Origin of the sequence: Achromobacter sp. Root170 (assembly GCF_001428165.1) — a bacterium.
Taxonomy (GTDB): Bacteria; Pseudomonadota; Gammaproteobacteria; order Burkholderiales; family Burkholderiaceae_B; genus Achromobacter; species Achromobacter mucicolens.
On record NZ_LMHN01000007.1, the window covers coordinates 1 to 56,508 of the forward strand.

53 protein-coding genes (1 of these 53 only partly in view) are annotated in these 56,508 nt (G+C 65.1%); 26 read left to right on the forward strand and 27 right to left on the reverse strand.

Translation table 11 applies throughout. The features are described 5' to 3' along the window. The coding region (locus tag ASD87_RS09270; protein WP_200952171.1) for an MFS transporter at positions 1 to 305 on the reverse strand (305 nt) is incomplete at its 3' end. A 66-nt stretch (positions 306 to 371) separates the two neighbouring features. Then, the gene (locus tag ASD87_RS09275; RefSeq protein ID WP_056320255.1) at positions 372 to 1,076 is read right to left on the reverse strand and encodes a hydrolase; all 705 of its coding nucleotides are present in this window, start codon (positions 1,074 to 1,076) and stop codon (positions 372 to 374) included. A gap of 218 nt (positions 1,077 to 1,294) precedes the next feature. Here ASD87_RS09275 and ASD87_RS09280 point away from each other — a divergent pair, with 218 nt between their 5' ends. Both ASD87_RS09280 and ASD87_RS09285 read left to right on the forward strand, forming a co-directional pair. Further along, positions 1,295 to 2,419: an RDD family protein gene (locus ASD87_RS09280; protein WP_235512670.1), complete on the forward strand. Its 1,125-nt coding sequence runs from the start codon at positions 1,295 to 1,297 to the stop codon at positions 2,417 to 2,419. A gap of 29 nt (positions 2,420 to 2,448) precedes the next feature. After that, entirely contained in the window at positions 2,449 to 3,984 is a 1,536-nt protein-coding gene (locus ASD87_RS09285) for a tetratricopeptide repeat protein (RefSeq protein ID WP_056320261.1), read from the forward strand. An 85-nt stretch (positions 3,985 to 4,069) separates the two neighbouring features. Here ASD87_RS09285 and ASD87_RS09290 read toward each other — a convergent pair whose 3' ends face one another. After that, a complete protein-coding gene (locus ASD87_RS09290; RefSeq protein ID WP_056320264.1) occupies positions 4,070 to 4,963 on the reverse strand; it encodes an NAD(P)/FAD-dependent oxidoreductase in 894 nt (297 codons plus the stop codon). Between the two features lie 185 nt (positions 4,964 to 5,148). On the opposite strand from ASD87_RS09290, the gene ASD87_RS09295 reads away from it, so the two are divergent. After that, on the forward strand, positions 5,149 to 5,805 hold the full coding sequence (locus ASD87_RS09295; protein ID WP_235512673.1) for a TetR/AcrR family transcriptional regulator: 657 nt from the start codon (positions 5,149 to 5,151) through the stop codon (positions 5,803 to 5,805). 56 nt (positions 5,806 to 5,861) lie between these two features. Here ASD87_RS09295 and ASD87_RS09300 read toward each other — a convergent pair whose 3' ends face one another. Continuing rightward, positions 5,862 to 6,761, reverse strand: a complete 900-nt coding sequence (locus ASD87_RS09300) for a LysR family transcriptional regulator (RefSeq protein ID WP_056320270.1) — start codon at positions 6,759 to 6,761, stop codon at positions 5,862 to 5,864. A 128-nt stretch (positions 6,762 to 6,889) separates the two neighbouring features. Here ASD87_RS09300 and ASD87_RS09305 point away from each other — a divergent pair, with 128 nt between their 5' ends. Both ASD87_RS09305 and ASD87_RS09310 read left to right on the forward strand, forming a co-directional pair. Then, entirely contained in the window at positions 6,890 to 7,642 is a 753-nt protein-coding gene (locus ASD87_RS09305) for an SDR family oxidoreductase (protein ID WP_056320273.1), read from the forward strand. A gap of 91 nt (positions 7,643 to 7,733) precedes the next feature. Then, positions 7,734 to 8,378, forward strand: a complete 645-nt coding sequence (locus ASD87_RS09310; protein ID WP_056320432.1) for a glutathione S-transferase family protein — start codon at positions 7,734 to 7,736, stop codon at positions 8,376 to 8,378. Positions 8,379 to 8,419: 41 nt separating this feature from the next. Here the strand turns inward: ASD87_RS09310 and ASD87_RS09315 are convergent, their stop codons facing one another. Next, positions 8,420 to 9,142, reverse strand: a complete 723-nt coding sequence (locus ASD87_RS09315; protein WP_056320276.1) for a PIG-L family deacetylase — start codon at positions 9,140 to 9,142, stop codon at positions 8,420 to 8,422. Between the two features lie 141 nt (positions 9,143 to 9,283). Between ASD87_RS09315 and ASD87_RS09320 the strand changes: the two genes are divergently transcribed. Next, positions 9,284 to 11,602 (forward strand): bifunctional diguanylate cyclase/phosphodiesterase, encoded by a 2,319-nt coding sequence (locus tag ASD87_RS09320; RefSeq protein ID WP_156403407.1) that lies wholly within the window; start codon positions 9,284 to 9,286, stop codon positions 11,600 to 11,602. A gap of 205 nt (positions 11,603 to 11,807) precedes the next feature. Here ASD87_RS09320 and glmS read toward each other — a convergent pair whose 3' ends face one another. Next, on the reverse strand, positions 11,808 to 13,640 hold the full coding sequence (gene glmS, locus ASD87_RS09325; protein ID WP_056320281.1) for a glutamine--fructose-6-phosphate transaminase (isomerizing): 1,833 nt from the start codon (positions 13,638 to 13,640) through the stop codon (positions 11,808 to 11,810). Positions 13,641 to 13,790: 150 nt separating this feature from the next. Here glmS and ASD87_RS09330 point away from each other — a divergent pair, with 150 nt between their 5' ends. The 3 genes from ASD87_RS09330 to ASD87_RS09340 are packed head-to-tail and all read left to right on the forward strand — an operon-like array spanning position 13,791 to position 15,388. Continuing rightward, positions 13,791 to 14,279 (forward strand): Lrp/AsnC family transcriptional regulator, encoded by a 489-nt coding sequence (locus ASD87_RS09330; RefSeq protein ID WP_056320284.1) that lies wholly within the window; start codon positions 13,791 to 13,793, stop codon positions 14,277 to 14,279. A gap of 20 nt (positions 14,280 to 14,299) precedes the next feature. After that, complete coding sequence (locus tag ASD87_RS09335) at positions 14,300 to 14,698, forward strand: hypothetical protein (protein ID WP_230964958.1); 399 nt, start codon at positions 14,300 to 14,302, stop codon at positions 14,696 to 14,698. Beyond that, positions 14,699 to 15,388: a nucleotidyl transferase AbiEii/AbiGii toxin family protein gene (locus ASD87_RS09340; RefSeq protein WP_056320286.1), complete on the forward strand. Its 690-nt coding sequence runs from the start codon at positions 14,699 to 14,701 to the stop codon at positions 15,386 to 15,388. 46 nt (positions 15,389 to 15,434) lie between these two features. Here ASD87_RS09340 and ASD87_RS09345 read toward each other — a convergent pair whose 3' ends face one another. The 6 genes from ASD87_RS09345 to ASD87_RS09370 all read right to left on the reverse strand — a co-directional run bounded on the left by ASD87_RS09345 (position 15,435) and on the right by ASD87_RS09370 (position 22,289). Continuing rightward, a complete protein-coding gene (locus ASD87_RS09345; RefSeq protein ID WP_056320289.1) occupies positions 15,435 to 16,493 on the reverse strand; it encodes a glycosyltransferase family 4 protein in 1,059 nt (352 codons plus the stop codon). Next, complete coding sequence (locus ASD87_RS09350) at positions 16,490 to 17,812, reverse strand: UDP-glucose/GDP-mannose dehydrogenase family protein (protein WP_056320292.1); 1,323 nt, start codon at positions 17,810 to 17,812, stop codon at positions 16,490 to 16,492. Before ASD87_RS09350 ends, ASD87_RS09345 begins: the two co-directional genes overlap by 4 nt. A 129-nt stretch (positions 17,813 to 17,941) precedes the next feature. After that, entirely contained in the window at positions 17,942 to 19,330 is a 1,389-nt protein-coding gene (locus tag ASD87_RS09355; RefSeq protein WP_369818518.1) for an MFS transporter, read from the reverse strand. Beyond that, the gene (gene glmU, locus ASD87_RS09360; protein WP_056320296.1) at positions 19,327 to 20,700 is read right to left on the reverse strand and encodes a bifunctional UDP-N-acetylglucosamine diphosphorylase/glucosamine-1-phosphate N-acetyltransferase GlmU; all 1,374 of its coding nucleotides are present in this window, start codon (positions 20,698 to 20,700) and stop codon (positions 19,327 to 19,329) included. Before glmU ends, ASD87_RS09355 begins: the two co-directional genes overlap by 4 nt. A 69-nt stretch (positions 20,701 to 20,769) precedes the next feature. Further along, positions 20,770 to 21,585, reverse strand: coding sequence for a PhaM family polyhydroxyalkanoate granule multifunctional regulatory protein (locus ASD87_RS09365; protein WP_056320299.1), 816 nt, complete (start codon positions 21,583 to 21,585; stop codon positions 20,770 to 20,772). A gap of 44 nt (positions 21,586 to 21,629) precedes the next feature. Then, positions 21,630 to 22,289, reverse strand: coding sequence for a glycine zipper 2TM domain-containing protein (locus ASD87_RS09370; protein WP_056320302.1), 660 nt, complete (start codon positions 22,287 to 22,289; stop codon positions 21,630 to 21,632). A gap of 132 nt (positions 22,290 to 22,421) precedes the next feature. Here ASD87_RS09370 and ASD87_RS09375 point away from each other — a divergent pair, with 132 nt between their 5' ends. Then, the gene (locus tag ASD87_RS09375) at positions 22,422 to 22,640 is read left to right on the forward strand and encodes a DUF3717 domain-containing protein (RefSeq protein WP_056320305.1); all 219 of its coding nucleotides are present in this window, start codon (positions 22,422 to 22,424) and stop codon (positions 22,638 to 22,640) included. Positions 22,641 to 22,655: 15 nt separating this feature from the next. Here the strand turns inward: ASD87_RS09375 and ASD87_RS09380 are convergent, their stop codons facing one another. The 5 genes from ASD87_RS09380 to ASD87_RS09400 all read right to left on the reverse strand — a co-directional run bounded on the left by ASD87_RS09380 (position 22,656) and on the right by ASD87_RS09400 (position 26,708). After that, a complete protein-coding gene (locus ASD87_RS09380; RefSeq protein WP_056320308.1) occupies positions 22,656 to 23,261 on the reverse strand; it encodes an SCO family protein in 606 nt (201 codons plus the stop codon). A gap of 17 nt (positions 23,262 to 23,278) precedes the next feature. Further along, complete coding sequence (gene cyoE / locus ASD87_RS09385) at positions 23,279 to 24,172, reverse strand: heme o synthase (protein ID WP_056320311.1); 894 nt, start codon at positions 24,170 to 24,172, stop codon at positions 23,279 to 23,281. Positions 24,173 to 24,185: 13 nt separating this feature from the next. After that, positions 24,186 to 25,223: a heme A synthase gene (locus tag ASD87_RS09390; RefSeq protein WP_056320315.1), complete on the reverse strand. Its 1,038-nt coding sequence runs from the start codon at positions 25,221 to 25,223 to the stop codon at positions 24,186 to 24,188. Positions 25,224 to 25,242: 19 nt separating this feature from the next. Next, positions 25,243 to 25,824, reverse strand: coding sequence for a hypothetical protein (locus tag ASD87_RS09395; protein WP_056320439.1), 582 nt, complete (start codon positions 25,822 to 25,824; stop codon positions 25,243 to 25,245). Between the two features lie 71 nt (positions 25,825 to 25,895). Next, positions 25,896 to 26,708, reverse strand: coding sequence for an SURF1 family protein (locus ASD87_RS09400; RefSeq protein WP_056320317.1), 813 nt, complete (start codon positions 26,706 to 26,708; stop codon positions 25,896 to 25,898). A gap of 36 nt (positions 26,709 to 26,744) precedes the next feature. Between ASD87_RS09400 and ASD87_RS09405 the strand changes: the two genes are divergently transcribed. Next, entirely contained in the window at positions 26,745 to 26,945 is a 201-nt protein-coding gene (locus tag ASD87_RS09405) for a twin transmembrane helix small protein (RefSeq protein ID WP_056320319.1), read from the forward strand. 163 nt (positions 26,946 to 27,108) lie between these two features. Here ASD87_RS09405 and ASD87_RS09410 read toward each other — a convergent pair whose 3' ends face one another. The 5 genes from ASD87_RS09410 to coxB all read right to left on the reverse strand — a co-directional run bounded on the left by ASD87_RS09410 (position 27,109) and on the right by coxB (position 31,281). Then, complete coding sequence (locus ASD87_RS09410; protein WP_056320322.1) at positions 27,109 to 27,984, reverse strand: cytochrome c oxidase subunit 3; 876 nt, start codon at positions 27,982 to 27,984, stop codon at positions 27,109 to 27,111. A gap of 36 nt (positions 27,985 to 28,020) precedes the next feature. Continuing rightward, positions 28,021 to 28,245 carry a DUF2970 domain-containing protein gene (locus tag ASD87_RS09415; protein ID WP_056320324.1) on the reverse strand — a complete coding sequence of 75 codons (225 nt, stop codon included), beginning with the start codon at positions 28,243 to 28,245 and terminating at the stop codon, positions 28,021 to 28,023. A gap of 11 nt (positions 28,246 to 28,256) precedes the next feature. Beyond that, a complete protein-coding gene (locus ASD87_RS27295; protein ID WP_216639588.1) occupies positions 28,257 to 28,382 on the reverse strand; it encodes a cytochrome oxidase small assembly protein in 126 nt (41 codons plus the stop codon). 30 nt (positions 28,383 to 28,412) lie between these two features. After that, positions 28,413 to 30,020: a cytochrome c oxidase subunit I gene (gene ctaD, locus ASD87_RS09420; RefSeq protein ID WP_056320327.1), complete on the reverse strand. Its 1,608-nt coding sequence runs from the start codon at positions 30,018 to 30,020 to the stop codon at positions 28,413 to 28,415. 103 nt (positions 30,021 to 30,123) lie between these two features. Then, a complete protein-coding gene (gene coxB, locus ASD87_RS09425; RefSeq protein WP_056320329.1) occupies positions 30,124 to 31,281 on the reverse strand; it encodes a cytochrome c oxidase subunit II in 1,158 nt (385 codons plus the stop codon). Positions 31,282 to 31,570: 289 nt separating this feature from the next. Here coxB and ASD87_RS09430 point away from each other — a divergent pair, with 289 nt between their 5' ends. Beyond that, complete coding sequence (locus ASD87_RS09430; RefSeq protein WP_056320330.1) at positions 31,571 to 32,383, forward strand: NUDIX hydrolase family protein; 813 nt, start codon at positions 31,571 to 31,573, stop codon at positions 32,381 to 32,383. A 98-nt stretch (positions 32,384 to 32,481) separates the two neighbouring features. Here the strand turns inward: ASD87_RS09430 and ASD87_RS09435 are convergent, their stop codons facing one another. Beyond that, the gene (locus ASD87_RS09435) at positions 32,482 to 35,178 is read right to left on the reverse strand and encodes a cation:proton antiporter (protein WP_056320333.1); all 2,697 of its coding nucleotides are present in this window, start codon (positions 35,176 to 35,178) and stop codon (positions 32,482 to 32,484) included. Positions 35,179 to 35,375: 197 nt separating this feature from the next. On the opposite strand from ASD87_RS09435, the gene cpdA reads away from it, so the two are divergent. Then, complete coding sequence (cpdA, locus tag ASD87_RS09440; protein ID WP_056320337.1) at positions 35,376 to 36,215, forward strand: 3',5'-cyclic-AMP phosphodiesterase; 840 nt, start codon at positions 35,376 to 35,378, stop codon at positions 36,213 to 36,215. Between the two features lie 316 nt (positions 36,216 to 36,531). Here cpdA and rpoH read toward each other — a convergent pair whose 3' ends face one another. From rpoH to fghA, 3 genes are all read right to left on the reverse strand, one after another. Further along, positions 36,532 to 37,416, reverse strand: a complete 885-nt coding sequence (gene rpoH / locus ASD87_RS09445) for an RNA polymerase sigma factor RpoH (protein WP_056320338.1) — start codon at positions 37,414 to 37,416, stop codon at positions 36,532 to 36,534. A gap of 149 nt (positions 37,417 to 37,565) precedes the next feature. Further along, complete coding sequence (locus ASD87_RS09450; RefSeq protein ID WP_056320341.1) at positions 37,566 to 38,255, reverse strand: hypothetical protein; 690 nt, start codon at positions 38,253 to 38,255, stop codon at positions 37,566 to 37,568. Between the two features lie 96 nt (positions 38,256 to 38,351). Further along, on the reverse strand, positions 38,352 to 39,218 hold the full coding sequence (gene fghA, locus ASD87_RS09455) for an S-formylglutathione hydrolase (protein WP_056320343.1): 867 nt from the start codon (positions 39,216 to 39,218) through the stop codon (positions 38,352 to 38,354). Between the two features lie 235 nt (positions 39,219 to 39,453). Between fghA and ASD87_RS09460 the strand changes: the two genes are divergently transcribed. From ASD87_RS09460 to ASD87_RS09475, 4 genes are all read left to right on the forward strand, one after another. Continuing rightward, a complete protein-coding gene (locus ASD87_RS09460) occupies positions 39,454 to 40,218 on the forward strand; it encodes a hypothetical protein (protein ID WP_056320346.1) in 765 nt (254 codons plus the stop codon). Positions 40,219 to 40,648: 430 nt separating this feature from the next. Then, a complete protein-coding gene (locus ASD87_RS09465) occupies positions 40,649 to 45,388 on the forward strand; it encodes a glutamate synthase-related protein (protein WP_056320349.1) in 4,740 nt (1,579 codons plus the stop codon). A gap of 8 nt (positions 45,389 to 45,396) precedes the next feature. Next, entirely contained in the window at positions 45,397 to 46,863 is a 1,467-nt protein-coding gene (locus ASD87_RS09470) for a glutamate synthase subunit beta (RefSeq protein WP_056320351.1), read from the forward strand. Between the two features lie 199 nt (positions 46,864 to 47,062). Further along, a complete protein-coding gene (locus ASD87_RS09475; RefSeq protein ID WP_056320354.1) occupies positions 47,063 to 47,701 on the forward strand; it encodes an OmpW family protein in 639 nt (212 codons plus the stop codon). Positions 47,702 to 47,741: 40 nt separating this feature from the next. Here ASD87_RS09475 and ASD87_RS09480 read toward each other — a convergent pair whose 3' ends face one another. Beyond that, positions 47,742 to 48,614, reverse strand: a complete 873-nt coding sequence (locus ASD87_RS09480) for a LysR family transcriptional regulator (RefSeq protein ID WP_056320355.1) — start codon at positions 48,612 to 48,614, stop codon at positions 47,742 to 47,744. A gap of 64 nt (positions 48,615 to 48,678) precedes the next feature. On the opposite strand from ASD87_RS09480, the gene ASD87_RS09485 reads away from it, so the two are divergent. From ASD87_RS09485 to ASD87_RS09525, 9 genes are all read left to right on the forward strand, one after another. Continuing rightward, positions 48,679 to 49,908, forward strand: coding sequence for a YbfB/YjiJ family MFS transporter (locus ASD87_RS09485; RefSeq protein WP_056320359.1), 1,230 nt, complete (start codon positions 48,679 to 48,681; stop codon positions 49,906 to 49,908). Positions 49,909 to 49,934: 26 nt separating this feature from the next. Then, on the forward strand, positions 49,935 to 50,912 hold the full coding sequence (locus tag ASD87_RS09490; RefSeq protein ID WP_056320361.1) for a tripartite tricarboxylate transporter substrate binding protein: 978 nt from the start codon (positions 49,935 to 49,937) through the stop codon (positions 50,910 to 50,912). Between the two features lie 18 nt (positions 50,913 to 50,930). Continuing rightward, complete coding sequence (locus tag ASD87_RS09495; protein ID WP_056320364.1) at positions 50,931 to 51,992, forward strand: nitronate monooxygenase family protein; 1,062 nt, start codon at positions 50,931 to 50,933, stop codon at positions 51,990 to 51,992. Between the two features lie 366 nt (positions 51,993 to 52,358). After that, positions 52,359 to 53,195, forward strand: coding sequence for an ABC transporter ATP-binding protein (locus tag ASD87_RS09500; protein WP_056320366.1), 837 nt, complete (start codon positions 52,359 to 52,361; stop codon positions 53,193 to 53,195). Further along, positions 53,192 to 53,980: a lipid asymmetry maintenance ABC transporter permease subunit MlaE gene (gene mlaE / locus ASD87_RS09505; RefSeq protein ID WP_056320369.1), complete on the forward strand. Its 789-nt coding sequence runs from the start codon at positions 53,192 to 53,194 to the stop codon at positions 53,978 to 53,980. The genes ASD87_RS09500 and mlaE overlap by 4 nt, the downstream gene beginning before the upstream one ends. A gap of 12 nt (positions 53,981 to 53,992) precedes the next feature. Then, complete coding sequence (gene mlaD / locus ASD87_RS09510; protein WP_056320371.1) at positions 53,993 to 54,493, forward strand: outer membrane lipid asymmetry maintenance protein MlaD; 501 nt, start codon at positions 53,993 to 53,995, stop codon at positions 54,491 to 54,493. 81 nt (positions 54,494 to 54,574) lie between these two features. Next, a complete protein-coding gene (locus ASD87_RS09515) occupies positions 54,575 to 55,381 on the forward strand; it encodes a VacJ family lipoprotein (protein ID WP_056320374.1) in 807 nt (268 codons plus the stop codon). 37 nt (positions 55,382 to 55,418) lie between these two features. Further along, a complete protein-coding gene (locus tag ASD87_RS09520) occupies positions 55,419 to 56,057 on the forward strand; it encodes a phospholipid-binding protein MlaC (RefSeq protein WP_056320376.1) in 639 nt (212 codons plus the stop codon). Positions 56,058 to 56,232: 175 nt separating this feature from the next. Next, on the forward strand, positions 56,233 to 56,508 hold the beginning of the coding sequence (locus tag ASD87_RS09525) for an ABC transporter ATP-binding protein (RefSeq protein WP_056320378.1). Its footprint extends 537 nt past the window's final position; 276 of the gene's 813 nt are visible here — the first part of the coding sequence; the start codon lies at positions 56,233 to 56,235; its stop codon lies beyond the right edge, outside the window.

Below are 56,508 nucleotides of genomic sequence, written 5' to 3' on the forward strand. Positions count from 1 at the left end.
AGCGCCAGCGCAATGACGCCCATCGCAATCTGCACCATCAGCAGCAGCTTGCGGCGGTCCATGGTGTCGGCCAGCGCACCGGCCAGGAGCGACAGCAGAAAAACCGGCAGCGCGCCCGCCGTCTGCACCAGCGCCACGAACATCGGCGACGGCGACAACGACGTCATGAGCCAACCGGCGCCCACGTCATGCATCCAGGTGCCAATGTTGGACAGCACGGTGGCAATCCAGATCACTGAAAAGGCGGAGTACGCGAAAGGCGAGGACGGCGGGGCGTCGGCGGGGCGGGTGTCGGCGGTCGTCATGGGAGGCTCCGGGCGGCCAGGCGGTATGGAAAAAAAAGCCCGCGGCATTGGCCGCGGGTCTGGGATTCAGCGAGCGGTAACCGGCGCCGCGACGGGCGCGATCGCCTCATGTGCGGTCTGCGTGCGCTGACCGGCCTTGTGCACCATCGTGTAGGCGTAATCCACACCCATGCCGTAAGCGCCCGAGTGTTCCTTGACGATTTCCATCACGGCATCATACGAGTCGCGGCGGGCCCAGTCACGCTGCCACTCCAGCAGCACCTGCTGCCAGGTGACCGGCACGACGCCGGCCTGGATCATGCGCTGCATGGCCATGTCATGCGCTTCCTTGGACGTGCCGCCGGACGCGTCGGACACCATGTAGATCTCGTACTCGCCTTCCAGCATCGCGCTCAGGGCGAAGGTGGTATTGCACACTTCCGTCCAGAGACCCGCCACGATCACCTTCTTGCGGCCATTGGCGGCCAGCTGATCGCGCACCTTCTGGTCATCCCACGAATTCATCGAGGTGCGTTCCAGCACTTTCTTTTCCGGGAAGACATCGAGCAATTCCGGATAGGTATAGCCGGAGAACGATTCGGTCTCGACGGTGGTGATGATGGTCGGAATGTCGAACGCCTTGGCCCCCTTGGCCAGCCCCACGACGTTGTTCTTCAGCGTTTGGCGGTCGATCGACTGCACGCCGAAGGCCATTTGCGGCTGGTGATCGATGAAGATGATCTGGCTGTTTTCCGGGGTCAGCACTTCGAGCTTGGCGGTGGTGTGGGTCATGTCAGTGTCCTTGGAGAGGTAGGTTTGGGGTGTTGCTTGCAGCGCGTCGCTGCCATGACCAGAACTATATTCGGCAGGACAATCTCGCGGTAGACCGCAAATTTTGGCTTCAGCGTTCTTTTTTTGGAACGATGGTTGATCACCGGAAAGTCATCCCGAAGGGGCGCGCCCGCCAGATCACGGTGTAAGGTCAATCGCGCCACCAGAATCGGGGCCGCATGGGTATCATCCGCAGTCCTGCCGCTCAGACCGGCTTCAGCACACCAGCCTCCGATCCCATGCAATGCCCTCGCTGCAACTGGCAGAATTCGGCCGCCAACAAGCTGTGCTTCAGCTGCAAAGCCCCCCTGCCGATCACTTCCCAAGAGGCGGCCGCCCAGCGGTCCAGCCCACGCGGCGACGCCCCCGTCTTTCCCAGCATCTGGGCCCGGCTGGCCGCCACCGCGTTCGACGTCGTCGTCATGGCGGCGGGGACGGTCGGTTTGTCCAAGGCCGCTTCTTACACCTATCAAGGCCTGACGGGCGCAGACGCACCCGTGCTGCTGGCGATGGCTGGCGGGCTACTGGGCTTGTTGCTGCCCGCCTTCATGGACGCGTGGGGCAATGGTTCGCCCGGCAAGCGTCTCTTGAAGCAGCGGGTGGTGACGCGCAAGGGCAGCGCACCTGGACTGCTGCGCTCGATCTGGCGGCACACCCTGAAGTACTCGATGAATGTGGTATTACCCGGCATCTACCACCATATACAGCAGTCTATTTTTGGCGAGCGCGCCATGCACAACGCCCTCGCCGGCACTCACGTGGTGTCTACCCTGTCCAATCCGCGCGCCGTGCTGCCCGCGCTGGCTCGGGTTAGCGCTGTCACAGGCGCGGGCCGCATGCTGTTCATCGTGTTCGGCATGGGGGGGCTGGTCCTGGCCGGCATGGTGATCGCGGTAGTCGCCCTGGAGACGGATGACGGAGACAATCCGCTGCGCGCCGACGTCATACACCTGGATCTCGTGTCGGATCCCGTGCGCCTGCTCGCGGAAAGCCACTACCAGCGCACCAAAACGTTTGCGCCCGACATGGCCGCCCTCGGCGTGACGCGTGAATCGCTGCGAACCAGCGGCTTCAGCAACCTTGAGATGAATCCCGTCAACGGGGTGCTGCGTTTTACCATCGCGGGCGATCCGGGCACGGCGGACTCACCGTCGCTGGGCGGCAAGCACCTGGTCTATCTGCCCGAGCTGAGATCCGAAAAGAAAGGCGGCGGCGTGCGCCGTTGGCAATGCGGCAGCGGCGACATCCCGCGCGAAGACCGCCCCTACCGTTGCCGTCACGACGCCGGCGTCCTGGCGCGCTAATCCAACCTTCCGAGTAGAGCACCCTGCGCATGTCCAGCCTGATCGAATCCATCCACCGCGCCGATGACGGCGGCGACCTTGCCCAAATGCTTGCCTTGTGCGAGCAAGGACTGCGCGAACAGCCAGATCTCGCCATCATGTGGGCATTGCGCGCCCGCTACCACGACCAGCGCGGCGCGAACGCGCAGCGTGACTCAGACCTGGACCGCGCGTTGGCGCTGGATCCGCAATGCAGCGACGCCATTCGCTTGCGAGTCACCGCGCTCTACGACGCGGGCCAACAGCAGCAAGCTTGGCGAATGCTGCGCGAGGCCAAGACACGTGCGCCGTCGCACTTCGGATTGCTGATGGCCGAGGGCTACCTGTTGATCAACGACGGTCAACTTGACGACGCCATTGCAAGCTGGACCCGCGCCTCGCAACTGCGCCCATTTGCCGCGGCGCCGCATTGCTATATCGGATCCAACCTGCACAACGCAGGCCGCTACCAGGACGCGCTGCCCTACCATCAGCGCGCCGTCGCGCTGGCGCCCAACAACGGTGGCTTTCTTTACGACGCCGGCAACAACTACCGCCGTCTGGGTGACCTGAACAACGCCATCGCGATGTTCGACCGCGCCCGCGCCATCCTGGGCGAGAAGAATGCTATCCAGCACAATCGCGCCTCGTGCCTCCAGGCGCTCGGACGCCATGAAGACGCGGTGGAGGAATGGACCAGCCTGTTGCGCCGGGAACCCGACTGGGACTGGCCCCTGGAAGGCAAGGCGCGCTCCCTGCACCGCCTGGGCCGAGCGGACGAGGCGGCGCCGCTATGGCGGCGCCTGGACGCACTCTCGGACAGCGGCTGGGAAGGCCGCAAGGAGCAAGCCCGCGAGTATGTGCGCAGCGGCGACCCGGAGTTGGCTGAAGCGGCGTTGCTGGGCCTGGATCCGCTGTCCAGCGGCGACGCCCAGTTGCTGTTCATCGCCGGCAATGCGCAGCGCGACCAGCGCCGCTGGGAAGCGGCGCTGACCTATTACCTTCGCGGCTACGAACTCGTGCCAGACAACGACTTCCTGCCCGGCAACGCCGCCGACATGCTGAACAGGCTGGAACGCCACGAAGAGGCCTTGCCCTTGTCCGAGGTCGCGATCTCGCTGGATCCCGATTGGCTGAAGTGGCGCCGCGCACGCATCGAGGCCCTGACCCACCTGGGGCGCGCATCCGAGGCCGTGGCCGACGCGGACCAGGCGATGGCGCACTGGCCCGACAGCGGCCCCCTTCACGCCGAACGCGTCAATGCCCTGATCGCCGCCAACCGATACGAGGAAGCGCTTGCCGCCTGCGACCGGCTTATTGCGCTGGATCCTGACTACCGCAGCTGGGCGCTGTTCTCACGCGGGGAAACCTACGGCCACATGAAGCGCCATGCTGAATCGGCGCTGGCGTTCCGCCAAGCGGCCGCCTCGTACCAACAGAACGGCAAGCCTCAGTTCCAGGAGCTGTCGATGCAGAATGCGCTGGCTGCCGAACAGGCCGCGGCCACGCCGCGTGGCATCCTCGGCCGCCTGTTTGGCCGCAAATAGGTGTCGAAGTTCATTGCTTCCCAAGTTGAATCTACGCCAACCTTTCGACGGCGACGGCGCAACGGAAAGAATGGAATCCGTGCTCTCAAACAACCATCGACTGCTGCGCGAAGATTCCCGCCATCGCGCCTTGCCATGATGCCGTGGTGACTGAATGCATGGCGGGGTTGGCAAGGTCGCCCGCGGCGTAGATGCCAGGCGTGCTGGTCTGACGGCGCTCGTCGACCTTGAGGGCGATGCCTTGCGGCGTATCGACCGTGGCGAGGCCCAGCGTTTCATGCAAGCGTGCAGAGGGCTTGTTGCGCGGATGGGCAAACAGGATGTCGACTGCGACAGCCGGGCCGGTATCGAGCTTGACGGTGACGTTATGGCTTTCGTGATGGTTCAGTTCGGTGATCAGGCCATCAACAACGTGGACGCGGCGGCGTGCGAGATCATCGCGAACATCGGGCGGGATGTCGTGACCATGCGCGAAGACCGTCAGCGTGTCGGTCCAGTCGTGGTACAGCCTGACATAGTTGTGCGACGGCGGGCCGGACCAGATGAGGCCCCAATGCCGCCCTGCGACTTCGAAACCGTCGCAATAGGGGCAGGGAACGATGGACGTGCCCCAACCCTCGGCAAAGCCCGGAACACCAAGCACCTGGTCCGCCACGCCATAGCTCAGGATCAAGCGGCGCGCACCAAGGCTTTCGCCATCGCCAGTCAGGACAGAGAAATTGTCCAAGGTGCCGGAAGTGCTTTCAGCCCTTGCGTTGATGAGCCTGACTGAGGGATAGCGCGCGAGCTGCTGCCGCGCCTCGGTCAGGATGTCCAGCGGTGACTTGTGATCGTGACCGAGCAGTCCATGTGAATGGTCGGCAAAGCGATTGCGCGGCACGCCGGTATCGAGAACGATGACCTTTCGGCGGGCGCGGCCGAGTTGAAGTGCCGCGGCAAGGCCGGCAAAGCTGCCGCCGATGATGATGACGTCATTCATGGTGGGGGAGTCCGTGTTCTCTATGCAAGGGATTGAGGCTGCGCTTGGCGGTGCGCCGTGAGTGCATGTGGAGGTGCCGAAAAGCGCCGCTACCGTTCAGAAGCCCATTCACCGGCGTGCACATTTCAGATACCATGAGGTATCCTAAAATGCCATTTACGATACTGTCAAGTACTGGAATACACGTGACGGAAAAAAAAGTTCTGGGCCGGCGCGGTCGGCCCGTCAACGAGGCGCTCGGCCAGACGATCGTGGACGCGGCCAGCCAATTGTTCGTGGAACTGGGTTTTCAAGCGACAACCATGGACAAGGTCGCTCAACGCGCAAAGATATCCAAGCTCAGCATCTATCGCCATTTCGAGAACAAGGAAGCGCTATTCAGCGCAGCCATCGCGGCGCACTGCCACCAGTTTGCCCCTCAGGCGCTTATTGATGGCGTCGAGGGCTCTGCCGAAGATCAGCTCATGGCGGTGGGATCATTCCTGCTTCGCACGCTGTTGAGCCCGGAGGTTCGCAGTGTCGAAGCCATGATCATGGCTGACAAGACGAATCAGAAGTCGTTAAGCAAGCTTCATTACGAAGCCGGCGCAGCCTATGTCATCGCCCAGATCGAAGCCCTGTTACGTCAGTTGCACGCGAAGGCGGCGCTGAACGTGCCCGATCCTGGCCGCTCCGCCCGTTTGTTTGCCGCGCTTATCAAGGGTTGCGACCTCCTGGCAATCGCTCGCTTCGATGAGGCAAAAGCCGCGGACGACAACGAAATCGACTCCTATTGCCGGTCGGCTGCCGCCATGTTCATCGCTGCGCACGGCGGCGGGCGCAAAGCGACTCCACAGAAATAACGTCGAGAGACAGGCGCCAAAAGCTCATGTCTGCGCTGATGACCCGAGCATCTCATCTAGGGTGAAGCCGGGGTGTTCAATGCGGGAATTTTTGAAAACACTTCCGCAATGAAATCCATGAACACGATCGCACGAGTCGGCAGCAACCTGCTCGCCACATAGACGATCTGTACAGGAACAGAGGGTGGAACGTGCGCGGTAAGAATGCGTCGCAGGCGACCGTTCTTCAGCCCCTCCTCGAACAGCCAAGCCGGACCGTGCGCAATTCCAAGCCCTCCAACGGCCGCCGCGCTGGCCGCGGACGGCGAATTCACTTTTATCCTGCCAGATACGGGAATGTCCACGTCGCGCAGTCGCCACATCGCGCCGGACGATAGCAGCGTGTAAATCACGCAGTCGTGATTGCGTAGGTCGTCTGGCGTTTCCGGAACGCCGCGTCTGGCCAAATAGTCCTCGCTGGCCACGAAGACGCGTTCGTACGAGCCTATGGGTCTGGCGCGCAACGTACTGTCTTGCAGGTGTCCGATCCGGATAGCCAGTTCGCTCCCTTCATCGACAAGGTCTACATAACGATCGTTGAGTTGCAGATCCAACGTGAGCCCCGGATACCGCTGAAGGAATGCCGGCACGTGGGGCATGACGAAAGCATGGCCCAACGCGGTCGGGCACGCGACGCGTAAAAGTCCTGAAGGTTCCGTGCCACGCCGGAACGAGGATTCGCATTCGTCCACCGCATCCAGAATTCGCCGAATATCGGCGTAGTAGCGTTCTCCTTCCGGCGTAAGAGACAGCTTGCGTGTGGAGCGGTGAAGCAGCCGTGCCTGCAGGTGATCTTCCAACGCCGCCACATATCGGCTCACATTGGGTTGGCCCAGACCGAGATCGCGTCCGGCAGCAGAGAAGCTTCCCGTCTCCACTGCGCGTGCAAAGCAGGTCATCAATAGAAAGCGATCCATACGTCCATCCTGCGATTCATGCTTTTATTGCATGAAACGTATTCCAAACAGCCATCTTATCGAAAATTCTGCATGAACCTACATTTCTTCTTGTGGACCGATTCCGGTCAATGTTCAAGGAGAAAGGTATGTCGCGCTTGCAAGGTAAACGTACGCTCATCACGGGCGGCACCAGTGGTATCGGCCTGGAAACGGCCAAGCAGTTCCTGGCCGAAGGCGCTCGCGTCATCGTCACAGGCGTCAACCCCGATTCGATCGCCAGGGCGCAGGCCGAACTCGGTTCGGACGTGCCGGTGCTGCGCGCGGACTCGGCCAGCGTCGCCGCCCAGAAGGAACTGGCACAGGCCGTCAAGGACCGCTATGGCCAACTCGACGTGGCTTTTCTGAACGCCGGAGTTTCAGTCTGGTTGCCGATCGAGGAATGGACGGAAGAGATGTTTGATCGTTCGTTCGACATCAACGTCAAGGGGCCGTACTTTCTGATGCAGGCCCTGCTACCGGTGTTCGCCAACCCTGCCTCCGTCGTGCTCACCACGTCGGTAAGCGCGCATGCCGGGGCGGACCGCTCGTCCGTGTACGCCGCCACAAAAGCCGCGTTCCTGAACATGTCGAAAACCCTTTCCACCGAACTGCTGGCACGCGGCATCCGGGTCAACGCGGTGAGCCCAGGACCGGTCCAGACGCCCCTCTACGACAAGCTCGGCATTCCCGCCGCCTACCGCGAGCAGGTCAACAAAGAGATTGCCGCGACCATTCCGCTCGGGCGGTTTGGCACGGCCGAGGAGGTCGCCAAGGCCGTCCTTTATCTCGCTTCCGACGAGTCGCAGTGGACCGTCGGGTCGGAAATTGTTCTGGACGGTGGACGCTTGCTTAACCGCTGAACCCGCCGCGGACGGTTCCCCTTTTGAGATAAGACATTGCGGAGCGGGACGCGAGTCCTGCGACCGCCCCGCAATGCAGACAAAGAACGTGATGAACTCGCTCATCTTAATCAGTCACCCTCTTTGCCCATTTGTTCAGCGTGCCGCCATTGTGCTGCTGGAAAAACAGGTGCCATTCGAACGTATCAACGTGAATCTCCGTGACAAGCCGGCGTGGTTCCTCGCTCTTTCCCCTAATGGCAAGGTGCCGCTCCTCCAAGTGGGTCGCCCGGACGGAACGACGGCCGTACTGTTCGAGAGCATGGCGATCTGCGAGTACCTACTCGAGACGCAGCCAGGTCCGAGCCTCTATCCGGATGATCCGATATTGCGCGCCATGAATCGCGCATGGATCGAGCTGAGCACCACCACTCTCGGAGATGCTTGGGCGTTCTTTAATGCAAAGGACGCTCCGACCGCCAACGCTTGGGCCGTCTCCTTCGAAAAAAGGCTGGCTCAGTTTGAACTGGCGCTAGAAGGCGGCCCTTACTTTAACGGGGAGCGGTTTGGCATGGTGGACGTGGCAATGGCCCCGGTGTTCCGCTACTTTGACGTTTTGCAGCCAGCCAGCTGGGCACCACTATTGACCCGATACCATCGCGTCGACGCTTGGCGCCGCGCCATCCTGAGCCGGCCCAGTGTCGCCGCCGCGGTCACGCCGGATTATTCGGAGCTCCTGCGCACTCACTTTGGATAGGAAATTCAAAGCGCCTGACGCTGACAGCCGCACGCGCCATCTCAGACCGCATCGCTGGCGCTGCCCGTAAGCCGCCAGTACGTTTCATGCACGGCCAGTTTCAGTGCCGTGCTGTCAAGCCCCATCAGTTGCGACGCGTAGACGCCGATGGCGCGCGCCTTGCCCGCCGCATCGACCGCCAGGTGCGCCGGCGTGGCCGTCACGCCGCGCTCCTGCAACTGCGACAGCCGTGCCTGCACGACACCTTGCTGCTGGCGATATGGCACATCCTCGTAACCGAACCAGGCCACGCCCGGCAACGCATCGCGGATCATCAGGGCGGCGTCGCTGACCCGCACGTGATCGCTGTGGAACAGGCCCAGCGGCATGACCACGGTCGCGGGCGCAAGCCTCATCAGCAGGTAGAACAGACGCTCGGTGATCAGCGGCGCATCCTCGTCCGCCGTCGATGTGTATTGGCTGTCCAGAAAATCCAGCCCCTTTCCGGTCGCGCCCACGCTGCGCAGCGCTTCCCGGTCTTCCGCCAGCCGGCATTCCATCGCGGCGGCGGCATTGGCGAAACCGCAGCGGCGGTCCCAGTCCGTAAGCAGGTTCGGCGTGGGCGCCCGTGCCGTGTACACCGTCACGACCGTACTGCCGGGGCGCGCGGCGAGCAAGCCGGCGCAACTCAGGATGGCGTCATCCAAATGAGGCGATATCACGGCCAGGGGAGATTGGGGCAACGACGGATCGTCGGCCCAGCTGTGCGCTTGCGCGGAAACCATCGGAATCTTTGATCCGCAGAGGATCGCAGTTGTAGGAGCATTACTTGCAGCAAATACCATGCCGCAAAGCCCCAGGTATGCGCTGAGCGGATTGCCGGCACGCAAGGTGGACGGCGCGAATGTGCGGGCACGTAATTTGCGTTGCCGCCCTCAACAAAACGGAACTGTACCGGCATGACACAATCAAGAGGATCGCTTCCCCGTTCCGCCGGCGGCCTGCTTGTCCTCCTGTTGATCGCCTTTGGCGTATTTCTGGCGGCGATGCTGTTTTCCCTGCACTTGTCCGTCGAAAAAAGCGACGACATGTCAGCGATGCGCCAGAGCAAGGAATTGCAGCTGGCGATCAGCAACGTCCTGGACGACGTGGCGCAGGCCCAGGAAACGGTGGCCGTCTGGGACATGCTCTTTGACGAGCTGGACAAGCCCGCGCCCGACCAGGCCTGGCTTGATGACAACGTGGGCGCATGGCTGCACCGGCTGTTCAAGCACGATCTGGTGTTTGTGCTGGGACCGGACAACGAGATGCGCTATGGAAACGTCTACGGCGAACGCGTTCCGCCGGAACGCTACGCGGCATTCGAGCCCGACATCCGCCCGTTCATCGCATTGACGCGGGGCGAGGCTACACGGCCCAACAACGACCACGAACGCCTGCCCAGCCAGCCGCCCGCGCCCGACGCATCCACACGCACCACTGCGGCTGCGGTGCACGCCACCGACCTTGCCATGATCGGCCAACGGCCAGCCGTCGTGAGCGTCATGCGCGTCGCACGGTTTCCGCCCAACCTGGACACGCCGGCAATCGCGTCCCGGAATCTGCTCGTCAGCGTCCGGTTCATCGATGGCGATTTTTTGCGCGCGTTCTCACGGGACAACCTGATCGACGCGCTCCATTACCATCCCGTGCGCGCGCGCCATGTACAAGCCGATGAGCGCGAGGAGCTCCTCCGGTCCTCAGACGGCACCTTGCTCGGCTACCTGATGTGGCGGCCGGATCTGCCCGGTTCCGAACTCTGGCGCGCCATGCTGCCCGCGGTTGCCGCCATGCTCGCCGGCACGCTCATTCTGGTGGCGTTGCTGGCACTGCGCACCTACCGGCTTCTGCGCCAACAGCAGGCGCACCTCTCCGCCCTGCGCAAGGCCCATGTGGAACTGAAGGCGAGCGAAGCGCACGCCCAGCATCTTGCCTTTCACGACGTGCTGACCGGCCTGCCAAATCGCGCGTATTTCGGCACCTGTCTCGATCAGGCTTTGGTCCGCCGGCGGCCCGATGCAAGCTGCGCGGTGCTGCTGCTGGATCTGGACCATTTCAAGCAGGTCAACGACACATGGGGCCACGCCGCGGGCGATGCGCTCATCCAGGAGTTCACCCGACGCGTCAAGCTTGCCGTCGGCCCGGAAGACTCGGTCGCGCGCCTGGGCGGCGACGAGTTCGCCGTCCTGATGCAGAACGCCACCGAAGCGGGTGCCACCGATCTGACACGCCGCATCCTGGCCGATGTGCGCGCGCCTTTCGACCTGCTGGGCGGCCGCGCCTTCGTGGGCGCGAGCATCGGTGTATCGATGGCCCCGCGCGACGGCACCACGCGCAGCGAGCTGCTGCGCAAGGCCGACATCGCGCTCTACCGCGCCAAGGATCTAGGCAGGAACCAGTACAGCTTCTTCGCCCCCGAGATGGACGAAACGCTCAAGGCGAAGGCCGTGATCGAAGAGGATTTGCGCGCCGCGCTGGCGGACAGCGACCAGCTCCAGGTCCATTTCCAGCCGCAGATCGACAGCGGCACGCAGCAGCTCGTGGGCGTTGAAGCGCTGGTGCGATGGAACCACCCTGCCAAGGGCCCCGTGTCACCGCAGATCTTTGTGCCGGTGGCTGAATCCACGGGCCTCATCGTGCCGCTCGGGGAATGGGTATTGAAACAAGCCTGCCGCGCGGCGCGTCAGTGGCCAAGCCTGTCCATTGCGGTAAACCTCTCCCCCAAGCAGTTTCGCGGCGCCGACTTTGCCGAACGCGTTATCGATCTGGTGCGGCGCGCTGAAGTCGATCCGGCGCAGATCGAGCTGGAGGTCACTGAAGGCGTGCTCATCGAAGACGACGGCCGGGTGCAGAAGGCTATCGGCAAGCTGCGCGCCGCCGGCTTCCGGATCGCGCTGGACGATTTTGGAACGGGTTACTCCAGCTTGAGCTACCTGCAACGGTTCGCCGTCGACAAGATCAAGATTGACCGGAGTTTCGTCGCAAACATCGGAGAGGGAAGCGATTCCACCGCCATCGTGAACGCGGTGGTAACGCTGGGGCGCTCGATGGGCCTGACGGTCAACGCCGAAGGGGTCGAGACGGCAGCGCAACGTGACTTCCTGCGTGCTGCCGGATGCGACGAAATGCAGGGATTCCTGTTCTCCAAAGCTGTGCCGGAAGCAGAAATTACAAAACGCCTCCAAAGGGCGCCCGCCGCAACCTAGCTGCCCGCACGTCGCCCATCGAGGCCTGGCACGTCGTGCGGCGCGCGGTAAATGTGAACAAGGGCCGCTTACGCGGCCCTCGCACTGGAACAAAGCTGATATTGCGGGCAGATGGAAGGAATCGACAGAAGTTGTCGCTGCGACCGGGTTTAGTCTGCGCGACCGACTTTATTTGTCCTTCTCAACCGATGCATCCGCTACCGCATCACTCCACCGTCACGCTCTTCGCCAGATTCCGCGGCTTATCCACATCCGTACCGCGTGCGCATGCCGTGTGATACGACAACAGTTGCAGCGGCACCGTATGCAGAATCGGCGACAGCTTGCCGTAGTGTTCCGGCATGCGGATCACGTGCATGCCTTCGGCGCTTTGGATCTTGCTGTCGGCGTCGGCAAACACATACAACTCGCCGCCGCGCGCGCGCACTTCCTGCATGTTGGACTTCAGCTTTTCCAGCAGCTCGTCCTTGGGCGCGATGGTGACGACCGGCATATGCTCGGTGACCAGCGCCAGCGGGCCGTGCTTCAGTTCACCGGCCGGATAGGCTTCGGCGTGGATGTAGCTGATTTCCTTGAGCTTGAGCGCGCCTTCCAGGGCGATCGGGTAGTGCATGCCGCGGCCCAGGAACAGGGCGTTTTCCTTCGAGGCGAAGCGATCGGCCCACGCCATGATCTGCGGCTCCAGCGCCAGCACCGAACCGATGGCGGACGGCAGGTGGCGCAGCGCCTTCAAGTGCTCGGCTTCCTGCTCTTCCGTGAGCTTGCCGCGCGTTTGCGCCAGCGCCAGCGTCAGGAGGAACAGCGCGGTGAGTTGGGTGGTGAAGGCCTTGGTCGAAGCCACGCCGATTTCGACGCCGGCGCGCGTGATGTACGACAGCTTGCACTCGCGCACCATGGCGCTGGTGGACACGTTGCAGATGGTCAGCGTGTTTTCCATGCCCAGCGAGCGCGCGTGCTTCAGCGCGGCCAGCGTGTCGGCGGTTTCGCCGGACTGCGAGATCGTCACGACCAGCGAGCGCGGGTTCGGCACGCTGTCGCGGTAGCGGTATTCGCTGGCGATTTCGACGGCGACCGGGATCTTGGCGATCGATTCGATCCAGTACTTGGCGGTCAGGCCCGCGTAGTAGCTGGTGCCGCAGGCCAGGATCAGCAGGGAATCGACTTCCTTGAAGATCTTGTAGGCGTCGTCGCCGAAGAGTTCGGGCGTGATGGATTCGATATCTTGCAGGGTGTCGCCGACCGCGCGCGGCTGCTCGAAGATTTCCTTCTGCATGTAGTGGCGGTAGGGGCCCAGTTCGGCGGCGCCCGTGTGCACGTGCACGGTGTGCACTTCGCGGTCGACGTTCTTGCCGGCAGCATCCACGATCCAGACGCGCGACAGTTGCAGGTCGACGACGTCGCCGTCTTCCAGGTAGATGATCTGGTCGGTCGTGCCGGCCAGCGCCAGCGCGTCGGACGCCAGGAAGTTCTCGTTCTGGCCCACGCCCACCACCAGCGGCGAGCCTTGACGCGCACCGACCACACGGTGCGGTTCGTCGCGGCAGAACACGGCGATGGCGTATGCGCCATGCAAACGGCGCACGGCGTTCTGCACGGCTTCAAAGAGGTCGCCCGCGTACAGGTGGTTCACCAGGTGCGCGATGACTTCGGTGTCGGTCTGGCTTTCGAAGACGTAGCCGACGGCCTGCAGCTCGGCGCGCAGCTCGTCGTGGTTTTCGATGATGCCGTTGTGCACGAGCGCGATGCGCGGCTCGTCGTTGCCCAGGTGCGAGAAGTGCGGGTGGGCGTTGTGCGTGGCGGGAACGCCGTGCGTGGCCCAGCGGGTGTGGGCGATGCCGGTGAAGCCTTGGACCTTGTCCTGCGCAACCTGATCGGCCAGTTCGGCCACGCGCTGCGTGCTGCGCGTGCGGCGCAGATGGCCGTCGGCGTAGACGGCGACACCGCAGGAGTCGTAGCCGCGGTATTCCAGGCGCTTCAGGCCTTCAACGAGGATCGGGGTGATGTCGCGCTGGGCGACGGCGCCAACAATGCCGCACATAGGAGTGACTCCGGGTAAGTTCAGTACCGACGCATTGTGCGCGAGCCATAAAGAAATTTGATTTCTTTATGTTCACTTATTTGGCAGTTAATTCCCTTACACAAATGTGATTAAATTATCTTTCGTCGAATCGACAGATTTGAATTAATCATGCAAAACACCCCCATTTCCCTGCCCGAACTCGATGATCTGGACCGGCGCATTCTTGAACAGTTACAAGAAGACAGCTCGCTGACCAACCAGGATTTGGCCGCGCGGGTGCACGCGTCGCCGCCGACCTGCCTGAGGCGGGTGCGGCGATTGGTGGAAGAAGGGGTGATCGACCGCCAGGTGGCGATCCTGTCGGCCGAAAAGCTGGGCAGCACGCTGACGGCGATCGTGGAGATCACGCTGGACGTGCAGGCCGCCGAAAGCCTGGACGCCTTCGAGCAAAGCATGGTGACCGAACCCGCGGTGCTGCAATGCTATCGGGTGTCGCCCGGCCCGGATTTCGTGGTGATCGCGCAGGTAAAAGACATGCCGGCCTACCACGCGCTGGTGCATCGCGCCTTCACCGCGCAGGCCAACGTGCGCAATGTGCGCACTTTTTTTTCGGTGCATCGGGCCAAGTTCGAGACGCGGATCGATGTGCGGGGGTAAGGCAGTCGCGCAATTTCATCATGAACGAAGCGCGCCGCCCCCGACGGGTGGATAATGCGGCGAAGATGCACGAAAGGCCGTCGCCGATCTTTCAGGAGTTGACCTTGCCAACGCAATTCACCCCGTACCTCGAGATGATAGCCACCCACCTCAACGCCCCCTATGGCAAGGTGGTAAGCCCGACTGATGTCGCCGCCGCACTGCGCCACGGCGATTTGGCCTCGGTTGCGCACGACGCACTTGCGCAAGAATTACTCGCGCATATGTTCTTTGAGCTGGAACCGGAGTTCATTGGTCGAGCCAGCTTTGAAGCGGGTGTGCGCCTCGAAGAAGCTGACGCGCTGTACCAGAACGCCCGCCAGCATTTCGACCTTCCCCGGGCTGTGCGGTGGGAGGAAGCGCTCGAGGGGGTGCTGTGAATGGGGACTTCAAGGAAAGATATCCTGCTTCATCGCGCATCCGGCCCGTGGACGCGTTTGGAATCGCGCGCGCAGGCTCTGGTTGAGGATGCCCGCCGTCATGGCGGCGATTCATTCCGGCCTGTACTGGGCGGCGGAACACGCTTGATGCTCGCCCTCAATCATCGAATCAGCGACGATGTTGACCTATTCGTTGATTCGCCAGGATGGCTTCCGTATGTTTCGCCGCGGCTTAACGACCTCTTCGAAAACGAACTGTCGGGCTACAACGAGGACAACGCCCATGTGAAGCTGCGCTTTGCCGAGGGCGAAATCGATTTCGTCGTTGCCGCACCTCTACTGCCGGATACGCCTGATATCTGGAACCCTTCTGCGCCGGAAACCCGCTTTCCTTTGGAGCCGCCGGCCGAGGTGTTGGCGAAAAAACTGTTCTTCCGCGGTTGGGCGCTCACCGCCCGGGATTTGTTTGACTGGGCTGTGCTGCAGACCGAAGCGCCTGCAGGCGCAATTCCCGAGCAGGCGCTGGCATCGCTTCTAAAAGCCAAGCTTGATGGCTTGGACGCCGCCCTGACGCATATGTTGCAAAGGCCATCTCAACGGGTCGCCTGGGATAGGATCAGAACCGACCGCTTGCCCGATCTTGATAAGACCGCTGCGTGGGCGAAGGAGAAGGTTGCGCAATGGCGCTGACGCCTCAGCAACCGGACCCGTTGCCCATCGCTAGAGGCGTTCAACCCTACCTGCGCCCCACCAGCCGCTCAAACTGCGCCAGGTACCGGTTCCCCATCTTCTGCACGTCATGTTCATTGCGCACGTACTCATAAGCACGTTCGGTGACCTCGTGCCGAAACGCCGCATCATCCAGGCAACGCGCCATGCCCGCCGCCATCGCCTGATGATCCCCTACGGCACATAGCACGCCGCGGCCGTCGGCCAGGCTTTCCTTCAAGCCGCCGGCGTCGGTGGACACCACCGGCACGCGCTGCAGGAAGGCGTCCAGCACGCTGCTGCCCAGCGCTTCTTCCTCGGAGCTCATGACGAACACGTCGAGGATGCTGTAGAAGTCTTCCACGCCCTTGCGAAAGCCGGCAAAGCGGTAGACGTCTTCGATGCCGAGCTTTTCGGCTTCGTCCTTGGCCTGCTGTTCGCGGTCGCCGCCGGCGCCGAAATGCAGGAAGACAAAATCACGGCGCGTCTTGGCCAGTTCGCCGACGGCGCGCACCAGCGTGACCGGGTCCTTGTCCCGAATGAGCGCGGCGGAGGTCGCCATGACCTTCTTGCCTTCCAGATCGAACTCGCGAACCAGGTTGGCGACGTTCTCGGCGTTGATCTGGTGAGGCTCGACCGCGCTGCGGATAATGACGGGTTCGATGCCCAGGCGGCGCGGCTCGCTGGCGGCCATCTCGCTGATGGCCACGAAGAGATCGGCGTGGCGCCACTTGTAGCCGGTCTTCCATTCGTCGCCCGGCTTGACCACGAACGACGTACGGCGCGAGAACGCCACGGGCCGGCGGTGCAGCCATTTGGTCAGCACGGCCCAGGTGATGGTGTTGGCGGTCTGTGCGTGGATGATGTCGTAGCGGCCGGCGCCGGCCAGAAAGGCCAGCTGTCCGGGCACGTTGCGCACGGTGTGGGCGACGAATTCTTCCTGCCGGGCGCGCTCGGCCAGCGGCGCGCCTTCGCGGCACATCACTTCGACGTCATGGCCCGCCTTGCGAAAGGCGCGCATGCAATAAAGCGTCTGGCGCTCACCGCCGCGCCAGCCCTTTTCGAAGTTCAGTTGCAGGATCTTCATGCGCGGCCGATGCCCGAGTACTCGAAGCCCAGGCTACGCACGTCGGCCGGCGTGTAGAGATTGCGGCCGTCGATGATGAGCGGCGTCTTGAGCAGCGCCTTGACGCGATCGAAGTCGGGCGCGCGAAAGACCTTCCACTCGGTGGCGATAAGCAGCGCGTCCGCGCCGTCCAGCGCGTCGTACATGTCGGCGGCGAAGCTGATGCCTTGATGGCCGGCCAGCACGCGGCCGGCCTCGTGCATGGCCACCGGGTCATAGGCGCGCACCTCGGCGCCGCGGCGCGTGAGTTCGGCGATGGCCGTCAGGCTGGGCGCTTCGCGCATGTCGTCGGTGTTGGGCTTGAAGGACAAGCCCCACAACGCGATCTTGCGCCCGCGCAGGTCTTCGCCAAAGCGCGCCACCAGCTTTTCAGCCAGGCGGAACTTCTGCGCGTGGTTCGCGGCCTCGGCGGCCTCGATGACGCGCATCGGCAGGCCGTGCTCGGACGCGGTGTTGACCAGCGCCTGCACGTCCTTCGGAAAGCACGAGCCGCCATAGCCCGCGCCCGGGTACAGGAAGTGATAGCCGATGCGCGGGTCCGCGCCAATGCCGCGGCGCACCTGTTCAACGTCGGCGCCCAGCACTTCGGCCAGGTTCGCCATTTCGTTCATGAACGAAATGCGCGTGGCCAGCATGGCATTGGCGGCGTACTTGGTCAGTTCGGCCGAGCGCACGTCCATCACCATCAGGCGGTCGTGGGTGCGCTGGAAGGGTTCATAGATGCGGCGCATGACGCCGATCGTGTAGTCGTCGTCCGCGCCGACGATCACGCGGTCCGGACTCATGAAGTCGTTGATGGCCGCGCCTTCCTTCAGGAATTCCGGATTGGACGCCACCGTGAAGGGGATGTCCACGCCGCGCTCGGCCAGTTCCTTGGCGACCACGGCGCGCACCTTGTCGGCCGTGCCGACGGGCACCGTGGATTTGTCCACGATCAGCTTGCGCGAGGTCATGTGGCGCGCGATGTTCTGCGCGGCGGCCAGCACGTATTTGAGATCGGCGGAACCGTCTTCGCCGGGCGGGGTGCCCACGGCGATGAACTGAACGTCGCCGAACGCCACGCTTTGCGCGACGTCATCGGTGAAATGCAGGCGCCCGGCCTGCACGTTGCGGCGCACCAGGTCTTCAAGGCCCGGCTCGTAAATGGGAATACCGCCCTGGCGCAGCAGCGCGATCTTGGCCGCATCCACGTCCAGGCACATGACATCGTTGCCCATGTCCGCCAGGCACGCTCCCGACACCAATCCTACGTAACCGGTACCCACGACCGTGATCTTCATGCCTGTGCGCCTTCAAAATAGGTAATCTTCGCGCCCGGAAAGTGAAACCGGGCGCCGGCCGCCATTATAGAAGCGGCCCGCGCCCGGGGGGCCGGGCGGGGTTAGAGGGGTGTTGGACCGCTGCCGCCGCTAGGCCCGCAGCTTGTTGAAGCGGACGGTGTTGACCACCACGGCCAGCGCCGCGCACACCGTGCCCAGCACCAGCGCCAGCCCCGGTCCGTGAGCCGCGCTGACGCTGAAGGCGATGGCCACCAGCGCGGTGCCAAAGCTCTGGCCAAACACCCGGGTCGTGGCCTGCAGGCCGCCCGCCGCGCCGCTGCGCAGCCGGGGCGCGGCAGACAGCAGCGCACGGTTGTTGGGCGTCTGGAAAAAGCCGAAGCCCACGCCCGCCACGAACATGCCGGCAATGACGGGCCAGTTCGACACCGTGGATGGCAGGAGCGCCAGCCAAAGCATGCCCGCGACCATCGTCGCCGCGCCAATGCCGCTGAGCGTAGCGGCGGAGTAGCGGTCCGACAGGCGTCCAGCCAGCGGCGCGATGATGGCCGTGCCGACGGGCCATGCGCCCATCAGCATGCCCACCTCAAGGTAAGGCCGGCCCAACACCTGCTGAAAGTAGAACGGCAGCGACACATAGGACGCCATCTGGGCGGCGAAGGTGCAGGCCGAGGCGCCCACGGCAAATGCCACCGGGCGGATCCGCAGCAGATCCACCGGCACCAGCGGCGCGGTCTGCTGGCTGGCGCGGCGCACCAGCACCAGTCCGGCCACCGCCGAGATCGCGACCAGGCCGATGCCCCGCAGCAGGTCCTCGCCCATCATGTCCACGCCCGAAATGAAGACGCCCAGCGTCGCCATGCACAGCAGCGCACTGATCCAGTCCAGCTTGACGTCGTTGCGCGGCACTTCCGGCAGATGGCGCAGGCCAAACATGGCAAGCGCACAGATCGGCAGGTTGACGGCGAAGATCCACGGCCACGGCGCCACGGACAGGATGGCCGAACCGATGGTGGGCCCGAGCACCGACATGACCGCCACCGTGGTGGCATTGATGCTGATGCCCCGGCCCAGCATCTTGAGCGGATAGATGTTGCGCACCAGGCCGCCGAACATGCACATGAGCGTGGCCGCCCCCAGCCCCTGGAACACGCGCGCGGCGGTCAATTGCCACAACGTGCCGGCAAGCGCGCAGCCCAGCGATGCCAACGTGAACAGCACCAGCCCGAACGTGAACATGCGGCGAAAGCCGATGCGCTCGGCCAGCGCGGACAGCGGCAAGAGCGCCATCACGACGGCAAGGTTGTAGGCGTTGACGATCCAGACTGCCTGCGCGGGCAGGGCGTTCAGATCCTTGGCGATCGTGGGCAGCGCCACGTTGGCGATGGTGGTGTCCAGCACCGACAGGCTGATGCCCGTCATCACGGTGGCCGCCGCCCAGTACCGGCGCGGCGCCGGCAGGCCGTCGGGGTGCGCGGGCCTGGCCCCGCCCCCCGCGTCCGCTTCCTGATCCTGCGTCACGACTTCTTTACCGGGCGCTGCCATCCGTCAACGGTGACCTGCTTGGGACGCGACACGGTCAGCTTGTCGGCCGGCGCGTCACGCGTGAGGGTGGTGCCGGCGCCCAGCGTCGCACCACGGCCCACGCGCACCGGCGCGACGAGCTGCGTGTCCGAGCCGATGAAGGCGTCGTCTTCGATGACGGTGCGGTGCTTGTTCACGCCGTCGTAGTTGCAGGTGATGGTGCCCGCGCCCACGTTCACGCGCGCGCCGATGTCCGCGTCGCCGATGTACGCAAGGTGGTTGGCCTTGCTGTCCGCACCCAGCACGCTCTTCTTGATCTCGACGAAGTTGCCGACGTGGCTGCGGTCGCCCAGTTCGGCGCCGGGACGCAGGCGGGCATAGGGGCCCACGCGCGCATCGCGGCCGACTTCGGCCTGCTGCAGATGGCTGAAGGCCTCGATGTGCGTGCCCGCGCCAACGCTGACGTCGCGCAGCACGCAGTGCGGGCCCACGCGCACGCCGTCGGCCAGGGACACCTGGCCTTCGAAGACGCAGCCCACGTCAATGAAGACATCGCGGCCGCAAGTGAGCGTGCCGCGCACGTCAAAGCGCGCCGGGTCGGCCAGCGTGACACCGGCTTCGAGCTGGCGGCGGGCCTGCTCGGCTTGCCAGCGGCGCTCCAGTTCGGCCTGCTGCACGCGGCTGTTCACGCCCAGCGTTTCCCAGGCGGCGCCCGGCTGGGCCGCGCCCACGGGAATCTCGTCAACCACGGCCAGCCCGACCACGTCGGTCAGGTAGTACTCGCCCTGGGCATTGTTGTTGTCGATGCGGGTGAGCCAGTTCTTCAGCTTCGCGGTGGGCGCGGTGAGGATGCCGGTGTTCACTTCCTTGATCTCGCGCTCGGCTTCCGAGGCGTCCTTGTGTTCGACGATGCGGCACACGCTGCCCTTGGCGTCGCGCACGATGCGGCCATAACCGGTGGAATCGGCCAGCACTTCGGTCAGCACGGCGGCGCCCTGGCCGCGCGCGTCCAGAAGGCGCTTGAGCGTTTCCGGCTGCACCAGCGGCACATCGCCGTACAGCACCAGCGTCACATCGTCCTTGCCGTCGCCTTCCAGCAGTTGCGGCACGGCCTGCTGCACGGCGTGACCCGTGCCCTGCTGCGGCTGCTGCAGCACGAAGTGCAGATCCGGCTGGCCTTCGAATGCCTGCTTGACGCGATCGGCGCCATGGCCGACCACCACGACGATGCGCGCGGGATTCAGTTGGCGTGCGCTGTCCAGCACATGCGCCAGCATGGGTTTGCCGGCCAGCGTGTGCAGTACTTTAGGAAGGTCGGACTGCATGCGTTTACCCAGTCCGGCGGCAAGAATCACTACATTAAGCATAAGTTCCAGTAGGTTGAGAGACGGGCGGGCGGCCTGGCGGCGGCTCCGCGTGTCGATTGAAGAATGGGGTCAGGGCTTGCCGTCGGCAGGCCCGTTTTTCTTGGCTGTCTTGGCCGCTGGCTTGGCTGCTTTCTTGGCGGCAGCCGGCTTGCGTGCGGTGGCGGCGGGCTTGGCCGCGGGTTTGCCGGGTTTGGCCTGCGCCTCGGCCGACGCCTTGGGATGCGAGGGTTCGGACTTGGCGCTGGCCGTGCCCGGTGCGCCGGCGGGCATGGAGGCCGCGGTGGCGGCCGCGATCTGATTGAATTGCTGCTGCAGCAGCTCCCACCAGGCCTTGGATGCCGACTGCGCCGCGGCGCCCATCTGCTCGCTCATGGCGGCTGCCACATCCGGCCCGGCGGAGGCGTCTTCGCCTTGCGCCTTGCCGCCGGATTGTGCGCCGGTGCTTTCCTTTTCATCTGCCGCCGCGGCATGGCCGGACGCCGCGGCCTTGGGCGCGGGCTTCAAGCCCAGCGCGACTTCCAGCGGCGACGGCGCCCCGGCTTCCGGGGTTGCGCCCATGTCCATGCGCGAGGCGCTGTCCACGAAGGCGCGCAGGGTGCTGATGGTGGAGCGTTGCACCTCCATGCCCTGGATGGTGCTGGAGAGCATGCTCAGATTCATGCGCAGCCAGTTTTCCACCGAGCGCAGTTCGGCGATGCGGCGGTCCAGGTCTTCGAGATTCATGGGCGGCGCCATGGGCAGGCTGCTGGCAAGGCCGCCGGGGCCAGTCAGGCCCGCCCACGCCTGGCGCATCATCTCCATGCTGGCCAGAAGCGGATTGCCCGAGAGATCGGAGTTCTGGCCCATGCCGGGCAGGACGAACGGATTGTTGAATTGGTCGCTCATTCCAGATCTCTCCATAGTGGGATGCTTGCCGCCGTCGGCCGGGATCAGCCGGGCAGCAATTGATTGTTCTCCACGCGCACGTGGTCGCCGGAGGCAAACGAGAACGGCTGCGCGCTGCGGAACTGGCGCTTGCTGCCGTCATTCATGCGGACCGTGAGCTCATAGTGCGTCACTGTTTGTTGCTGTCTGATATTACGCTCAACTTCACGGCCTGCCAAAGCGCCGCCGACCGCGCCCAGCACCGTCAGCGCGGTCTTGCCGTTGCCTCCACCAAACTGATTCCCCACAACGCCGCCGGCCACGCCGCCCGCGATGGTGCCGACCAGATGGTTGCTGTCATCCTTGGCGGGTACCTGCACCTGGCGGATGGTCTCGACCACGCCGCAGCTGGCGCACGCCTGCTGTGCGGGCGCGGCGGCCGGACGCGGGGCCGGGGCGGCCTGCGCTTGCTGCGCCTCGCGCATCTGGCCGGCGGGCCTGCCCGCGCCGGGCGGCTCGGCAGCCGGCGCAGGCGCCAGGTTGGCATCCTCGGGGCCGGCCTCGGCCACGGCTTGGTCCGCGTGCGGGTTAGCCGACGGCGACGGCAGCCAGCCCAGCACGGCGGCCACGCCCACCGAGCACATGACGATGACGGCGATCGCGGCGGCGGCAAGCAACGGATGCAGGCCGCGGCGCGGCGACGCGGTAGAGGTCGAAGTATTCATGACGATGCTCCATCGTAACTAACCGGCAGTGGTATAGCACCCGCGCGCGGTTTCGGCATGTTGCGATGGTGACCCTTCATTGCAGGGCGGATGGAGGGTGGACAGGGTGGGGCATTCGTGGACAATAGGCGCATGGATTTGATCACGCTGCCCCAACTCGAACAGGCCATCAACTACTGGCGCAACACGTCGCCCTCGGTGGGAGAAGAGGCGCGCCTGTGTCCCGAAGCGGCCGCGCTTGCCACGCCCTACGCCTTGATGATCATCGCGCATCGGCGCGATATTTCCACCGCCGAACTCAGCGAGAAGGCCCGCGCCGCATTGGCCGCGTGGGCGGCGGCAAAGGCCTGAACCCGCCCGGGGGAATCAACCCTTCAGCAGCGCCTGGATGTCCTGCGTCAGCGCGTCCACGCCGACGTTGTTATTGACCAGCACGCGCGATTCGCCCTTGCCGTCCAGCAGGTAGAACGCGGCCGTGTGGTCCATCGTGTAGTTGCCGTCCTTGGTGGGGGCCTTGGCGTAATAGGCCTTGAACGAGGCCGCCGCCTTCTTGACCTGGTCGGGCGTGCCCGTCAGGCCCAGGAACCGCGGATCGAACGCCGTGACGTACTGCTTGAGCACCTCAGGCGTGTCGCGTTCGGGGTCCACCGAGATCAGCAGCACCTGGACGCGATCGGCATCCGGACCCAGCTTCTTCATGACTTCGGTCAGTTCAGCCAGCGCCGTGGGGCACACGTCTGGACACTGCGTGAAACCGAAGAACACGACCACGACCTTGCCGGAAAAGTCCGACAGCTGACGCAGCTTGCCGTTGTGGTCGGACAGTTCCATGCCGCGGCCCAATTGCGTGCCGGTGATATCGCTACCCTTGAAGACGGGCTTGCTGTCGCCGCAGGCGGCCAGGGCGGCGGCGACGGCGGCGGCTGCGCCCAGTCGCAGGGCCAGCCGGCGGCTGGCGGAAAACACGGACATCGACAACCTCCAGGGGGTCAGCGCAACAGGGCGACCCAGTGGTCCACCAGCAGGGCGCCAAACAGCAGCGCCAGGTAGAGAATGGAAAAACGGAACATGCTGCGGGCCAGCTCGTCGCTGTATGCGCGGTACAGGCGCCACGCATACGACACGAACATGCCGCCCAGCACCAGCGCCGACAGCAGATAGAGTTCGCCGCTCATGCGGATGGCGTAGGGCAACAGCGTGGTCGCCATCAACGCCAGGCTGTACAGCAGGATGTGCAGACGCGTGAACTGGTTGCCGTGGGTGACCGGCAGCATGGGCAGGCCGGCCTTGGCATAATCGTGGTTGCGGTAAAGCGCCAGCGCCCAGAAGTGCGGCGGCGTCCAGATGAAGATGATGAGGACCAGCACCCAGGCCTCGGCCGGCACAGAATCGGCGACGGCCGCCCAGCCCAGCGCCGGCGGCATCGCGCCCGACAGGCCGCCGATCACGATATTCTGCGGCGTGCGCGGCTTGAGGATGATGGTGTAGATGATGGCGTAGCCCACAAACGTGGCGAACGTCAGCCACATGGTGAGCGGGTTGACCATGTGGTAGAGCACGAACATGCCCGCGCCGCCCAGCAGACCCGACAGGCTCAGCACCTGGAATGCCGAAATGGTGCCGCGCGCCGTGGCCCGGCGCGCGGTGCGCAGCATGCGGGCGTCGACTTCCTGTTCGATCAGGCAGTTGATGGCGAAGGCGGCGGCGGCCAGCAGCCAGATACCGATCGTGCCGAACAGCACCCGGCGCATGTCCGGAATGCCGGGCGCCGCGAGGAACATGCCGATCACGGCGCAAAACACAGCCAGCTGCGTGACGCGCGGCTTGGTGAGAACGAGGTACTGGCGGAGCAATCCGGATTGAGGAGCGGCAAGACTGGTCATAGTGGACCTCATTTTAAACGCGCACCAAATTGGGGTCGTACCGCCCCGCCGGCTCGCGGCCGGCAGACGCCAGCCGCACCATCAACACCACGGCCGACAATGTCAGGCCCGCCGCGCCCCCATTGTGCAGGACGGCGATGAGAAGCGGCCACTGAAAGAAGATGGTGGTCAGCCCCGTGAACAGCTGCGCCGCCAGGAGGGCCAGCATCAGCGTGGCCGGGCCGCGCAGGCCGGGCTCGGCGGCGCGCAGCCGCCAGGCCAGGATGCCCAGGTAGACGAACACCACGAAGGCGAAATTGCGATGCACCCAGTGGATCGCGGTCAGCGCGGGCTGCGAGATCATTTCGCCGGAAGGCAGTTCGCCCAGGCCCCGGATGACCGAATAGCCGCCGTGGAAGTCCATTTCCGGCACCCATTGCCCGTGGCACGTGGGAAAGTCCATGCAGGCCAGCGCCGCATAGTTGGTGCTGACCCAGCCGCCCAACGTGACCTGCACCAGCAGCAGCCCGAATCCGACCGCCACCCACGGCTTCCAGCGCACGGCCTCGGCGCTGACGGGCAGGTGCGGGCGCTCGCGCGAGGACAGCCAGGTCATCAACGCCAGCACCGACAGGCCAAACACCAGGTGCGCCGTCACGACGGCGGGCATGAGCTTGTGCGTCACGGTCCACGCGCCGAACGCCCCTTGCACGCACACGGCGATCAGCGTGGTGATGGCCAGCGCGGGCGAACGGCCCAGTTCGCGGCGATAGCGCCAGGCCATGTAGACGATGCCGATAATGAGCATGCCCAGGATGGCGCCGACGTAGCGGTGGATCATTTCGATCCAGGCCTTGGACAGCGTCACCGGGCCGAAGGGCATGGCCTGCGAGGCTTCGTGGATGTCACCCATCGCGCCGATCGGCGTGACGCTGCCGTAGCAGCCGGGCCAGTCCGGACAGCCCAGCCCGGAATCGGTCAGGCGCACGAAGGCGCCGAACATGATGAGGTCCAGCGTCAGGAACCAGGTGAAAAAAACCAGCTTGCGATAACGCGCTTTGATGCGTTCCATATCAAAACCAAAAAACCGTTCAACCAATGCGCGAGTTATAGACCAGCTTGCTGATGTCCTTGCGCACCCGCACGCCATCCGCCTCGGCGGGATACTGCATCATCAGGTTGCCCAGCGGATCGATCACCCAGATCGGATCCTGCAGTCCGGGCTGTCCCGCGGCCGTGTCGCGCGCCAGCAGGAATCGGGCCAGTTGGTCCGGATTCACCCGCACCATGACCGTGCCCTTGTATGCCTCCAGCACCTTGTCCGGCACCACCGCATCATCGGTGATGAACCACACCCGCGCCAGCCGATCCACGTTCTTGCCCTGGCTGGCGTGACTGTTGCGGGTGATGAAGAGCTTGCGCGCGCAGCTTTCGGGGCAGGCCGCGCCATCGGCGGCCACCAGCAGCCACTTGCCCTTCAGGCTCTGCAGATCGAACGGCTTGCCGTCCAGCGTGGTCAGGCGCAGTTCGGACGCTTCGGGCATCGGGCGTTGCGGCGACAGGAGCGTGCCGTAATTGCTGGAATCGCTGGGCCACCATTGCGGGTTCATGTAGACCACGAACGCGGCGACGATGGGCGCCAGCGAGCACAGGAACACCAGCACCATCGGCATCAGCGAACGCTTGCGTGCGGGCTTGTGGGATGAAATGTCGCGAGCCACTTTGTATCCTGGAATAGCGTTGGTCATCTGCGTGCCCGCATGCGAGCCTGCGCCTGCTGGTCCACGCGCTGGCGCCTGCGGCGGATGGCGCCCCCCAGCACCACAAGCCAGGCAATCGCCGCAATTGCGCCGAAAGCGAACCACTGTACCGCGTACGACGTGTTCTGCTGGAAATCCACCGACGGCTGGGGCCAGTCGCGCACCAGGCCGTCGTCCACCTGCCCGCCCTGGCTCAGCACCGTGGGCAGCAGATTCAATCCGGTCGCGCGCGCATAGTCGTCCAGCGGCAGGTTCTGCACTTGCGGCACCGCGCCGCCCGCCACCGGCAGCGCCGCGGGCAGCGCGGAGGCGTCGGCGCCTCCCAGCGACCACAGTTCAAACAGGCGCGGCACCCGCACGGACAGCTCGCCTTGCACGGTCTGCATGCCCTCGGGCGTGGCCGGCAGCTGCGGCTCGCCCTGGCCCTGGATCACGCGCGGCAGCCAGCCCCGCAGCACCAGCACCGCGCGATTCGTGGCCGCATCCAGCAACAGCGGCGTGGCCAACCAGTAGCCCGGCCTGCCGTCGTGGTTGCGATTGTCCAGCAGTACACTGAATTGCGGCAGCCATGTCCCGCTGGCCTGCGCCACGCGCCACGGCGTCATGTCCGCGGGCGGCGTCGCCGGCGTCAGAAGCAGAGGCGCTTGCTTGCGGCCGGCTTCGATCGCGGCCAGAATGGCGCGTCGCTCATCGCTGCGGCGCATCTGCCATTGTCCCAGCGACACCAGGACCACCACGGCGAGGCCAAGCAACAATAAGGCGGCTACCGTGTAGCGGGTGGAATGCGGTCGGGACATCTGTCGTTGCTAAATCTGAATTGTCGGGAGACCACAATGCGCGTTTTCGTCGTTCTGGCCTTCATCGGGATACTGGCCAGTCTGGCATCCGCCCTGGTCTACCTGATGCGGGACAAAGGTACCACCAACCGCACGGTCAACGCGCTGACGGTTCGGATCGGCCTGTCGGTCGCCCTGTTCCTCTTCGTGCTGTTCGCCCATTACATGGGCTGGATCGAGAGCACCGGATTTAGATAGGCTGCCCGCCGCCCGGTTCCCCGGGCCTCGCGTGACGCCTGCCGCAGCGCCCCGCCAGATGAGCTGAAAGCGCGACGGAGGCCGGCATGCCGCCCGGCTCCCTTCGCGCTTTCCCTGCCGCAACGGCCGCCGGCGCTGCCGGCCGCCGTCAGGGCCAATGCGGTCAGAACCAATACACGAACAGGTACAGGCCCAGCCACACCACGTCGACAAAGTGCCAGTACCAGGCCGCGCCTTCGAACCCGAAGTGATGATCCGGCGTGAAATGGCCGCGGATCAGGCGGATCAGGATGACCGTGAGCATCGTGGCGCCCAGGATCACGTGGAACCCGTGAAAGCCGGTCAGCATGTAGAACAGCGACCCGTACGCGCCCGAATTGAACTTCAGGTTCAGGTCGCGGTAGGCGTGGATGTATTCGAACGCCTGGCAGCCCACGAAGACAAAGCCCAGGATGACGGTGGCCGCCAGCCAGAACTTGGCCCTGCCGCGGTGGTTTTCACGCAGCGCATGGTGGGCAATGGTGAGCGTGACGCCGGAGCTCAGCAGCAGCGCCGTGTTGATCGTGGGCAGCCAGAACGGACCCACCGTCTGGAAGGGCTCGACCACGCCCGCCGGGCCGAAGTTGGGCCAGGCCGCCTGGAAGTCCGGCCACAGCATCAGGCGGTGGTCGATGTCGCCCAGCCACGGCGTCGTGATGGTGCGCGTGTACCAGAGCGCGCCAAAGAACGCGGCAAAGAACATGACCTCGGAGAAGATGAACCAGCTCATGCTCCAGCGGTACGAGCCGTCGATGCGCTTGCTGTTCAGGCCGATCTCGGATTCATGGATGGCGTCGCCAAACCAGTAATACATCACGATGATCACGCCGATGAATCCGACCAGCACGGACCACTTGCCCCAATCGGCGCCGTTGACCCACGCCGCGGCCCCCAGGCCCATGAAGAGCAGTGCCACGGCCATGCGCACGGGATGGCCCGAGTCGGCGGGGACAAAGTAGTACGGTGCCTCTTTACCTTGAACCGAGTGACTTGCACTCATGGCTTTCTCCCTGGTACAGATTTAGATTTAGGTAATTCAAGTCAGGCTGGAAACAGCCCAACGAACAATTAAAACCAGCACAGTCACAAAGATTGCCGCTGCCAGCAGCCCGCCCACGATGACGTGGACGGGATTGAGCTTGGCGCTGTCCTCGCGGTAGCCCGCGCCCTTGCGCACGCCGAAGAACCCCCACGCCACCGCCTTCATCGTCTGAAGGAAGCTCAGCTTGCGCTGAGACGTTTCGCGAAGGTCGTCGCTCATGGCCGAGGCCTCTAGCCCACCGCCTTGCCGGTCAGCAAGGCCGAACCGCGGATCACCGTCCAGGCAAACACGGCAATGACGAAAACCAGAAGAACCAGTCCTGCGATCTTGTTACGACGGCGCTGCTCGGGTGTCATTGCTGTGCGGCCTGAAACATGGATAAGGGATTACTTCACTTCGGGCGGCGTTTCGAAGGTGTGGAACGGGGCGGGCGACGGCACCGTCCATTCCAGTCCTTCGGCGCCTTCCCACGGCTTGGCCGGGGCCGGTTCGCCCTTGCCCATGTAGCAGCGCAGGATCGCAACCAGGAAAATCAGTTGCGACAGGCCGAACCAGAACGCGCCAATGGTGGCGATCTGATGGAACGTCGTGAACTGCGCGGCGTAGTCGGCGTAGCGGCGCGGCATGCCGGCCAGACCCAGGAAGTGCATCGGGAAGAAGGTCACGTTGAACGAGATCAGCGTCGACCAGAAGTGCAGCTTGCCCAGCTTTTCGCTGTACATGCGGCCCGTCCACTTGGGCACCCAGTAGTAGGCGCCGGCAAACAGCGCGAACAGGGAACCGGCCACCAGCACGTAGTGGAAGTGCGCCACCACGTAGTAGGTGTCGTGGACCTGGATGTCGATCGGCGCCACCGACAGGATCAGGCCCGTGAAGCCGCCCATCGTGAACACGAAGATGAAGCCGATGGAAAACAGCATCGGCGTCTCGAACGTCATGGAACCGCGCCACATCGTCGCGACCCAGTTGAACACCTTCACCCCGGTCGGGATCGAGATGAGCATGGTGGCGTACATGAAGTAGAGCTGGCCGGTCACCGGCATGCCCGTCGTGAACATGTGGTGCGCCCACACGATGAACGACAGCACGGCGATGGAGGCGGTGGCGTACACCATCGAGGCATAGCCGAAGAGCTTCTTGCGGGCGAACGCGGGCACGATGGCCGACACGATGCCGAACGCCGGCAAGATCATGATGTAGACCTCGGGGTGCCCGAAGAACCAGAACACGTGCTGGTACAGGACCGGGTCACCGCCGGCAGCGGCGTTGAAGAAGCCCGTGCCGAAGTGGCGGTCGGTCAGCACCATGGTGATGGCGGCGGCCAGCACCGGCATCACGGCCAAGAGCAGGAACGCGGTGATCAGCCAGGTCCAGCAGAACAGCGGCATCTTCATCAGCGTCAGGCCGGGCGCGCGCATGTTCAGCACGGTCACGATGATGTTGATGGCGCCCATGATGGACGAGGCGCCCATGATGTGGATGGCGAAGATGGCCAGGTCCATGCCCGGGCCCATCTGCAGCGACAAGGGCGCGTACAGCGTCCAGCCCGCAGCGGTGGCGCCGCCCGGCACAAAGAACGAGGCGGTCAGCATGATCGCGGCAACCGGCAACAGCCAGAAGCTGAAGTTGTTCATGCGCGCGAACGCCATGTCGGACGCGCCGATCTGCATCGGGATCATCCAGTTCGCAAAGCCCACGAAGGCCGGCATGATGGCGCCGAACACCATGATCAGGCCGTGCATCGTGGTGAATTGGTTGAACAATTCGGGGCGGAAGAACTGCAGGCCGGGCTCGAAGAGTTCGGTACGCAGCAGAAGGGCCAGCGTGCCGCCCTCCAGTAGCATGACGAACGAGAAGATGAGATACATCGTCCCGATGTCTTTGTGGTTCGTTGCAAAAAGCCACCGGCGCCAGCCCGTGGGCACGCCGTGATGGTGGTCATCGTGACCGTGGCCGTGGCCCGGCGACACGTGGTCTACAGTGACGCTGCTCATGATGGACTCCTTCCTGCTGAGTGCCAGCCCCGTCCAACGGGGCGGCAGGGTATCTCTGACTAAACGGAACCGGTTCTACGGTGAAGGAACGGCGCGCGCGCAATCAGCGCGCGGGCGTGATGTCCTTCGGTAGAACCGTCGGGTCCTGCCCCTTGCCGGCATTGCTCCAGGCATGGCGCGTATAGCTGATGACCGCTGCGATCTCGACATCGTTGAGCTGCCCGCCGAACGCCGCCATGGCGGTGCCGGGCTTGCCCTTCAGCACGGTGTTGATCTGCTCCCCCTTGGGGCCCAGAACAACCTTGTCTCCGTCGAGCGGCGGGAAGGAACCGGGAATGCCCTTGCCGTTGGCCTGGTGGCAGGCCACGCAATTCGCCGCGAAAACCTTTTCGCCGCGGGCAACCAGTTCGGCTTCCGTCCACTCTTTATTGGGATCGTCGGCGTTTGCCGCCATCTTCTTCTTTTGGTCTTCAACCCACTTATCGTAGTCGGCTTGCGCCAGGACTTCCACGACGATGGGCATGAAGGCGTGGTCCTTGCCGCACAATTCCGCGCACTGGCCGCGATAGATGCCAGGCTTTTCGGCGTTGAACCAGGTGTCGCGAAGGAACCCGGGGATCGCGTCCTGCTTCACGCCGAAGTCCGGAATCATCCACGAGTGGATGACGTCGGCCGCCGTGAGGACGATGCGGATCTTCTTGTTGGCGGGAACGACCAGATGGTTGTCCACTTCCATCAGATAGAACTCGCCCTTGGGCTCGCGGTTCTCGATCTGGGCGCGCGGCGTGGAAAGCGTGGAGAGGAACTTGATGCCGGCGGCAGAGCCGTCGAGGTATTCGTAGCCCCACTTCCATTGATAGCCGGTGACCTTGACGGTCAGGTCGGCGCTGGAAGTGTCTTTCATGGCGACGACCGTCTTGGTGGCCGGCAGCGCCATGGCGATGACGATGATGAAGGGAATGACAGTCCAGGCGACTTCGACACCCAGATGTTCGTGGAAGGTCGCCGCCTTGTGGCCGCGGGACTTCCGGTGCGCCCAGATGGAGTAGAACATCACTCCGAAGACGCCGATGAAAATCACAATACAGATCGTGAGCAGCAACCAATGCAGCCACATGATGTCGCGCGAAATCGCGGTGACGCCTTCATGCAGGTTCAGCTGATTGACCTTCGGACCGCCGGGCATGTTTTGCACCTGGGCACCGGCCACGCCGCCAATCAGCATCGCACAAGCCCCCAGTATCCCTCTCCACTTCTTCATGCTTACCTCGAAATACGGCGCGAAGGCCCATTTGCTGGTGGCGGAAGTCACCGGAATACGGGCAACACGCAATTATTAGATGGCAGGGCGATGCAGGGAGATAGAGCGGCCCTGTCGTTCCCTCTCGAAATCACAAAGAAACTGGCGGATTATAGCGGACGCGCAAACAGATGTAATTTAGTGCTCTTGAATTCATGCGGCCCGCCCCCACTTGGGCGCGCCCCCTTGACCGCGAGCCGTAAACAGGGTGGCTTAAAATCGCCCGCAACCTCATCACCATGGCGCCACGATGCAAAAGCCGCTGTCCGATCTGTATGCCGCCCTGTGCGCCCGCGCGCAGGAGCCCGCCCCCGAAGGCGCGCGCGCTTTATATATAGCGGGGCGACGCTGCGGCTGGGCCACGCACGCGGCCTGCGACGCGCTGCGCGACGCGCCCGAAACACAGTCCGACGGCACGGCGTTGCGCATCGGCGAGGGCCTGGCGCCGGGCAATGCGCTGGACGCGGCGCTGGAACAGGCCGCGGAACTGTTGCGCCAAGCCAACTGCCTGCGCGGCTGGCGCGACGAACTGCTGGACGTATTGGATGGCGACGAGACGCTCGGCGTGATCGAACGCGCCGCCGTGCGGCCGTTGGGCCTGTTGACCAAGGCCGTGCACCTGAACGCCTGGACGCCCGACGGCAAGCTGTGGGTCGCGCGGCGTTCTCTCAGCAAATCCACCGATCCCGGTATGTGGGACACGCTGGTCGGCGGACTGGCCGGCAGGGGCGAAGACCTGGAACTGGCGCTGGTGCGCGAATGCGGCGAAGAGGCCGGCCTGGACGAACCCGATCTCGTGCGCCGCACGCCGCTGCGCACGATCTTGCGCATCCATCGCCGGCTGCCCGAGGGCTATCAGGTCGAAGACGTGCTGACCAGCACGTGCATCCTGGCGCCGGACGCCCGTCCCGCCAACCGCGACGGCGAGGTCATGGAAATCGCCACCATCGACGTCGCCACGGCCCTGCACCATGTCGCCGAGGGCGAGTTCACGCTGGAAGCGGCATTGGTGCTGGTCGAGGACATCATGCGGCGCCAGGCCGCGGGCGAGATCACGCTCTGATCGGGCGCCCGCCCGGGGCTAAGCTGGGCTGGGCGGGGCCTTGTAGAGCGTAGAACCTAGAACATGGGATTGGGCGGGGCGCGCCGAGCGGGGTGCGCCTAGCGGGGCGCAGGTTCTGGCGTTCCCAGCACGCCCCCCGCCGCGGCGCCATCGGCACCCGATGATTCACCGCGCAGTTCGCGGGCCGCTTGCAGATCTTCGGCCTCGTCCGGACTGCCCGCGCCAGCCGCTTCCGCGGCCTCGGCCGCCTGTGCCGAGCTGGGAGGCGGCACGGGCGCCGGCGCGGCGGCCGCGGCCGCAGACTGCTGCGAAAACTGCTTCCACACTTCAATCGCGCGCAAGCGCTGCTTGGCCACGACCTGAATGCGTTCACGCAGGTTCTCGTCGCGGTCGAGCAGGGCGTGGAAGTCGCGCGACGACAGCATCAGCAGCTTGCTGTAGCCCAGCGAGGTCACGTCCGGCGTAAGCTGCACTTCGCCCAAAAGACCCAGTTCACCGAAGAATTCGCCGCTGCCCAGTTCGATCATGGTGTTGTCGGGCAGATGGACCGCCACGGCGCCCGACGCCACGAAGCACATTTCCTCGCCGTGCCGCCCCTTCGTCAGGACCCGCTGATCGGGCAATGCCAGGCGGGGCTTGAGCAGCTTGCTGATGGCGCGCAGCGAATCGGGCGACAGGCCCTCGAACAGCGGCACGCGCTTGATGAGTTCGGCCGCGCTCATTTCGATGTCCAGCGGCGGGTGCTTGTCGATGTGCGCCCAGCGGCTTTTCAATTGCTCGGTCAAGTCCGCATAGACTTCGCCGCTGATCAGAAATTGCTCAAGCATGTCGCGATAGCGGATGCGTTCGAGCTCGCGGGCCACGCGGCCCAGATAACTTTCCTGCAGCCATTGGGCGTACGACGGATATTGCAGGTTCAGCGCCTGCAAGGCGTTTTCGATCAGATCCAGACGACGCTGGTGCAGCGACACGATGCGCTGCGTGGCCTCTTCGCCAAGCAGCGGCGTAATCTGCTCGCGCGCAAAGGCGATCAGGCGCTGCGCGACCGAGCGCTTGCTCATCAGGTTGGCAAAGCGCTGGCCAAGCTCGCGCGCCAGCCAGCCCTGAAAGCCGAACAGGTAATGCAGCCGCAATGCCAGCCGGAAACCCGTCGAATAGCGGACATCGGCGGCAATGGCGCGCTCGAAGCCTTCAACGCCGCCCAGCCGGATCGCGTCTTCCAGCCGTTCGGCCCGCGCCAGCAGGGTTTCGGCCATGCGCCAGTCCACGATCTGCGCCTTCAGGATGTCGAAGAACATTTCCTCTTCGCGCTGGGCAACCATGGCCAGTCCCACGGACACGCGCTGCTCGTCGGTCATCTGGCTGACCCGGCCGTCGTGCACGCTGGCCAGGCTGGCGTCGAACACCGCGCGGATACGGTCGCGGACTTCGTTGCCGATGTGCTCGGCCTTGGCCACTTCCTCGGTCTTGCCCTGCAGATCTTCCAGCGCCACGGCCAGCACCTGATTGCGGATGGTGCGCTCGACCGGCGACAGCTGATTCAGCCCCAACATGCGAATCAGCGGCCGCAGGCTGATGCCGTTGACGAACAGGGTCATCAGCACAAAGCCCGTGGTGGCCACGGCGATGAATTGACGCGCCTCTTCGGGCACGCCCATCTGCTCGGTCACGGCCAGCGCCAGCGCCAGCGACACGGCGCCGCGCAATCCGCCCCACAGCATCACCACCTTGTAGGGATTGCTGACCTTGGTGCCCAGCCGGGTCAGGCCAAGCAGTGGCAGCAGCCCGAACACCACGATTGCCCGCGCGACCAGCGTCACCACGAACACCACACCCACCAGCACCAGTTCCTGCCAATCGGCCGCCGCCATCAGCTTCGGGATCAGCATGGCCGCGAACAGGAAGATGAGGGAATTGGCCCAGAAACCAAACTGCTCCCAGGCGCTGGCCAGGTGTTCGAAGGTGGTCGGCGACATGCGCGTGCGGCCGGTGGACCCGACGACCAGGCCCGCGATCACGGTGGCGACCACGCCCGACACGTTCAGGTAATGCTCGGAGATGAAGAAGGACAGATAGGCCAGCGTCAGCGTCAGGGTGATCTCGGCCGTGGGAAAGCCGCGCAGCCAGGCGAACAGAAAGCAGGCCAGGCGCCCCATCGCAAACCCGGCCACGCCGCCGCCGATGAAGTGCACGATGAAGTCGTTGAAGATGCCGCTGACGGACAATTCGCCCTTGCCGCTAAGTACGGCCAGCAGCACCGAGTACAACGCGATCGACGCCGCATCGTTGAAGAGGCTTTCGCCCTCGACCAGCGTCGTCAGGCGCTTGGGCGCGCCCACCTCGCGGAAGATCCCGACCACTGCCACCGGATCCGTCGTCGCCACGATGGCGCCCAGCAGCAGGCAAACGACTAGCCCATAGGGTGAGATGGCGTCCAGCGTCACACCCACCACGACCGTGCAGACAACCACGGCCACAATGGCCATCATCAGGATCGGCCCGATGTCGTCCATCAGCCGCCGCACGTTCATCGACAGCGCCGTCTCAAACAACAGCACCGGCAGAAACACCATCAGGAAGGTCTCTGACGAGATCTCGAAGCGCTCCAGCGAATCGAGAAAGTCGCCGATCCAGGCGGGCGCCCACCCGTGCACGTGAATGACGATCCCGAGCAGACAGCCGACGATGGCGAGCAGCACCGAATAGGGCAGCTTGACGCGGCCGGCCAGGGGCGGCATGAAGCAGACCAGCGTGAGCAGGCCCGCAAGACCAAATACGAGAAAACCAACATCCATGGGTAGCGCCGCGTCCCGATCTTAGTGCTTGTGGAAAGTTTCACAAGAATAGCGGCTTTTTTCCGGCGCTCGCGGCCGGGGCGTGACGGGAATCGGGGAGAATGCACGTTTCGTTACCCCAATGGACGCTTGCGAAACGTGCCGCGCCATGTTTTTTGGGTAATGTGGCATCACGCGAACTTTTGCAGGAGCGGCACGTGGCACGCATCCACACCTTGACCCGGCGCCACGACGCGCCCGCGATGCTCGTCCAGTTGACCGATAGCCATCTTTTCGGCGAGCCCGAAACGTCGATGCTGGGCGTCAATACCGACGCAAGCCTGCGCGCCGTGCTGCGCCAGATAGAGGCCGACGGCAAGCACCCGGACCTGCTGCTCGCCACGGGCGACCTGTCGCAGGACGGCGAGGCCGCGGGCTACCGGCGTTTCGCGCGCATCCTGTCCGAATCGGCCGCGCTGGAACGCGCGACCATCCGCTGCCTGCCCGGCAATCACGATCAACCGTCCGTCCTGCGCCAGGAACTCTCCGACTGGTCCATGCCCGTGACCGACGTGGGCGCATGGCGCATCGTTGCGCTGGACACCACGGTGCCCGGCTCGAACGCGGGCCATCTATGCAACAGCGAACTGGACATGCTGGAAGCGGCGCTGGCGCAGGCGCCCGATCGCCACACGCTGGTGGCGATGCACCATAACCCGATGCAGATCGACAGCCACTGGCATGACTCGATGATGATCGACAACCCTCAGGCGCTCTTCAAGCTGCTGGCGCGATTTGCCCAGGTGCGCGTGCTGCTCTGGGGCCATGTGCACCACGAGTTCGACCGCCGCCGGCACAACCTGCGCATGCTGGCCACGCCTTCGACGTGCTTTCAATTCAGCATCCGAGACGGCAAGCACATCGTCGACAACATGGCGCCGGGCTACCGGTGGATCAAGCTTTACCAGGACGGGTCGATGGCGACTGGCGTGCGCCGCGTCCAGGACGCGCTATGGCACACGGCGCTGGCGGCGCCGGACAGCGCACGGGCCGCATGATTTCTTGCAGCGCTTGCGTTCCGAGCGCGCATAAAAAACGGGGCACCGATATGCTAGGTGCCCCGCAAGCATCCGTCTCATAGGGGAGGGGAAAGAGGAGAAGCCGAGACGGATGACAAGACTGCTAACCGAAGTTCGCGGTCTACATGAAGTTAGGCGGCGCCTTCCCCATTAAGTTTCTGCGAACCCAGAAAATTTAACCCCGAATTTGTATCAATTTATTGGCCACCCACCGCGCGCGGCCAAAGAAAAAGGCCGCAACTTGCGGCCTTTAACTTGGGTGCAGCGACGGGCGCGGCGACGGGGTCTGGCAACCTCACGCGGCGAGGTTGCCGCGCATCTTCTTCAGCGCCGCCGCTTCGATCTGGCGGATGCGTTCGGCCGACACGCCGAACTCTTGCGCAAGCTCGTGCAGCGTGGCGCCGCCGTCGTCCTGCAGCCAGCGGGCTTCGACGATGCGGCGCGAGCGCGGATCCAGCGCATCGAGCGCGCCGGTCAGCCCGGCGCTTTGCAGCTGATCGCGCGCGGCGCGCTCCAGCACGCGCGTGGGCTCCTGGCGGCCTTCGTCGGACAGGTAGGCGATCGGCGCGTAGCTGTCGTCGTCGTCGTCCTGGTTTTCCAGCGACATGTCGCGGCCGGACATCCGGACTTCCATTTCGCTCACGTCTTCGTGGCGAACGTTCAGCTCGCGAGCAATGTGGTCGACCTGTTCCGGATCCAGGGTCTGGCCGTCGGGACGCATGCTGCGCAGGTTGAAGAACAGCTTGCGCTGCGCCTTGGTCGTGGCCACCTTGACCAACCGCCAGTTGCGGATGATGTATTCGTGGATTTCGGCCTTGATCCAGTGAACGGCGAAGGACACCAGGCGCACGCCGCGCTCGGGGTCAAAACGCTTGACGGCCTTCATCAGGCCGACGTTGCCTTCCTGGATGAGGTCGGCGTGGGGCAGGCCATAACCCAGGTATTGACGGGCCACGGACACCACAAGGCGCAGGTGCGACAGAATCAGCTCGCGAGCGGCGCCCAGATCTTCCTGGTCACGCAGGCGGCGGCCGAGTTCCGTTTCGCGATCCGCGGACAGCACCGGCAGGCGGTTGACCGCGGAGATATAGGCGTCGATCGTGCCGAGAGCGCCCGGATTGGCAATGGCCAACGCCAGAGCGTTGCCGGAAGCGGTCAACGAGGTACTGGGTTGTTTCATAGCGGGGGTCTCCGGATGGCGAAGAGATAACGACATGAATTCGATGTTAGCACTCAAGTAATAGGAGTGCTAATTCGACTGTTGCGACGCGTCAAAGTTTCATTCTGATGGCGCGTCCCCATTTATTCGGGCCGCCCAGTGTAATGGCTTTACCAGCCCAGGCGCTTCAGCCCTTCGGCGGTGGCCTGACCGTCCGGACGGATGAAGAGCGCGCCGCGCGGATCCATGAAGACCTGGTAGCGGGCCCCGTCAAACAGCGGCATGTACGCGCCGCTGCCAAATTGGACATCGACAAAGGGGAACCAGTTCGGAAAACTTTTCTTCAGGGACCCGAGGTCGGGTGCCGGCCAATCGTCCAGCGAATGCACGGAACGCGTGGCGGTGGCCTCGCGGGCGGCATCGCTGTAGCGTCCGGACAGGCGCTCAAGCCGGTACAGCGGCGGCACGCCGGCCATCAGCGCGGGCAGTCTCCAGCGGACGACCCGGGCGTCGATCTGCCACTGGTCGCCATATAGAACATATTGCTTTGAACCGATGGCGGGCGCGCTGGCATTGACCTGGAACTGGCCCTCGGCCTGTTGGCGGACCTCGATGCTGGCCACCGGCTCGTCGGTGGTCAGGCGCACGAACTGCACCAGCGACAGGGCCAGCAGACCGGTCACGCATCCCAGGCACACCAGCAGCAGGCCGCACGTGCGGCGCACCGGCCGGAACTGGAACATGCGGCGACCGCGTTCGTCTCGCGGCCCGCCGCGGCCCAGCAACATGACCAAGCCCGGCAAGAGGACGATGACGGCGCCCAGCAGGATCCAGGCGAAGGGAGCGATTCCGTTGATCAAATCAGACGTTCCTATTCAAGCCGCCGCAGGCTGCAGCGCGGCGGGCGCAGGAAGCCGCCACCCGCCGCGGCAGGTCCGCCAGTATAGAAGCGGGCGTCAGGCGCCCGGTTTTCCAAGCCGCTCGACGTGAAACCGGATGTGATCCTCGATGAACGTCGAGATGAAGTAGTAGCCGTGGTCGTAGCCGGGCTGGCGGCGCAGGGTCAGCGGCTGCCCTGCGGCCGCGCATGCCGCCTCGAACACGTCGGGATACAACTGCTCAGCCAGGAATTGGTCCGCGTCGCCTTGGTCGATGAGGATGCCGCCGGGGAAAGGCTGCTGCAGGCCGCGCATCAGCACGGAGGCGTCATAGGCCGCCCAGTCCGCCTCGTTGGCGCCCAGATAGGCGCCGAACGCCTTCTTGCCCCACGGGCACTGACTGGGCGCGGCGATCGGCGCGAATGCCGAGACCGAACGGAACTTGCCGGGGTTGCGCAGCGCCAGCACCAGCGCGCCGTGACCGCCCATGGAATGGCCGAAGATGCCGGCGCGCGACGCGTCACCCGGCAATTCGCCGCCGGTGACGATGCCGTGCAGCTCCTGGGTGACATAGCTGTACATGCGGTAGTGGTCGCGCCATGCGGGCGTGGTGGCATCCACATAAAAGCCGGCGCCGGTGCCCAGGTCCCAGCTTTCGTCTTCGCCGGGCACGCCTGCGCCGCGCGGGCTGGTGTCGGGTGCAACCAGCATGACGCCCAATTCGGAGGCCAGCCGCTGCGCGCCCGCCTTGATCATGAAGGTCTCTTCGGTGCAGGTCAGGCCCGCCAGGTAAAACAGCACCGGCACCGGACCGTGCTCGGCCTGCGGCGGCACGTAGACGGAAAACCGCATGGGCAGCCCGATTTCCGTGGAGGCGTGGCGGTAATAGCGCTGCGTGCCGCCGAAGCACCGATGCTGCGAGATGAGTTCGAGGGACGCGGCCATGGCTTGCTCCGGGAAAAGAGGTTGGAGATCGGAAAAATCGTCGGCGTTAGGGGAATCCACGGTGCGACGTTCCGTCGCCGAATGTTAACCTGCCCCTCAATGAGCGCCCGCCACAAAAAAATACGATTCCGCGCTCAGATTGTGGTCACGGGACTTGACCAGCGCCCACCGTGGCACTATTTATATACCGTGAGTGAAGACAACCCGTTCTTCCTGATACGCAAGCCCTGACACTATGGCCCGACTGCCCCGTCTGTACGCCCCTGGGCTGCCCCAACTGGTGCAGGCCAACTTTATTCAGCCGTTGGCGGCGCCATCGCAACCTGCGCCCGCCGACATCCTGAATCAGCTCGCCACCTGGCTGGGCGAGTCGGCCCAGCGACACCGGGTGTCGGTGCACGGCTGGCTGCTGGCCAATGACCGCATCCTGCTCCTGGCCACGCCCGCCGACGAAGAAGGCCTGCCCCGCTTGATGCAGACGCTCGGCCGCAATCTGGCGGCGCGGCTGCGCGGCGGCCGGGTGTTCGCGGGCCGTTACCGATCTGCCTTGCTGGAACCCGGCGCGTGGGTGCTGCCTTCGCTGGTCTGGCTGGAGACGTATCCGGTTCGCAGCGGGGCCTCGCAGGATCCCGATTCGTGGCCGTGGTCGTCCGCGTCCAGCCATACCGGCAACACCAGCGCCGCCCCCGCGCAATGGCAATCCGATCACGCCGATTACTGGGCCTGCGGCAACACGCCGTTCGACCGTCAGGCCAACTATCGCAAGCGGCTTCAGGATGGCCTGTCGCGCGAGGAAACCCAGCGCATCGACCAAGCCGTTTCCGGTCAATGGGCGTTGGGCGGCGCGAGCTTCATCGCCAGCCTGGCCCACACCGCGAGCCGGCGCGTGGCGCCCGGCCAGCGCGGCCGGCCCCGCAAGAAGCCTGCGGCCGCAGCCGCGGACAACGAATCCAGCCCGCCAGCGCCGTCGACATCCACACCGCCGGCCACCAATTCCTGATCCTTCGACCCGCCTACATGGCGGGTTTTGTTTGCCTGGGCGTCCTGCGCTGGAACCTGGCGGCTTCCCCCGCGGCATGAGCGCCTACCGCAGCATCGCGTCCGCATGACTGCGCGTGGCGGGCGGGATCGGTGCAGTTTCGCCACACCTCACGTCGATCCGGACCAGGAAAATCTTCCTTTTAAACGGGGACACATAACTGCAAATTGGCCCGCTTCGCTGGTCTCTGTCGTTCCTCCTGCAGAGACCCCTCCGGCAAGCCCAATAATGGCGCGGCCGTTGTTGTGTCCCTATATTAATGCACTATGATGGAGCGCCTATTTAAATAGGGTCACACCCCGTTTGTTCTTATTGCACCCTATTCCTGTCGGGGGTATTGTCCGTCTCCTGCACTGCAACATTACGACGCAGGCCCACTGCGGAGCGCGCCATGCCCCAAATTACCCCGACCGAATCCTGTCCCACCTCCAAGGCGATCCCCATCGATGCCAGCCGCATCGGTCTGCCTTCGGCCCAGGGCCTGTACAACCCGAAGAACGAACATGACGCCTGCGGCGTCGGCTTCGTGGCCCATATCAAGGGCAAGAAAAGCCACGCGATCATCCAGCAGGGTCTGAAGATCCTGGAAAACCTGGATCACCGCGGCGCGGTCGGGGCCGACAAGCTCATGGGCGACGGCGCGGGCATCCTTATTCAGATCCCCGATACGCTGTACCGCGACGAGCTCAGCCAGCAAGGCATCATTCTGCCCCCGCCCGGCGAGTACGGTGTGGCGATGGTGTTCCTGCCCAAGGAAACGGCTTCGCGCCTGGCCTGCGAACAGGAACTGGAGCGCTCGGTCCGCGCCGAGGGCCAGGTCGTGCTGGGTTGGCGCGACGTGCCGGTGGACGTCGACATGCCCATGTCGCCCACCGTGCGTGACTGCGAACCCGTGATCCGCCAGCTCTTCATCGGCCGCGGCGCCGACGTGATGGTGCCCGACGCGCTGGAACGCAAGCTGTACGTGATCCGCAAGACCGCCAGCCACGCCATCCAGAACATGCACCTGGCGCACGGCAAGGAATACTTCGTGCCCTCGGCCTCGGTGCGCACCGTGGTCTACAAGGGCCTGCTGCTGGCCGATCAGGTTGGCCGCTACTACCGCGATCTGGCCGACACCCGCACGGTGTCCGCGCTGGCGCTGGTTCACCAGCGTTTCTCGACCAACACGTTCCCTGCCTGGCCCCTGGCCCACCCGTACCGCATGATTGCCCACAACGGCGAAATCAACACGGTCAAGGGCAACTTCAACTGGCTGCGCGCCCGCGAAGGCATGATGCAGTCGGCCGTGCTGGGCGACGACCTGAAGAAGCTTTACCCCATCGTCTACGAAGGCCAGTCGGACACCGCGACGTTCGACAACTGCCTGGAACTGCTGGTCAATTCGGGTTATTCGCTGGCCCACGCCATGATGATGATGATCCCGGAAGCCTGGGAACAGCACACGCAGATGGACGAAAGCCGCCGCGCTTTCTACGAATACCACGCCGCCATGATGGAGCCGTGGGACGGCCCCGCCGCGGTCGCGTTCACCGATGGCCGCCAGATCGGCGCCACGCTGGATCGCAACGGCCTGCGTCCCGCCCGCTATCTGGTCACCGATGACGACATGGTCATCCTGGCCTCGGAAGCCGGCACGCTGTCGATCCCCGAAAACCGCATCGTCAAGAAGTGGCGCCTGCAGCCGGGCAAGATGTTCCTGATCGACCTGGAACAGGGCCGCATCATCGACGACGCGGAAATCAAGCTGCAGCTGGCCAACAGCCGTCCGTACCGCCAGTGGATCGAACGCCTGCAGATCAAGCTGGAATCGCTGCCCGCGCCGCGCCAGGTGGCCGTGGCCACGCAATCGGCCGTGTCGCTGCTGGACCGCCAGCAGGCCTTTGGCTGGACCCAGGAAGACTACAAGTTCATCCTGGAACCCATGGCCTCGACCGGCGAGGAAGTCATCGGCTCGATGGGCAACGATGCCCCGCTGGCCGTGCTGTCGGACCGCGCCAAGCCGTTCTACAACTACTTCCGCCAGTTGTTTGCGCAAGTCACGAACCCGCCGATCGACCCCATCCGCGAACAGCTGGTGATGTCGCTGGTGTCCTTCATCGGTCCGAAGCCGAACCTGCTGGACATCAACAACGTCAATCCGCCGCTGCGCCTGGAAGTGTCGCAACCGGTGCTGGACTTTGCCGCGATGGCGCAGATTCGCGACATCGACCAGGTCACGGGCAAGAAATTCCGCAGCTTCGAACTGGACATCACCTACCCCGCCGCCTGGGGCCCCGAAGGCATCGAAGCCCGCGTGGCAGCCCTGTGCGCGCGCGCCGTCGATGCGGTGCGCAGCGGCTACAACATCCTGATCGTGTCGGACCGCCTGGTCGACAGCGAGCGCGTGGCCATCCCCGCGCTGCTGGCCACTTCGGCCGTGCACCAGCACCTGATCCGCGCCGGCCTGCGCACCAACACGGGTCTGGTCGTCGAGACCGGCTCGGCCCGCGAAGTGCACCACTTCGCGCTGCTGGGCGGCTACGGCGCCGAAGCCATTCACCCCTACCTGGCGCTCGAATCGCTGGGCAAGATGAATGACCCCGAAAAGGCCGTGAAGAACTACATCAAGGCGCTGGGCAAGGGCCTGAACAAGGTCATGTCCAAGATGGGCATTTCCACGTACATGTCCTACACCGGCGCGCAGATCTTCGAAGCCGTCGGCCTGCAAAGCGCCCTGGTGAACAAGTACTTCACGGGCACCGCCTCCAACATCGAAGGCATCGGCATCTTCCAGGTTGCCGAGGAAGCGCTGCGCCAGCACCGCGCCGCCTTCAGCGCCGACCCCGTGCTTGCCAACGACCTGGACGCCGGCGGCGAATACGCCTATCGCGTCCGCGGCGAAGAGCACATGTGGACGCCGGATTCGATCGCCAAGTTGCAGCACGCCTCGCGCGCCAACAACTACCGCACGTACAAGGAGTACGCGCAGATCATCAACGACCAGAGCCGCCGTCACATGACGCTGCGCGGCCTGTTCGAATTCCGCTTTGACCCGTCGCGCGCCATTCCGCTGGACGACGTCGAGCCGGCCAAGGAAATCGTCAAGCGCTTTGCCACCGGCGCCATGTCGCTGGGGTCGATTTCGACCGAAGCGCACTCGGTGCTGGCCGTGGCCATGAACCGCATCGGCGGCAAGTCCAACACCGGCGAAGGCGGCGAGGACGAACTGCGCTACCGCGCCGAAATGCGTGAAGGCAAGAGCACCATCAAGGACGGCGACACGCTGGCCTCGGTGCTGGGCACGGACCGCATCGAAGCCGACGTCGCACTGAAGAAGGGCGACTCGCTGCGTTCGAAGATCAAGCAGGTGGCCTCGGGCCGTTTCGGCGTGACCGCCGAGTACCTGTCGTCCGCCGATCAGATCCAGATCAAGATGGCGCAGGGCGCCAAGCCCGGCGAAGGCGGCCAGCTGCCTGGCCACAAGGTGTCGGAATACATCGCCAAGCTGCGTTATTCCGTGCCGGGCGTGGGCCTGATCTCGCCCCCGCCGCACCATGACATCTACTCGATCGAAGATCTGGCGCAGCTGATCCACGACCTGAAGAACGTCAATTCCAAGTCCTCGATCTCGGTCAAGCTGGTGTCCGAAGTCGGCGTGGGCACGGTGGCTGCGGGCGTGGCCAAGGCCAAGGCCGACCACGTCGTGATCGCCGGCCATGACGGCGGCACGGGCGCCTCGCCGGTGTCGTCCATCAAGCACGTGGGCACGCCCTGGGAACTGGGCCTGGCCGAAACGCAGCAGACGCTGGTGCTGAACCGCCTGCGCAGCCGTATCCGCGTGCAGGCCGACGGCCAGATGAAGACCGGCCGCGACGTCGTCATCGGCGCGCTGCTGGGCGCCGACGAATTCGGCTTCGCGACCGCGCCGCTGGTCGTCGAAGGCTGCATCATGATGCGCAAGTGCCACCTGAACACCTGCCCGGTGGGCGTTGCCACGCAGGATCCGGCGCTGCGCAAGAAATTCCAGGGCAAGCCCGAGCACGTCGTGAACTTCTTCTTCTTCATCGCCGAGGAAGTGCGCGAAATCATGGCCCAGCTGGGCATCCGCAAGTTCGACGACCTGATCGGCCGCGCCGATCTGCTGGACATGCGTTCGGGCGTGGAGCACTGGAAGGCGCAAGGGCTGGACTTCTCCCGCGTGTTCCACCAGACCCAGTCCGACGCCGAAGTGCACCAGACCGAAGAGCAGGATCACGGCCTGGCGGGCGCGCTGGATCACCTGCTGATCGAGCGCAGCAAGCCGGCGCTGGAGCGGGGCGAGAAGGTCTCGTTCATCGTGCCGGTGCGCAACCGCAACCGCACGATCGGCGCCATGCTGTCGGGCGCCGTGGCCTCGCGCTACGGCCATGAGGGCCTGCCCGACGACACCATCCACATCCAGTGCAACGGCACCGCCGGCCAGAGCTTCGGCGCGTTCCTGGCGCACGGCATCACGATGGACCTGGTGGGCGAAGGCAACGACTACGTGGGCAAGGGTTTGTCCGGCGGCCGCATCATCGTGCGCTCGCCCAACGACTTCCGCGGCTTCGGTCCCGACCACATCATCGCTGGCAATACCGTGCTGTACGGCGCGCTGGCCGGTGAAGCGTTCTTCAATGGCGTGGCGGGCGAACGCTTTGCCGTGCGCAACTCCGGCGCTGCCACCGTGGTGGAAGGCACCGGCGACCACGGCTGCGAATACATGACTGGCGGCACCGTCGTGGTGCTGGGTTCCACCGGCCGCAACTTCGCGGCGGGCATGTCCGGTGGCGTGGCGTACGTCTGGGATCCGGACCGCACCCTCAAGCACCGCGTGAACTTGTCGATGGTGGAACTGGAATCGGTCGTGCCGCACGCCGAGCAGCAGTCGCTGAACAACATCGACATCTGGCACAGCGCGCAGCGCGGCGGCGAACGCGAGACGGACGAGACCATCCTGCGCCGCCTGGTGGAAGACCACTTCCGCTACACCGGCAGCTACCGTGCTCGCGAGATCCTGGGCGACTGGGAAGCCTCGCGCGGCAAATTCGTGAAGATCATGCCGACGGACTACCGCCGCGCATTGGGTGAAATGTGGCGTGCAGCCAACCCGCAACAAATGGCTGCGTGAGGGATACCATGGGAAAGATCACTGGCTTTATGGAATACCAGCGCCTGCAGGAGGCCTCCGAGGCTCCGCAGAAGCGGCTGAAGAACTGGCGCGAATTCGTGCTGCACCTGACCGACGACCAGGCCAAGCAGCAGGCGGCGCGCTGCATGGACTGCGGCATCCCGTTCTGCAACAACGGCTGCCCGGTCAACAACATCATCCCGGACTGGAATGACCTGGTGTACAAGCAGGACTGGCGCCGCGCGCTGGACGTCCTGCACTCCACCAACAACTTCCCGGAGTTCACGGGCCGCATCTGCCCGGCGCCCTGCGAAGCCGCCTGTACCTTGAACATCAACAGCGACGCGGTGGGCATCAAGTCCATCGAGCACGCGATCATCGACAAGGGCTGGGCCGAAGGCTGGGTGGCCCCGCAAGTGCCGGCGCGCAAGACGGGCAAGAAGGTCGCCGTCGTGGGCTCGGGCCCTGCCGGCATGGCGTGCGCGCAGCAACTGGCGCGCGCGGGCCACTCGGTGACGCTGTTCGAAAAGAGCGACCGCATTGGCGGCCTGCTGCGCTACGGCATCCCCGACTTCAAGCTGGAAAAGCACCAGATCGACCGCCGCATCTCGCAGATGGAAGCCGAGGGCGTGGAATTCGCGCCGTCGACCTACGTCGGCAACCCGAAGGATCCGGTGGCCGATGGCCTGACCGTGCGCACGCCGCAATCGCTGATGGCCGAATTCGACGCCGTGGTGATGAGCGGCGGCTCCGAGACGCCGCGTGACCTGCCGGTGCCTGGCCGTGAGCTGGAAGGCGTGTACTTCGCCATGGATTTCCTGCGCCAGCAGAACAAGGCCGTGGCGGGCGACCGCCTCACCAACCAGACGCTGGCCAAGGGCAAGCATGTGGTGGTGATCGGCGGCGGCGACACCGGTTCCGACTGCGTCGGCACCAGCAATCGCCACGGCGCGGCGTCGGTCACGCAGTTCGAACTGATGCCCCAGCCGCCAGAGTCCGAGAACAAGGCCATGACGTGGCCGTACTGGCCGCTGAAGATGCGCACGTCGTCCTCGCACGAGGAAGGCTGCGAGCGCGACTGGTCGGTGACCACCAAGCTGCTCAAGGGCGCCAACGGCAAGGTCGAAAAACTGGTCGGCGCGCGCGTCGAATGGTTCAAGGACGACGCCACCGGCCAGATGAAGATGCGCGAGGTCGAAGGCTCGGAATTCGAGATCAAGGCCGACCTGGTGCTGCTGGCCATGGGCTTCGTGTCGCCGGTGCAGAACGTGCTGGACGCGTTCGGCGTGGATCGCGACGGCCGCGGCAATGTGCGCGCCAACACCGACGACTACCGCACCAGCGTCGAAAAGGTCTTCACCGCCGGCGACATGCGCCGCGGACAGTCGCTCGTCGTCTGGGCCATCCGCGAAGGCCGCCAATGCGCGCGTTCGGTCGACGCCTACCTCATGGGAAGCAGCGATCTGCCGCGTTGATCGCAACACGACCTATCAACGCCGCCGGACGCCTTGCGCGCCGGCGGCGTTTGTTTTGGGCGGCGAAATCACACATTCCTGTTGCGGCATAACCACTTTCTAAAAACGGTCTTTTCACGATTTGACACACGTCAAGTTGGGGGACGGGGCGGTCTGAGAACCTGTCGGCTCACCCCACACGGAAAGATCGGAGAAGAAAATGTTTTCGCTGAACGGGCGTATCCGCGCCACCGCCATTGCCGGTTTGATCGCTGCCGGCGCATTTGCCGCACCCGCCCATGCCCACGAAGCGGGCGATGTGCTGTTCCGCGTGGGCGTGACGCAAGTCCGCCCCTCGCAAAACAATGGCTCGGTGCTCGACGGCAGCGTCAAGCTGGATGTGAGCAACAACGTGCGCCCCAGCTTCACCCTGGCCTACATGGCCACCCGCAACATCGGCATCGAACTGCTGGGCGCCTGGCCCTTCCAGCATGACGTCAACGGCAGCAACCTGGGCAAGATCGGCTCCACCAAGCAGCTGCCCCCCACCCTCAGCCTGCAATGGCACATCCTGCCCGACAGCATGATCCAGCCGTACATCGGCGTGGGCATCAACTACACGCACTTCTTCGACACCAAGGGCGAAGGCGCGCTGAAGGGCTCGAACCTGAAGCTGGGCGATTCCTGGGGCGTGGCCGCGCAATTGGGCGCGGACATCAAGATCAACGACCGCTGGTTCATGAACGCGGACATCCGCTACATCGACATCAAGTCCAAGGTGACGCTGGACGGCGAACGCGTCGGCACCGCCCGGATCGATCCGTGGGTGGCCACGCTGGGCGTCGGTTACCGCTTCTGATCGCGGCCCCTGACGATGCGCGCGGCCTCGCGCGCATCGGTCAATCCTGCGGCGCCTGCAGCCGGCTCCGCAGGGCCTGCAACGCCGGCGTGTCGTCATCGGCACGCCAGACAAGCTGGGTCAGCGCCTGCCCGTGGGAACCAGACAGCGCCCCCACGCGCACCGACTGCTCCGCGCCCAGCACCGCCAGCACCGACCGCGGCACGATCGCCACGCCGGTCCCCGCGGCCACACACGCCACGATGGCGTGATACGACGCAAACTCCATCACCTTGTCCGGCGCAATGCCTTCCTGGTTCAACCACGACTCCAGGATCCGCCGGTACGAGCAGCCCGCCGCAAACGCGATGACGCTGCGGTTGACCAGATCTTTCGCGCTGCCGATAGGCGCCCAAGCCAGCGGTGAGATCAGCGCCAATTCTTCCTTGAACGCATCCATCGCCGCCAGGCCGTCCGCGGGAAAGGGCTGCGCCACGAACGCAGCCTCGATCTCGTAATTGCGCACCTTTGCGGCCAGCGCGCCCGACGTGCCGGTGACCAGTTCGATGCGCACCTTGGGCCAGGCCTCGTGATAGGCCGCCAGGATGGGCGGCAGGCGGGCGGCCGCCGTGCTTTCCATGGTGCCGATGCGCAGCACGCCTTGCAGGGCGCCTTCCCGCACGGCCGATTGCGCCTCGTCGGACAGGCGCAGCAGCCGGTCCGCATAAGACAGCAGCACCCGGCCCTGATCCGACAGCACCAGGCGGCGGTTCTGCCGCCGAAAAAGCGGCGTTCCCAGCGACGTCTCCAACTGCTTCAGGCGCGTCGAGACGTTGGACTGGACACGGTTCAGGTGCGCGGCGGCGCGCGCCACCCCTCCCTGGTCGGCAACCGTCTTGAAGATCTGCAACGCGTCGAGATCCAAGTTTCTCATTTTGGGAACTCACGTTCTTAATAATTCACTATTCAAGATATTAGTACAGTCGTAGAGTGAGGCCATGTCAACGCCTGCTTACCCTTCCCTCGACCCGTCGGCCAGCGCCACCCGTCTGGCGTGGCCCGCGGCCCTTGCGCTGGCGGCCGCCATGGGCATCGGACGCTTTGCCTTCACGCCGGTGTGGCCGTTGATGGCGCAGGAGTCTGGTCTGTCGCTCGCGCAGGGCGGCTGGATGGCGTCGGCCAATTACGCGGGCTACCTGCTGGGCGCGCTGGCGGCGATCGTCTGGCCCGTGCGCCGTCTGCGCGCCACGCTGGCGGCCAGCCTGGCCGCCGTGGCCGCCCTGACGCTTGCCATGCCGCTTGTGAACAACGTGGCCGGCTGGTCGGCGCTGCGGCTGGCCGCGGGCTATGCCAGCGCCAGCGCCTTCATCTGCGTGGTGGCGTGGCGGCCGGTTCCCGCCGGGGACGCGCGCGAGGCGTCGGTATCCGCGGTGACGTATGCCGGCGTGGGCGCGGGCATCGCGCTCACGGGGCTGGCGTGCCTGGCCCTGATGGGCTGGGGCGCGGGCGCCAACCTGACCTGGTCCGCGCTGGGCGCCCTGGCGCTGGCGCTGTCCGCGGCGGCGTGGGCTGGCCTCACCCGGCAATCGCCCCCGGTCCGCCAGACGGGCGCCGGCGCGCCACCGGCGCGGCTGCCGCAGGGCATTGCCGCGCTCTCGCTGCACTACGGCGTGTTCGGGGTGGGTTACATCATCCCCGCCACCTTCCTGCCCGCCATGGCCAAGGAGATCTTTCCCAATCCGGCGATCTTCGGGTGGGCGTGGCCGATTTTTGGGATGGCTGCAGCGCTGTCCTGCCTGCTGGTACCCCGGCTGGCGCGGGGCCGTGACGACCGGCAAGTGTGGCGTGGCGCGCAGGCGCTGATGGCGGCCGGCATGCTGGCTGTGGCGCTGTGGCATCACATTGCCGCCGTGATTCTGGCGGCGCTGCTGGTGGGCGGCACCTTCATGGTGATCACGCAGGCGGGCATGCTGACTGCGCGCCGCGTGTCCGGCGCGGCGGCGCCCCGGGCGGCGGCCATCATGACGGCGGCGTTCGCTGCCGGGCAGATCCTGGGTCCGCTGCTGGCCTCGTGGGCGGCGCGCTGGGGCGCCGGCTTGCCGCAGGTGTTGGCTGCCAGCGCGGCGCTGCTGGCGCTGTCGGCCTGGGGGCTGGGAAAAGTCACGACAGAGGGCAAGGGCGCTGGGCATAATGCCATCGGCCCCTCGGGCCAATCACACAGCAATTAAAAAGCAGGAAAAGAGGAGTCCCCAGCATGAAAGCACTACGCCCCCTGATTGCCGCCCTGGCCGCCACCGCCGCCTTTAGCGGCGCCGCCCAGGCCCAGACCGCCGAATGGCCCGCCAAGCCGGTGACCATGATCGTCCCGTATGCCCCCGGCGGGTTTGCCGACACGCGCGTGCGCCTCCTGGCGCGCAAGCTGGGCGAGTCGCTGGGCCAGCCTGTCGTGGTCGAGAACAAGGCAGGCGCCGGTGGCGTGGTCGGCACCAACCTCATCGCCAAGGCGGCGCCGGACGGCTACACGATCGGCACGGGCAACCTGGCCCCGATGGCGGTCAACCCGTCCCTGATGAAGGAAATGCCCTACAACCCGCAAAAGGACCTGGCGCCGATCATCCTGATCGAAAACAGCCCCCTGGTCCTGAGCGTGAACAACGAACTGCCGGTCAAAACGCTGGCCGATCTGATCGCGCTGGCCAAGAAGCAGCCGGGCAAGCTGACTTTCGGTTCTTCCGGCGTGGGTGGCGCGCACCACCTGTCGGGCGAGATGTTCCGCGAGCAGGCCAAGATCGACATCATCCACGTGCCCTACAAGGGCGGCAGCCTGGCCGCGACCGACCTGATGGGCGGCCACATCTCGATGATGTTCGAAATGGGCTACTCCGCGCTGCCCGCCATCCAGGGCAACAAGATCCACCCGATCGCCGTCACGTCCGCCAAGCGCCTGGCCGTGCTCCCCGACGTGCCCACCATGGCCGAATCGGGCCTGCCGGGCTTCGAGTCCTACAACTGGCAGGGCATCGTCGCGCCGGCCGGCACGCCCGCGCCGATCATCGCCAAGCTGAACGCCGAGTTCAACCGCATCCTGAAGGAACCGGATGTGCAAAAGGCCATCGCCGACACCGGCAGCCAGGCCGGCGGCGGCACGCCCGAGGAATTCGCCGCGTTCATCAAGAGCGAAAGCGAAAAGTGGGCGCACGTCATCAAGGCTGGAAACATCCAGCTTCAATAACCTCCCAGGAGTTTTCCCATGGCTTCCCCTCTGATTGAACTGCTCAAGCTGGACCATCCCATCATCCAGGCGCCCATGGCGGGCGGCGCCACCACGGTGGAACTGGTGGCCGAGGCATCGAAGGCGGGCGCCCTGGGATCGCTTGGGGCGGCTTACATGACGCCCGAACAGATCGAAGCGGCGGCCGCGGCGATCCGTGCGCGCACGGACCGCCCGTTCGCCATCAATCTGTTCGCGTCCGTGCCGCAGCAACCCATGGCGGGCAATGCGGACGCGATGCTGGCCCTGATGGCCCGCTACCACGAGCAACTGGGCCTGCCCGCCCCCGAGGCGCCCGGTCCGCAGACCGACCCGCTGGCGGGCCAGCTCGAGGCCATCCTGCGGATCCGTCCCGCCGTCCTGAGCTTCACCTTCGGCCGCCTGCCGGCCGAGGCGGTGGCCCGCTGCCGCGAGCTGGGCATCCTGACCGTGGGGACGGCCACCACCGTGCGCGAGGCCCAGACGCTGGAGCAGGACGGCGTGGACGCCATCGTGGCGCAAGGCGCCGAGGCGGGCGGCCACCGCGGCACCTTCCTGGATGCCTTCGAGGCGTCCCTGATCGGCACGATGGCCCTGGTGCCTCAGGTGGCCGACGCCGTCTCGGTGCCGGTCATTGCGTCGGGCGGCATCATGGACGGGCGCGGCATCGCGGCCGCCCTGGCGCTGGGCGCCGACCTGGTTCAAATGGGGACGGCCTTTCTCACGACGGACGAATCCGGCATCAGCGAGGCCTACAAGGCCGTCCTGCCCGCCTCCCGCGCTGAACAGTCGCGGGTCACCCGCGCCTTTTCCGGCCGCCCCGCGCGCGGCATCGCCAACGCCTTCATGCGGGACGCGGACGCCATCGGCGGCGACATCCTGCCGTATCCGCTGCAGAACGCGCTGACGCGCCCGATGCGCACGGCGGGCGGCAAGAGCGGCAACATCAACGTCCTGTCCCTGTGGGCCGGCCAGGGTGCGCCGCTGGCGCGGCGGGAATCGACGGCGGATTTGATTCAGCGGCTGGCCCGGGAAACCGCGGCGGCACGTGCACGTCACTGAAGGAACAAGGCGGGGCCGTTAAAAAAGGGTGTCTGACACCCGGGTCGGAGGCGTGTGCGCGGGGCTGGCGTTTCAGGGGTGTCAGACACCCGTGACGCCCAGCAAGATGGCAACAAGCCGCCCGCCGGATTGTCCGTGGAATTGAAAACACTGTTCCACGTGCGGCCGGTCCGATTGTGATTGCACAGCGTCGGGCTACAATGGCGCCTCGCCGCCGGGAGCCGACGCTTGAGCTCGTCCCCGGCATCTGAGTAACAGGGCGCTTCCCGACGCAGCCTGTCTTGCCCGCGCCGGCCAGGTTCTCCGGCCCGCTTGCCGGCAGGACAGCACGGCAAGCTCCGCCGCCGAAACTCCCTTTCGTTGCCCATGCCCGCTCAAACCAGCAGCACCCCGGAATTCGCCCTGCGCCTGGAAGGTGTGGCGCTTGGCTACGGTGATTTCACCGTCTTGCGCGATATTTCCATGGACGTCCGGGCGGGCCAGGTGGTGGCAGTCATGGGAGGGTCGGGCTCCGGCAAGACCACGCTGCTGCGCGCGGCCACCGGCCAGATCACCGCCCAGCAGGGCCGCGTCCTGGCGTTCGGCCAGGATATCGGCGCCGCCTCCCGCTCGGAAGTGCAAGCCCTGCGCAAGCGCATGGGCGTGCTGTTCCAGCAGGGCGCGCTGTTCACCGACCTGAACGTGTTCGAGAACGTGGCCTTTCCCCTGCGCGAGCACACGCGCCTGCCCGAGGCCGAACTCACCGACCGCGTGCTCGACAAGCTGGATGCCGTGGGCCTGCGCGCCGCCGCCCACCTGAAGGTCTCGGAAATCTCCGGCGGCATGGCCCGGCGCGTGGCGCTGGCCCGCGCCGTGGTCCTGGAACCCGAACTGATCCTGTACGACGAACCCTTCGCGGGGCTGGACCCGATCTCGCTGGGCATCACCGCCCGCCTGATCCGCAGCCTTGCCGACCGTCTGGGTTGCGCCTCGGTGCTGATCACCCACGACGTGCAGGAATCCTTTGCCATTGCCGACCAGGTCTACCTGGTGGGCCGCGGCCAACTCGCCGCCGCCGGCACGCCGCAGATGCTCGCGGCCTCGCCGGACCCCTACGTCCAGCAATTCCTGAAAGGCCAGCCGGACGGCCCGGTTGCATTCCAATATCCCGAAACTCCCGCCTTCCAGAAGTGGCTGTCGCAACAGAAAGGGCGCAAAGCATGAGCGGATCCAACAACGCCATCGCCGTGCTGGGCCAATGGGTGCGTTCCCACGTCGCCGGCATCGGCTATTTCACCCGGTTCTTCGGCGCCATGCTGGCGCGCAGCGGCATCGCGCTGTCCCGCCCGCGCCTGGTGTCGCAGCAGGTCCACTTCATCGGCAATTATTCGCTCCTGATCATTGCCGTCTCCGGCATGTTCGTGGGCTTCGTGCTGGGCCTGCAGGGCTACTACACGCTGAACCGCTACGGCTCCGAGGAGGCCCTGGGCCTGCTGGTGGCCCTGTCTCTGGTGCGCGAGCTGGGGCCGGTGGTCACCGCGCTGCTCTTTGCGGGCCGCGCCGGCACCTCGCTCACGGCCGAGATCGGCCTGATGAAAGCAGGTGAACAACTGTCGGCCATGGAAGTCATGGCCGTGGACCCGATACGCCGGGTGCTCGTGCCGCGCCTGTGGGGCGGCATCATCGCCATGCCCATCCTGGCCGCGGTGTTCTCCATGGTGGGCATCCTGGGCGGCTGGGTCGTGGGCGTGCTGCTCATCGGCGTGGACGCCGGCGCCTTCTGGTCGCAGATGCAGAACGGCGTCGATGTCTGGAAAGACGTCGCCAACGGCGTCATCAAGAGCGTCGTCTTCGGCGTCACGGTGACGCTGGTGGCGCTCTACGAAGGCTGGCAGGCCAAGCCCACCCCCGAAGGCGTTGCCCGCGCCACCACGCGCACCGTGGTCGTGGGCTCGCTGGCGGTGCTGGGGCTGGACTTCCTGCTCACCGCCTTGATGTTTGGAAATTGATACGGATCGATCATGTCACGCGAAAAAACCGACTTCTGGGTAGGCCTGTTTGTATTGCTCGGCGCGATCGCGCTTGGATTCCTGGCGTTGCGCGCCGGCAACTTGAGCACTTTTTCCTTTGCCCCGACCTATACCGTGACCGCCAACTTCGATAACGTAGGCGGCCTCAAGGTGCGCGCGCCGGTCAAGAGCGCCGGCGTGGTGGTGGGCCGGGTCACGAACATTTCCTTCGACGACAAGACCTTCCAGGCCATCGTTTCGGTCGATCTGGAAACGGCATACCAGTTCCCCAAGGACTCGTCGGCCGCCATCCTGACCTCGGGCCTCCTGGGCGAGCAATACCTGGGCCTGACCGCCGGAAGCGAGGAAGATAACTTTACCGACGGCGGAAAAATCCGCTATACACAAAGCGCCGTGGTCCTGGAGCAGCTGATCAGCCAATTCCTGTACGGGTCGGCGGAAAAGCAGGGCACGACCGCCGCGCCGGAAGGCGCTCCCAAGGCGCAGGATTAAAGGCCCGGCACAAACAAGCCGTTACTACGCTGCGTCTCGCGGTCGCGATAACAAAAGAATGTTGATAGGGATACCCGGATCATGAATAAAAAAGCTATTTCCCGAATTGCCACCGTCGCAGCGGCGGGCGCGCTGATGGCCGGCTGCGCCGCACCCAAGAATCCGGATCCGCGCGACCCCTGGGAAGGCTTCAACCGTGGCGTCTACCAGTTCAACGACACGGTTGACCGCGCGGTGTTCAAGCCGGTCGCGCAGGCCTACACGTTCGTGACGCCGCAGCCCGTGCGCAGCTGCATCCACAACATCTTCAGCAACGTCGGCGACCTGTGGTCCGGCACCAACAGCTTCCTGCAGGGCCGCGGCCACGACTTCGTGAACACGCTGGGCCGCTTCCTGTTCAACACGACCATGGGCGTGGGCGGCTGCTTCGACGTCGCCTCGGCCAATGGCGCGCGCAAGATCCCCAACGATTTCGGCACGACGCTCGGCGTCTGGGGCTTCAGCCAGGGTCCGTACCTGGTGCTGCCGTTCTTCGGCGCCTCCAGCGTGCGTGACGGCGTCGGCCTGGTCGGCGACCTGTACGGCACGACCTACGGCTACATGGGCGTGGACTCGATCGACAACGTCCGCCTGCGCAATTCGCTGTGGGGCCTGCGCATCGTCGACACGCGCGCCAACCTGCTCGACACGACCGACACCATCGACCGCGTGGCGCTGGACCCGTACAGCTTCGTGCGCGACGCCTTCCTGCAACGCCGCGCCGCCATGGTCCTGGGCCATCGCGTGGATGACGAAGGCTCGCTGCCCAACTACGAAGACGACGGCGACGACGCCCCCGCCGCACCCGCGCCGGCCCCCGTGCCTGCACCGCAACCCGCGAACAAGTAAGCTGTCGGATTGCGCTTTCGGTACTGAAGGAGATTTGATGCGATTTTCCGTTCCCTCCCTGTTGCAGCGGCTGATGTTCGCGGGCCTGCTGGGCTTGTCCGCCGCCACGGCCGCGTCGGCCGCACAAGCCAAGCCGGATCCCAATGGCCCGCCCGAACAATTCGTGCTGGCTGCCGCCAACGAGGCCCTGGATGTCTTGAAGGCTGACGGCGCGGTCCGGGCCGGCAACACCGCCCGCATCAACCAGGTCGTCGACCAGCACATCCTGCCGTACGTCAACTTCCAGAAGACGACGCGCCTGGCCGCCGGCCGCTACTGGCGCCAGGCCTCCGACCAGCAGAAAACGGCGCTGGCCGAGGCTTTTCGCGGCACGCTGATCCGCACGTACAGCGGCGCGCTGACCCGCGTCACGTCCAGCACCACCATCACCGGCCTGCCGTTCCGCGGCGATCCCAAGGCCGACGACGTGGTCGTGCGCACGCTGATCAGCCAGTCCAACAGCCAGCCGGTGGGCGTGGACTACCGCCTGGAAAAGACCCCGCAGGGCTGGAAGATCTACGACATGAACGTCGAAGGCATCTGGCTGATCGAGAACTACCGCAACCAGTTCGCCCAGCAGATCAACCAGAACGGCATCGACGGCCTGATCCAGGCGCTGAACCAGCGCAACAAGTAAAGACCCGTTCAGGCTCAGCTCGGCCCGGCGCGTCCCCTCGGGGGTCCGCCGGGCCGATTGTTTTTGGGGACGCAACAAGCGGGGCGTCCCTTTTGCCACCGGGGCCATCAGGGCTCCTGCCGCACCGCGCTTATATAATGGTCAATTCGCTCTTTCCGGGCCATCTCCCCCCGTCATGTCTGCCGTCAGCCTAGAAAACGTCTCCAAGATCTACTCGCCGCGCCAGCGCGGCTGGCAGAAACTGCTCGGGCGCGCGCCCCGGCCCGGCTTTCAGGCGCTGGACAACGTCAGCCTGAACATCGAGCACGGCGAGTTCTTCGGCCTGCTCGGTCCCAACGGCGCGGGCAAGACCACGCTCATCTCCATCCTGGCGGGCCTGGCGCACGCCACCTCGGGCCGCGCCACCGTCTGTGGTTACGACGTCGTGGCCGACTACAAGTCGGCGCGGCGG

Excerpts from the sequence above, each read along its gene's own strand:
- ASD87_RS09275 (WP_056320255.1), bottom strand. The coding sequence starts at position 1,076 with ATGACCCACACCACCGCCAAGCTCGAAGTGCTGACCCCGGAAAACAGC.
- ASD87_RS09280 (WP_235512670.1), top strand. The coding sequence starts at position 1,295 with ATGGGTATCATCCGCAGTCCTGCCGCTCAGACCGGCTTCAGCACACCA.
- ASD87_RS09285 (WP_056320261.1), top strand. The coding sequence starts at position 2,449 with ATGTCCAGCCTGATCGAATCCATCCACCGCGCCGATGACGGCGGCGAC.
- ASD87_RS09290 (WP_056320264.1), bottom strand. The coding sequence starts at position 4,963 with ATGAATGACGTCATCATCATCGGCGGCAGCTTTGCCGGCCTTGCCGCG.
- ASD87_RS09300 (WP_056320270.1), bottom strand. The coding sequence starts at position 6,761 with ATGGATCGCTTTCTATTGATGACCTGCTTTGCACGCGCAGTGGAGACG.
- ASD87_RS09305 (WP_056320273.1), top strand. The coding sequence starts at position 6,890 with ATGTCGCGCTTGCAAGGTAAACGTACGCTCATCACGGGCGGCACCAGT.
- ASD87_RS09310 (WP_056320432.1), top strand. The coding sequence starts at position 7,734 with ATGAACTCGCTCATCTTAATCAGTCACCCTCTTTGCCCATTTGTTCAG.
- ASD87_RS09315 (WP_056320276.1), bottom strand. The coding sequence starts at position 9,142 with ATGGTTTCCGCGCAAGCGCACAGCTGGGCCGACGATCCGTCGTTGCCC.
- glmS (WP_056320281.1), bottom strand. The coding sequence starts at position 13,640 with ATGTGCGGCATTGTTGGCGCCGTCGCCCAGCGCGACATCACCCCGATC.
- ASD87_RS09330 (WP_056320284.1), top strand. The coding sequence starts at position 13,791 with ATGCAAAACACCCCCATTTCCCTGCCCGAACTCGATGATCTGGACCGG.
- ASD87_RS09335 (WP_230964958.1), top strand. The coding sequence starts at position 14,300 with ATGAACGAAGCGCGCCGCCCCCGACGGGTGGATAATGCGGCGAAGATG.
- ASD87_RS09340 (WP_056320286.1), top strand. The coding sequence starts at position 14,699 with ATGGGGACTTCAAGGAAAGATATCCTGCTTCATCGCGCATCCGGCCCG.
- ASD87_RS09345 (WP_056320289.1), bottom strand. The coding sequence starts at position 16,493 with ATGAAGATCCTGCAACTGAACTTCGAAAAGGGCTGGCGCGGCGGTGAG.
- ASD87_RS09350 (WP_056320292.1), bottom strand. The coding sequence starts at position 17,812 with ATGAAGATCACGGTCGTGGGTACCGGTTACGTAGGATTGGTGTCGGGA.
- glmU (WP_056320296.1), bottom strand. The coding sequence starts at position 20,700 with ATGCTTAATGTAGTGATTCTTGCCGCCGGACTGGGTAAACGCATGCAG.
- ASD87_RS09365 (WP_056320299.1), bottom strand. The coding sequence starts at position 21,585 with ATGAGCGACCAATTCAACAATCCGTTCGTCCTGCCCGGCATGGGCCAG.
- ASD87_RS09370 (WP_056320302.1), bottom strand. The coding sequence starts at position 22,289 with ATGAATACTTCGACCTCTACCGCGTCGCCGCGCCGCGGCCTGCATCCG.
- ASD87_RS09375 (WP_056320305.1), top strand. The coding sequence starts at position 22,422 with ATGGATTTGATCACGCTGCCCCAACTCGAACAGGCCATCAACTACTGG.
- ASD87_RS09380 (WP_056320308.1), bottom strand. The coding sequence starts at position 23,261 with ATGTCCGTGTTTTCCGCCAGCCGCCGGCTGGCCCTGCGACTGGGCGCA.
- cyoE (WP_056320311.1), bottom strand. The coding sequence starts at position 24,172 with ATGACCAGTCTTGCCGCTCCTCAATCCGGATTGCTCCGCCAGTACCTC.
- ASD87_RS09390 (WP_056320315.1), bottom strand. The coding sequence starts at position 25,223 with ATGGAACGCATCAAAGCGCGTTATCGCAAGCTGGTTTTTTTCACCTGG.
- ASD87_RS09395 (WP_056320439.1), bottom strand. The coding sequence starts at position 25,824 with ATGCCGATGGTGCTGGTGTTCCTGTGCTCGCTGGCGCCCATCGTCGCC.
- ASD87_RS09400 (WP_056320317.1), bottom strand. The coding sequence starts at position 26,708 with ATGTCCCGACCGCATTCCACCCGCTACACGGTAGCCGCCTTATTGTTG.
- ASD87_RS09405 (WP_056320319.1), top strand. The coding sequence starts at position 26,745 with ATGCGCGTTTTCGTCGTTCTGGCCTTCATCGGGATACTGGCCAGTCTG.
- ASD87_RS09410 (WP_056320322.1), bottom strand. The coding sequence starts at position 27,984 with ATGAGTGCAAGTCACTCGGTTCAAGGTAAAGAGGCACCGTACTACTTT.
- ASD87_RS09415 (WP_056320324.1), bottom strand. The coding sequence starts at position 28,245 with ATGAGCGACGACCTTCGCGAAACGTCTCAGCGCAAGCTGAGCTTCCTT.
- ASD87_RS27295 (WP_216639588.1), bottom strand. The coding sequence starts at position 28,382 with ATGACACCCGAGCAGCGCCGTCGTAACAAGATCGCAGGACTGGTTCTT.
- ctaD (WP_056320327.1), bottom strand. The coding sequence starts at position 30,020 with ATGAGCAGCGTCACTGTAGACCACGTGTCGCCGGGCCACGGCCACGGT.
- coxB (WP_056320329.1), bottom strand. The coding sequence starts at position 31,281 with ATGAAGAAGTGGAGAGGGATACTGGGGGCTTGTGCGATGCTGATTGGC.
- ASD87_RS09430 (WP_056320330.1), top strand. The coding sequence starts at position 31,571 with ATGCAAAAGCCGCTGTCCGATCTGTATGCCGCCCTGTGCGCCCGCGCG.
- ASD87_RS09435 (WP_056320333.1), bottom strand. The coding sequence starts at position 35,178 with ATGGATGTTGGTTTTCTCGTATTTGGTCTTGCGGGCCTGCTCACGCTG.
- rpoH (WP_056320338.1), bottom strand. The coding sequence starts at position 37,416 with ATGAAACAACCCAGTACCTCGTTGACCGCTTCCGGCAACGCTCTGGCG.
- fghA (WP_056320343.1), bottom strand. The coding sequence starts at position 39,218 with ATGGCCGCGTCCCTCGAACTCATCTCGCAGCATCGGTGCTTCGGCGGC.
- ASD87_RS09460 (WP_056320346.1), top strand. The coding sequence starts at position 39,454 with ATGGCCCGACTGCCCCGTCTGTACGCCCCTGGGCTGCCCCAACTGGTG.
- ASD87_RS09465 (WP_056320349.1), top strand. The coding sequence starts at position 40,649 with ATGCCCCAAATTACCCCGACCGAATCCTGTCCCACCTCCAAGGCGATC.
- ASD87_RS09470 (WP_056320351.1), top strand. The coding sequence starts at position 45,397 with ATGGGAAAGATCACTGGCTTTATGGAATACCAGCGCCTGCAGGAGGCC.
- ASD87_RS09475 (WP_056320354.1), top strand. The coding sequence starts at position 47,063 with ATGTTTTCGCTGAACGGGCGTATCCGCGCCACCGCCATTGCCGGTTTG.
- ASD87_RS09480 (WP_056320355.1), bottom strand. The coding sequence starts at position 48,614 with ATGAGAAACTTGGATCTCGACGCGTTGCAGATCTTCAAGACGGTTGCC.
- ASD87_RS09485 (WP_056320359.1), top strand. The coding sequence starts at position 48,679 with ATGTCAACGCCTGCTTACCCTTCCCTCGACCCGTCGGCCAGCGCCACC.
- ASD87_RS09490 (WP_056320361.1), top strand. The coding sequence starts at position 49,935 with ATGAAAGCACTACGCCCCCTGATTGCCGCCCTGGCCGCCACCGCCGCC.
- ASD87_RS09495 (WP_056320364.1), top strand. The coding sequence starts at position 50,931 with ATGGCTTCCCCTCTGATTGAACTGCTCAAGCTGGACCATCCCATCATC.
- ASD87_RS09500 (WP_056320366.1), top strand. The coding sequence starts at position 52,359 with ATGCCCGCTCAAACCAGCAGCACCCCGGAATTCGCCCTGCGCCTGGAA.
- mlaE (WP_056320369.1), top strand. The coding sequence starts at position 53,192 with ATGAGCGGATCCAACAACGCCATCGCCGTGCTGGGCCAATGGGTGCGT.
- mlaD (WP_056320371.1), top strand. The coding sequence starts at position 53,993 with ATGTCACGCGAAAAAACCGACTTCTGGGTAGGCCTGTTTGTATTGCTC.
- ASD87_RS09515 (WP_056320374.1), top strand. The coding sequence starts at position 54,575 with ATGAATAAAAAAGCTATTTCCCGAATTGCCACCGTCGCAGCGGCGGGC.
- ASD87_RS09520 (WP_056320376.1), top strand. The coding sequence starts at position 55,419 with ATGCGATTTTCCGTTCCCTCCCTGTTGCAGCGGCTGATGTTCGCGGGC.